Source organism: Sphingomonas dokdonensis, from assembly GCF_002197685.1.
Taxonomy (GTDB): domain Bacteria; phylum Pseudomonadota; class Alphaproteobacteria; order Sphingomonadales; family Sphingomonadaceae; genus Sphingomonas; species Sphingomonas dokdonensis.
On sequence record NZ_NBBI01000003.1, the window covers coordinates 390405 to 448075 of the forward strand.

General features: G+C 64.5%; 51 protein-coding genes and 1 tRNA gene (2 of these 52 cut by a window edge). 35 read left to right on the forward strand and 17 right to left on the reverse strand.

Features of this window, described 5'->3' with window-relative positions:
• A protein-coding gene (locus tag SPDO_RS10305; protein WP_088367374.1) for an esterase-like activity of phytase family protein crosses the window boundary here: on the forward strand, positions 1 to 895 show its 3' portion. The gene continues 83 nt to the left of window position 1, outside the view; only the last 895 of its 978 coding nucleotides appear in the window; its start codon lies off the left edge, out of view; the stop codon is at positions 893 to 895.
• Positions 896 to 981: 86 nt separating this feature from the next.
• Here SPDO_RS10305 and rpmB read toward each other — a convergent pair whose 3' ends face one another.
• A complete protein-coding gene (gene rpmB, locus SPDO_RS10310; protein ID WP_088367375.1) occupies positions 982 to 1287 on the reverse strand; it encodes a 50S ribosomal protein L28 in 306 nt (101 codons plus the stop codon).
• 141 nt (positions 1288 to 1428) lie between these two features.
• Here rpmB and SPDO_RS10315 point away from each other — a divergent pair, with 141 nt between their 5' ends.
• The gene (locus tag SPDO_RS10315) at positions 1429 to 1668 is read left to right on the forward strand and encodes a hypothetical protein (protein ID WP_088367376.1); all 240 of its coding nucleotides are present in this window, start codon (positions 1429 to 1431) and stop codon (positions 1666 to 1668) included.
• Positions 1669 to 1742: 74 nt separating this feature from the next.
• Entirely contained in the window at positions 1743 to 2171 is a 429-nt protein-coding gene (locus SPDO_RS10320; RefSeq protein ID WP_088367508.1) for a nucleoside deaminase, read from the forward strand.
• Between the two features lie 78 nt (positions 2172 to 2249).
• On the opposite strand, the gene SPDO_RS10325 is transcribed toward SPDO_RS10320, so the two are convergent.
• On the reverse strand, positions 2250 to 2936 hold the full coding sequence (locus SPDO_RS10325; protein ID WP_425441947.1) for a YiaD family glycine zipper/OmpA-like lipoprotein: 687 nt from the start codon (positions 2934 to 2936) through the stop codon (positions 2250 to 2252).
• 130 nt (positions 2937 to 3066) lie between these two features.
• Between SPDO_RS10325 and SPDO_RS10330 the strand changes: the two genes are divergently transcribed.
• Positions 3067 to 4362, forward strand: coding sequence for a hemolysin family protein (locus SPDO_RS10330; RefSeq protein WP_088367377.1), 1296 nt, complete (start codon positions 3067 to 3069; stop codon positions 4360 to 4362).
• 68 nt (positions 4363 to 4430) lie between these two features.
• Here SPDO_RS10330 and lgt read toward each other — a convergent pair whose 3' ends face one another.
• The gene (lgt, locus tag SPDO_RS10335) at positions 4431 to 5306 is read right to left on the reverse strand and encodes a prolipoprotein diacylglyceryl transferase (RefSeq protein ID WP_088367378.1); all 876 of its coding nucleotides are present in this window, start codon (positions 5304 to 5306) and stop codon (positions 4431 to 4433) included.
• Between the two features lie 80 nt (positions 5307 to 5386).
• Here lgt and SPDO_RS10340 point away from each other — a divergent pair, with 80 nt between their 5' ends.
• Entirely contained in the window at positions 5387 to 7093 is a 1707-nt protein-coding gene (locus SPDO_RS10340; protein ID WP_169716255.1) for a class I adenylate-forming enzyme family protein, read from the forward strand.
• A gap of 182 nt (positions 7094 to 7275) precedes the next feature.
• Here the strand turns inward: SPDO_RS10340 and SPDO_RS10345 are convergent, their stop codons facing one another.
• The gene (locus tag SPDO_RS10345) at positions 7276 to 8292 is read right to left on the reverse strand and encodes an LLM class flavin-dependent oxidoreductase (protein ID WP_088367380.1); all 1017 of its coding nucleotides are present in this window, start codon (positions 8290 to 8292) and stop codon (positions 7276 to 7278) included.
• Positions 8293 to 8443: 151 nt separating this feature from the next.
• Complete coding sequence (locus SPDO_RS10350) at positions 8444 to 9232, reverse strand: DUF1134 domain-containing protein (protein ID WP_088367381.1); 789 nt, start codon at positions 9230 to 9232, stop codon at positions 8444 to 8446.
• Positions 9233 to 9406: 174 nt separating this feature from the next.
• On the opposite strand from SPDO_RS10350, the gene SPDO_RS10355 reads away from it, so the two are divergent.
• Positions 9407 to 9498 (forward strand) — tRNA-Ser (locus tag SPDO_RS10355).
• 116 nt (positions 9499 to 9614) lie between these two features.
• Positions 9615 to 11216: a site-specific integrase gene (locus SPDO_RS16700; RefSeq protein ID WP_143559630.1), complete on the forward strand. Its 1602-nt coding sequence runs from the start codon at positions 9615 to 9617 to the stop codon at positions 11214 to 11216.
• A 70-nt stretch (positions 11217 to 11286) separates the two neighbouring features.
• Here the strand turns inward: SPDO_RS16700 and SPDO_RS10370 are convergent, their stop codons facing one another.
• A complete protein-coding gene (locus SPDO_RS10370; RefSeq protein WP_088367384.1) occupies positions 11287 to 11616 on the reverse strand; it encodes a helix-turn-helix domain-containing protein in 330 nt (109 codons plus the stop codon).
• Between the two features lie 340 nt (positions 11617 to 11956).
• Positions 11957 to 12184, reverse strand: a complete 228-nt coding sequence (locus SPDO_RS10375; protein WP_088367385.1) for a hypothetical protein — start codon at positions 12182 to 12184, stop codon at positions 11957 to 11959.
• A gap of 25 nt (positions 12185 to 12209) precedes the next feature.
• On the opposite strand from SPDO_RS10375, the gene SPDO_RS17170 reads away from it, so the two are divergent.
• From SPDO_RS17170 to SPDO_RS10410, 7 genes are all read left to right on the forward strand, one after another.
• Positions 12210 to 12995, forward strand: coding sequence for a sugar transferase (locus SPDO_RS17170; RefSeq protein WP_088367386.1), 786 nt, complete (start codon positions 12210 to 12212; stop codon positions 12993 to 12995).
• Between the two features lie 542 nt (positions 12996 to 13537).
• Complete coding sequence (locus SPDO_RS10385; protein WP_158212174.1) at positions 13538 to 14566, forward strand: endo-1,4-beta-xylanase; 1029 nt, start codon at positions 13538 to 13540, stop codon at positions 14564 to 14566.
• On the forward strand, positions 14563 to 16125 hold the full coding sequence (locus tag SPDO_RS10390; protein WP_088367388.1) for a hypothetical protein: 1563 nt from the start codon (positions 14563 to 14565) through the stop codon (positions 16123 to 16125). The genes SPDO_RS10385 and SPDO_RS10390 overlap by 4 nt, the downstream gene beginning before the upstream one ends.
• A 5-nt stretch (positions 16126 to 16130) precedes the next feature.
• Positions 16131 to 16892 (forward strand): WecB/TagA/CpsF family glycosyltransferase, encoded by a 762-nt coding sequence (locus tag SPDO_RS10395; RefSeq protein ID WP_211280045.1) that lies wholly within the window; start codon positions 16131 to 16133, stop codon positions 16890 to 16892.
• Positions 16889 to 17806: a polysaccharide pyruvyl transferase family protein gene (locus SPDO_RS10400; RefSeq protein WP_158212175.1), complete on the forward strand. Its 918-nt coding sequence runs from the start codon at positions 16889 to 16891 to the stop codon at positions 17804 to 17806. The genes SPDO_RS10395 and SPDO_RS10400 overlap by 4 nt, the downstream gene beginning before the upstream one ends.
• Before the next feature lie 40 nt (positions 17807 to 17846).
• Complete coding sequence (locus SPDO_RS10405) at positions 17847 to 19274, forward strand: oligosaccharide flippase family protein (protein WP_158212176.1); 1428 nt, start codon at positions 17847 to 17849, stop codon at positions 19272 to 19274.
• A 512-nt stretch (positions 19275 to 19786) separates the two neighbouring features.
• Complete coding sequence (locus tag SPDO_RS10410) at positions 19787 to 21088, forward strand: hypothetical protein (RefSeq protein ID WP_143559631.1); 1302 nt, start codon at positions 19787 to 19789, stop codon at positions 21086 to 21088.
• 537 nt (positions 21089 to 21625) lie between these two features.
• Here the strand turns inward: SPDO_RS10410 and SPDO_RS10420 are convergent.
• Positions 21626 to 21877 (reverse strand): hypothetical protein, encoded by a 252-nt coding sequence (locus tag SPDO_RS10420; RefSeq protein WP_088367393.1) that lies wholly within the window; start codon positions 21875 to 21877, stop codon positions 21626 to 21628.
• 277 nt (positions 21878 to 22154) lie between these two features.
• Between SPDO_RS10420 and SPDO_RS10425 the strand changes: the two genes are divergently transcribed.
• Entirely contained in the window at positions 22155 to 22739 is a 585-nt protein-coding gene (locus SPDO_RS10425) for a recombinase family protein (protein ID WP_245829372.1), read from the forward strand.
• A 501-nt stretch (positions 22740 to 23240) separates the two neighbouring features.
• Here SPDO_RS10425 and SPDO_RS16710 read toward each other — a convergent pair.
• Positions 23241 to 23534 carry a hypothetical protein gene (locus tag SPDO_RS16710; RefSeq protein WP_143559632.1) on the reverse strand — a complete coding sequence of 98 codons (294 nt, stop codon included), beginning with the start codon at positions 23532 to 23534 and terminating at the stop codon, positions 23241 to 23243.
• 79 nt (positions 23535 to 23613) lie between these two features.
• Positions 23614 to 24624 carry a reverse transcriptase domain-containing protein gene (locus tag SPDO_RS10430; RefSeq protein ID WP_158212177.1) on the reverse strand — a complete coding sequence of 337 codons (1011 nt, stop codon included), beginning with the start codon at positions 24622 to 24624 and terminating at the stop codon, positions 23614 to 23616.
• A 1063-nt stretch (positions 24625 to 25687) separates the two neighbouring features.
• On the opposite strand from SPDO_RS10430, the gene SPDO_RS16715 reads away from it, so the two are divergent.
• The 4 genes from SPDO_RS16715 to SPDO_RS17370 all read left to right on the forward strand — a co-directional run bounded on the left by SPDO_RS16715 (position 25688) and on the right by SPDO_RS17370 (position 27531).
• Entirely contained in the window at positions 25688 to 25930 is a 243-nt protein-coding gene (locus tag SPDO_RS16715; protein WP_143559634.1) for a hypothetical protein, read from the forward strand.
• A gap of 202 nt (positions 25931 to 26132) precedes the next feature.
• Positions 26133 to 26447: an Arm DNA-binding domain-containing protein gene (locus SPDO_RS17365; RefSeq protein ID WP_425441952.1), complete on the forward strand. Its 315-nt coding sequence runs from the start codon at positions 26133 to 26135 to the stop codon at positions 26445 to 26447.
• 357 nt (positions 26448 to 26804) lie between these two features.
• Positions 26805 to 26969: a hypothetical protein gene (locus tag SPDO_RS16830; protein ID WP_158212178.1), complete on the forward strand. Its 165-nt coding sequence runs from the start codon at positions 26805 to 26807 to the stop codon at positions 26967 to 26969.
• Between the two features lie 28 nt (positions 26970 to 26997).
• Positions 26998 to 27531, forward strand: a complete 534-nt coding sequence (locus SPDO_RS17370) for an ATP-binding protein (protein ID WP_088367398.1) — start codon at positions 26998 to 27000, stop codon at positions 27529 to 27531.
• Positions 27532 to 27603: 72 nt separating this feature from the next.
• Here the strand turns inward: SPDO_RS17370 and SPDO_RS10450 are convergent, their stop codons facing one another.
• From SPDO_RS10450 to SPDO_RS10460, 3 genes are all read right to left on the reverse strand, one after another.
• Positions 27604 to 29253, reverse strand: coding sequence for a Na+/H+ antiporter (locus SPDO_RS10450; protein WP_088367511.1), 1650 nt, complete (start codon positions 29251 to 29253; stop codon positions 27604 to 27606).
• Positions 29254 to 29406: 153 nt separating this feature from the next.
• The gene (locus tag SPDO_RS10455) at positions 29407 to 29592 is read right to left on the reverse strand and encodes a hypothetical protein (RefSeq protein ID WP_088367399.1); all 186 of its coding nucleotides are present in this window, start codon (positions 29590 to 29592) and stop codon (positions 29407 to 29409) included.
• Complete coding sequence (locus SPDO_RS10460) at positions 29589 to 30746, reverse strand: PepSY-associated TM helix domain-containing protein (RefSeq protein ID WP_245829374.1); 1158 nt, start codon at positions 30744 to 30746, stop codon at positions 29589 to 29591. The genes SPDO_RS10455 and SPDO_RS10460 overlap by 4 nt, the downstream gene beginning before the upstream one ends.
• A 250-nt stretch (positions 30747 to 30996) precedes the next feature.
• Here SPDO_RS10460 and SPDO_RS10465 point away from each other — a divergent pair, with 250 nt between their 5' ends.
• The 5 genes from SPDO_RS10465 (at position 30997) to SPDO_RS10485 (ending at position 36338) form a co-directional block, all read left to right on the forward strand.
• On the forward strand, positions 30997 to 31866 hold the full coding sequence (locus SPDO_RS10465) for an SDR family oxidoreductase (protein ID WP_211280046.1): 870 nt from the start codon (positions 30997 to 30999) through the stop codon (positions 31864 to 31866).
• A gap of 17 nt (positions 31867 to 31883) precedes the next feature.
• Positions 31884 to 32696, forward strand: a complete 813-nt coding sequence (locus tag SPDO_RS10470; protein ID WP_088367401.1) for a glucose 1-dehydrogenase — start codon at positions 31884 to 31886, stop codon at positions 32694 to 32696.
• Positions 32689 to 34500, forward strand: coding sequence for a glycoside hydrolase family 15 protein (locus SPDO_RS10475; RefSeq protein ID WP_088367402.1), 1812 nt, complete (start codon positions 32689 to 32691; stop codon positions 34498 to 34500). Before SPDO_RS10470 ends, SPDO_RS10475 begins: the two co-directional genes overlap by 8 nt.
• A gap of 207 nt (positions 34501 to 34707) precedes the next feature.
• Positions 34708 to 35028 (forward strand): 2Fe-2S iron-sulfur cluster-binding protein, encoded by a 321-nt coding sequence (locus tag SPDO_RS10480; protein ID WP_088367403.1) that lies wholly within the window; start codon positions 34708 to 34710, stop codon positions 35026 to 35028.
• A gap of 29 nt (positions 35029 to 35057) precedes the next feature.
• Positions 35058 to 36338 (forward strand): cytochrome P450, encoded by a 1281-nt coding sequence (locus SPDO_RS10485; protein ID WP_088367404.1) that lies wholly within the window; start codon positions 35058 to 35060, stop codon positions 36336 to 36338.
• Positions 36339 to 36374: 36 nt separating this feature from the next.
• Here SPDO_RS10485 and SPDO_RS10490 read toward each other — a convergent pair whose 3' ends face one another.
• Together SPDO_RS10490 and SPDO_RS10495 are read right to left on the reverse strand one after the other, a co-directional pair.
• A complete protein-coding gene (locus SPDO_RS10490; RefSeq protein ID WP_088367405.1) occupies positions 36375 to 37724 on the reverse strand; it encodes a mechanosensitive ion channel domain-containing protein in 1350 nt (449 codons plus the stop codon).
• A 104-nt stretch (positions 37725 to 37828) separates the two neighbouring features.
• Positions 37829 to 38344, reverse strand: coding sequence for a gluconokinase (locus tag SPDO_RS10495; RefSeq protein ID WP_088367406.1), 516 nt, complete (start codon positions 38342 to 38344; stop codon positions 37829 to 37831).
• Between the two features lie 331 nt (positions 38345 to 38675).
• On the opposite strand from SPDO_RS10495, the gene SPDO_RS10500 reads away from it, so the two are divergent.
• The 11 genes from SPDO_RS10500 (at position 38676) to SPDO_RS10550 (ending at position 56131) form a co-directional block, all read left to right on the forward strand.
• Entirely contained in the window at positions 38676 to 41651 is a 2976-nt protein-coding gene (locus tag SPDO_RS10500) for a TonB-dependent receptor domain-containing protein (protein ID WP_158212180.1), read from the forward strand.
• Between the two features lie 10 nt (positions 41652 to 41661).
• Positions 41662 to 43122, forward strand: coding sequence for an MmgE/PrpD family protein (locus tag SPDO_RS10505; protein ID WP_245829376.1), 1461 nt, complete (start codon positions 41662 to 41664; stop codon positions 43120 to 43122).
• A 7-nt stretch (positions 43123 to 43129) separates the two neighbouring features.
• The gene (locus tag SPDO_RS10510; RefSeq protein WP_158212181.1) at positions 43130 to 43876 is read left to right on the forward strand and encodes an IclR family transcriptional regulator; all 747 of its coding nucleotides are present in this window, start codon (positions 43130 to 43132) and stop codon (positions 43874 to 43876) included.
• A 16-nt stretch (positions 43877 to 43892) separates the two neighbouring features.
• On the forward strand, positions 43893 to 45503 hold the full coding sequence (locus tag SPDO_RS10515) for a carboxylesterase/lipase family protein (protein WP_088367410.1): 1611 nt from the start codon (positions 43893 to 43895) through the stop codon (positions 45501 to 45503).
• The gene (locus SPDO_RS10520) at positions 45503 to 46612 is read left to right on the forward strand and encodes a serine hydrolase domain-containing protein (protein WP_088367411.1); all 1110 of its coding nucleotides are present in this window, start codon (positions 45503 to 45505) and stop codon (positions 46610 to 46612) included. The genes SPDO_RS10515 and SPDO_RS10520 overlap by 1 nt, the downstream gene beginning before the upstream one ends.
• Positions 46613 to 46680: 68 nt before the next feature.
• A complete protein-coding gene (locus SPDO_RS10525) occupies positions 46681 to 48300 on the forward strand; it encodes a carboxylesterase/lipase family protein (protein ID WP_245829378.1) in 1620 nt (539 codons plus the stop codon).
• A gap of 117 nt (positions 48301 to 48417) precedes the next feature.
• Entirely contained in the window at positions 48418 to 51417 is a 3000-nt protein-coding gene (locus SPDO_RS10530) for a TonB-dependent receptor plug domain-containing protein (protein ID WP_088367412.1), read from the forward strand.
• A gap of 25 nt (positions 51418 to 51442) precedes the next feature.
• The gene (locus SPDO_RS10535; RefSeq protein ID WP_245829380.1) at positions 51443 to 53026 is read left to right on the forward strand and encodes a carboxylesterase/lipase family protein; all 1584 of its coding nucleotides are present in this window, start codon (positions 51443 to 51445) and stop codon (positions 53024 to 53026) included.
• Positions 53027 to 53145: 119 nt separating this feature from the next.
• Positions 53146 to 53892: an IclR family transcriptional regulator gene (locus SPDO_RS10540; protein ID WP_088367414.1), complete on the forward strand. Its 747-nt coding sequence runs from the start codon at positions 53146 to 53148 to the stop codon at positions 53890 to 53892.
• Positions 53893 to 54120: 228 nt separating this feature from the next.
• Entirely contained in the window at positions 54121 to 55287 is a 1167-nt protein-coding gene (locus SPDO_RS10545) for a nucleotide sugar dehydrogenase (protein WP_088367514.1), read from the forward strand.
• A 256-nt stretch (positions 55288 to 55543) separates the two neighbouring features.
• Positions 55544 to 56131: an alpha-ketoglutarate-dependent dioxygenase AlkB gene (locus tag SPDO_RS10550; RefSeq protein WP_088367415.1), complete on the forward strand. Its 588-nt coding sequence runs from the start codon at positions 55544 to 55546 to the stop codon at positions 56129 to 56131.
• 36 nt (positions 56132 to 56167) lie between these two features.
• Here SPDO_RS10550 and SPDO_RS10555 read toward each other — a convergent pair whose 3' ends face one another.
• Entirely contained in the window at positions 56168 to 57205 is a 1038-nt protein-coding gene (locus tag SPDO_RS10555) for a YeiH family protein (protein ID WP_245829381.1), read from the reverse strand.
• 62 nt (positions 57206 to 57267) lie between these two features.
• On the reverse strand, positions 57268 to 57671 hold the 3' portion of the coding sequence (locus tag SPDO_RS10560; protein WP_088367416.1) for an alpha-glucosidase. Its footprint extends 1591 nt past the window's final position; only the last 404 of its 1995 coding nucleotides appear in the window; its start codon lies beyond the right edge, outside the window — the gene reads right to left on this strand; the stop codon is at positions 57268 to 57270.

Sequence of the window (57671 nt, forward strand, 5' to 3'; positions counted from 1 at the left end):
GCGGCTGCCGTTGATCGACGATGCACCGGGCGTAACGCTGACACGCTACGCGCCGCCGGGCGGGTGGCCGGCGCGGATCGGTCAGCTCGTGCCGATAGCGGGCTATACGTTGCACAGCCATGATCCGGCGTTTGGCGGTTTCTCGGCGATCGGCTGGCGCGGCGGGCGGGCCTATCTGATGTCGGACGGTGGCAATCTCGTCAGTTTCGCCCTGTTGGGCGATGCCGCTGTCGACGCGCGGGGGCATGTGCTGCCTGACGGGCCTGGTGTCGGCTGGGATCGCGCCGATCGCGACAGCGAATCGCTGGCGCTCGATACGGCGAGCGATGCTGCATGGGTCGGCTACGAGAATCAGAACGAGATCTGGCGGTACAGCCATGACTTTCGCCGGGTCGACCGGCGCAGCGCGCCGCCGGTGATGCGCAAGTGGGTGCGCAATCAGGGCGCGGAGGCGCTGGTAAGGCTGAGGAACGGCCGCTTTGTTGCCTTTGCCGAGCGCAAGCCGAGCCGCCAAGAGCGCTTTGCGGTGCTGTTTTCGGGCGATCCGACCGATCCGAAGACAACGGCGGCGCCGTTCCGCTTCATCCCGCCCGATCGCTACGATCCCAGCGACGCAGCGGTGCTGCCGGACGGCGACCTTCTGATTCTGACGCGCCGCTTCCGCTATCCCTTCAGCTTCAGCGCGAAGCTGGTGCGGGTGGCGTCGGCGGCGCTGAAGCCGCGGGCGAAGGTAACGGGCGAGGTGATTGCGACGCTCGCATCGCCGGTCATGGCGGAGAATTGCGAGGGGATCGCCGTAACGCAGGAAGGCGGGGCGACGATGATTTGGATCGTCACCGATAACGACGGAATGGCGGTGCGGCCGTCGTATCTGATGAAGTTCCGGCTGGACTGAGCGTCGTGGGTCGGGCCGAACGCACAAACAACGAAAGGCCCGTCACCCGAGGGTGACAGGCCATCGTCACGCGAACCGTCGCCCGATCAGGCGGCGGTTGCGGTGTCCGTCGACGCGCGCTTCTTCACCACGTCGCGCTTCAGGCGACGGGCGCGGAGCGACAACTTGTCGTCGCTGGTCTTCACCAGCCAGTTGTCGAGACCACCGTTGTGCTCCACCGAGCGCAGTCCGTGGGTCGAGACGCGCAGGCGCACGCTGCGCTCCAGCACGTCGGACATGAGCGTCACGTTCTGCAGATTCGGCAGAAAGGTACGCTTGGTCTTGTTGTTGGCGTGAGAAACGTTGTTTCCCACCTGCCGGCCCTTGCCGGTCAGCTCGCAGATGCGCGACATGGTTCGTGATCCTGAGTTTCGGGTTGGCCCGGAAAGTGGGCGCGGATAGCGCCGCTGTGTCGAATCGTCAAGCGGTGCGCGATGCAACTTACCTTTGGCACGGTTCGTTACGCTGTCAGCAAATAGACCGGAGATTCGATCATGCGCGCCCTTCTCATGCTTCTTGGCATTGCCGCGCTGGTGATCGTCGCCGGCATGGCCACCGGCTTCATTAACATCGATCAGACGCAGACGGCGCAGCTGCCGCGGCTTGAGGGCGGGCAGGCGCCGGCGTTCAAGGCGGACGTGGGCAAGATCGACCTTGGTACCGAGCGCAAGGTGATCGAGGTGCCGCGCGTCGCGGTGGAGAAGCCGGGTGAAGCGCCGGCGCAGCCGCAATAAAGCGCGCGATCGCCGCCTTCTGATCTCTGGAATCCCATCGTAAGGGAACGGAGATGTTTCCGCTCCCGCTTCCCATGCGCGCTGCGCTGGACGCCGCGCGCGCCGCGGCGGATGCGGGCGAGGTGCCTGTCGGCGCGGTGGTGATGCTGGGCGAGCGGATCGTGGCGACCGCCGCCAATGCGCCGCGCCGCCTGTGCGATCCGACCGCGCATGCCGAGATGCTCGCGATTCGCGAGGCGGCCAAGGCGCTGGGGCGTGATCGGCTGGAGCAATGCGACCTGTGGGTGACGCTGGAGCCGTGCGCGATGTGCGCCGGGGCGATCGCGCATGCGCGCATCCAGCGGGTCTATTATGGAGCGGCGGATCCCAAGGGCGGGGCGGTGGAGCACGGCCCGCGCTTCTTTACCCAGCCGACCTGCCATCATCGGCCAGAGCTGTACGGAGATATCGGCAGCGCCGAATCGGCGGCGCTGCTGCGCGATTTCTTCGAGCAGCGCCGATAGCCGCCTGACGCCTGGATACGAAAAGGCCGGCGAGTCGCCGCGGCATCGCGCCGCAGTGACCCGCCGGCCCCGTTTCGATCAGTTGCGGTAGCCGACTTCGCTTTCGGAGATCGGCACGATCTTGATCTCGACGCGGCGGTTGGCGGCGCGGCCGTCCTCCGTCTCGTTGCTGGCGATCGGCTGAGTTTCGCCGAACCCGCGGGTGCCGATACGCGCGCGCGTTACGCCGCGGGTGGAAAGGTAATCCGCCACCGCCGCCGCGCGCCGCTCCGACAGCCCCTGATTGTACGAATCGCTGCCGGTCGAATCGGTGTGGCCGTACACGTCCACATAGGTACGATTATATTCGCTCAGCACCTGCGCGACCTGATCGAGCGTGCGCTGGAACTGCGGCTGCACATTGGCCGAGTCATAGGCGAAGTTGATGCCGCTCGGGATGTTGAGCAGCAGATCGTCGCCCTGGCGCGTCACTTGCACGTCGGTGCCGGCGGTGCGGGCGCGCATGTCGCGCTCCTGCTTGTCCATGTAGGCGCCGATGCCGGCGCCGGCGATGCCGCCGATCCCTGCGCCGACGATCTTTTCCGTGCGATCGCGCCGGCCGCCGACCAGATCGCCCAGCAGATAGCCGCCCAGCGCGCCGCCGATGCCGCCGATCGCCGCCTTGGAAATGCGCTGCTGACCCGTTTCCGGATCGGTGGTGCAGCCAGCCGTGGCCATCAAGGCGCAGCCGGCAAGCGCGGCGGTGAACCCGTGCATCCGCTTCATTGTCTCTATTTCCTCCAAACTATGGACGTGAAACCCGCTGATTTGGAGGATTGTTCCGCATCCGTGCTGAACCTTGCGTGACGCGGGTGGTTGTCGGCGGCGAGAAATCCCGCCAAGAGAGCCGTTCACCATGCCACCGCCGTTCCCCTGGATCGACGTCCTCATCATTCTCACGCTGGTCGCCCTGAACGGCGTCTTTGCGATGAGCGAGCTTGCGATCGTTTCCGCGCGCAAGGCGCGGCTGGACGCGATGGTGCGATCCGGGCGTCGCGGCGCGCGCGCGGCGCAGGATCTGGCGGCCGATCCGGGCAAGTTCCTTTCCACCGTGCAGATCGGCATCACGCTGATCGGCATCATCAACGGCGCCTATTCGGGGGCGAGCCTGGGCACGCCCACGGCAGCACGGCTGGCGATGCTGGGCGTGCCGGGGCACCTTGCCGACACGTTGGGTGTGGCCATCGTCATCGGCCTGACGACCTATGCGTCGCTGATCATCGGCGAACTGGTGCCCAAGCAGATCGCGCTGCGCAATCCGGAGCCAGTGGCGGTGTGGATCGCGCTGCCGATGACATGGCTGGCCATCCTGACCAAGCCGCTCGTCTGGCTGCTCGATGCGTCGAGCGCGCTGATCTTCCGCTTGCTGCGGCTCAACCGCGAATCGGAGGAGCATGTCACCGCCGAGGAGCTGCACCTTATCGTGGCGGAGGCGAGCAAATCGGGGGTGATCGAGGAGCATGAACGCTCGATCATCTCGGGCGTGGTGCGCTTGGCGGATCGGCCGGTGCGCGAGGTGATGACGCCGCGTACCGAGGTCGACTGGCTCGACGCTGGGCTGGATGACGCGGCAATTCGCGAAAAGCTGCTTGCGACGCCGCATAGCCGGTTGCCAGTGGCGGAGGGGTCGATCGACGCGGTGATCGGCGTGGTGCAGGCGCGCGACGTCGCGGCTGCACTGGCACGGGGCGAGTTGCTCGATCTGCGCCAGCTGATCCGCAAGGCGCCGTTCGTGGTCGACCAGATCGACGCGATGGATGCGCTCGATGCGTTGCGCCGTGCCGAAGTGCCGATGGCGCTGATCCACGACGAATATGGCCATTTCGAGGGGATCGTGACGCCGGCCAACCTGCTGGCGGCGATCGCGGGGGCGTTTGCGTCTGATGCGGAGCCTGGCGAATCGCCTCACATCGTCGAGCGCGACGACGGGTCGTTGCTGGTAGCGGGCACGACCGCGGCCGATTCGCTTGCCGAGCGGCTGGGTATCGAGCTGCCCGAGGATCGCGACTATGCAACAGTCGCCGGGCTGGCGCTGTCGGTGTTCCGTCACCTGCCCGGCGAGGGCGAAAGCTTCGTCGAGCAGGGCTGGCGGTTCGAGGTGGTCGACCTCGATGGGCGGCGGATCGACAAGCTCTTGGTCAGCGCGGCCTAAAAACCATCGCCAGCTTCAGCGTGGTGGCGCGCCGCACCGGCTCGTCACCGGTGCAGCGCCGCAGCCGATCAGGCGACGCTGGCGCCGCCCGCGATCGGCTCTACCCGCTCGCGCCGTCGCGGTGCGGTGGCGACCAGGTACAGGCCGCCCGCGATCATCGGCAGGCATAGCAGCTGCCCCATGTGGATGGTGGTGGCGAAGAACGTGCCGGCGAATTGCGAATCCGGCTCGCGAAAGAACTCCACGAAGAAGCGCGCGAGGCCGTAGCCGGTCAGGAAGATGCCGACGAGCTTGCCGGGCTGATAGCGCGCATCGGTACGCCAGAAGAAGAACCACAGGATGGCGAACAGCGCGATACCCTCAAGCCCCGCCTCGTACAGCTGGCTCGGGTGCCGCGCCGGCTCGGGAAAGCCGCTGGGTACGGTGCGCGAGAAGACGATCGCCCACGGCACGTCGGCAGGCTTTCCCCACAATTCGCCGTTCACGAAATTGGCGAGGCGGCCGAAGAAGAGCCCGAACGGCACCACGCAGGCGACATAATCGTGGATGCGCAGCCAGTTGAGCCCGCTTTTGCGCGCAAAGAAGATGATGGCGAGGCTGGTGCCGATCACGCCGCCGTGAAAGCTCATGCCGCCATCCCACAAGCGCAGGATGCGCAAGGGATGCAGGATCATGTCTGGCGCGTAGAACAGGACATAGCCGATCCGGCCGCCCAGGATGATGCCGAGCGTTGCGTAGAACACCAGATCGTCGGCATGGCGGCGCGCCATCGGGGCGCCCGGCTGGTCCAGCAGCTTCAGTAGGTACCACCAGCCGATGACGATGCCGGCGATATAGGCGAGGCTGTACCAGCGCAGCGTGAAGAAGCCGATCGAGAAGACGTCGGGGTGCAGCCCCAGGTCCTCGAAGCGAATATGGCTGGTGGCGGCCGCGGCGGCAATCATTTGAGGCAGTATCAAGGCTTTTCCCTCTGGCGTCGCGCCTGCATAAGGGCGCGCAAGACCAGGACCAAGTGGAGAGACGCATGAAGAGCGAACTTGACCTCAAAATGGACGCGACCATGGCCGCGTTGACGGGTGAGGGCGGGCCGCTTGCACTCGGGTCGACAGAGCGGTTCGGCCGGACGCTGCCGATGATCACCGGCGCACCGCCGACATTGCCGGCCTATTTCGCGCATTACTCGCAGCAGCATGCGGCCACCGAATTCCTGATCGCCGGCGACGAGCGGCTGACCTATGCCGATGTGTATGGCCGCGCGCAGAAGGTCGCGGCCGCGCTGGTCAGCGGGCATGGCGTCGCCAAGGGCGACCGGGTCGGCATTGCGGCGCGCAACTCCACGTCGTGGATCGTCCTGTACATGGGCATCCTGATGGCCGGCGGCGTCGCGACGCTGCTGAACGGCTGGTGGCAGTCCGAGGAATTGCAGGCGGGCATCGAGGATGTCGGCTGCACGCTGGTTTTCGCCGATCCGCCGCGGTGTCAGCGCATCGCTGACCTGGGGCTCGCCGCCACGGTGGTCGAGTTCGACGACCTGCAGCCGATCGACACCGCGCTGGCCCCGATCATCGCCAAGGGGGACACGGCCGCGGCGCTGCCGACCGTCGGGCCGGACGACCATGCGACCATTTTGTTCACCTCCGGCTCGACCGGCCAGTCGAAGGGCGCGTTGTCGACCCATCGGCAGGTGACGCAGGGCGTGTTCAACTATCTCGGCTCCGCGCTGATGATGCTGGCGATCGGGGCGCAGGACGGCACGCCGGCCAGCCCGCTGCAGCCCTCCACCCTGCTTAACCTGCCGCTGTTCCACGTGACGGCCGAGGTGCCCGTGTTCCTCCAGTCGTTCGCGATCGGGCGCAAGCTGGTGCTGATGCCCAAGTGGAACGCCGAAGAGGCGATGCGGCTGATGGACCAGGAGAAGATCACCTATTTCGTCGGCGTGCCGCTGATGAGCTTCGAGATCCTCAATCACCCCAATCGCCATAAATACGATCTGTCGAGCGTCGCGGACTTCGCGGCCGGCGGCGCGCCGCGCCCGGTGGATCACGTCAACCGGATCGAGAAGGAATTGGAGGGCAAGCCGCTGATCGGCTATGGCCTGACCGAGACGAACGGCGTCGGCACGGGCAATTGGCGCACCAATTACCTGGCCAAGCCGAACTCGGCCGGGCGCCCGTCGATGCCGCTGGTCGACCTTGCCATCCTCGACGATGCCGGTGCGCCGGTCGCGCAGGGTGAGCGCGGCGAAGTGGCGATCCGATCGGTCGCATGCTTCCAGGAATATTGGGGCAAGCCGGACGCGACCGCCGCCGCCTATACCGCCGACGGCTATTTCCGCACCGGCGACATCGGCTATCTCGACGAGGACGGCTATCTCTTCATCGTCGACCGCAAGAAGGACATCATCATCCGCGGCGGCGAGAATATCAGCTGCCAGGAGGTGGAGGACGCGCTGTACCTGCACCCCGATGTCGCCGAAGCGGCGGTGTTCGGGCTGGCGGACGAGAAATACGGCGAGGTGCCGGGCGCGGTGGTGCATCTGTCGAAGCCCGGCGCCGTGTCGGTCGATGAGCTGTGCGCCTTCCTCGGGGAGCATATCGCCGCCTTCAAGGTGCCGCAGCGGATCTGGCTGGCCGACGAAGCGCTGCCGCGGCTGGGGACGGAGAAGATCGACAAGGTGACGCTGCGCACCAAATATCGCGCGCTGGCGGCGCGTGAGGCTGCGGCGGCGTGAGTCAGTGACGGCACCCCGGCGTTGCGCCGGGGGCCGGACCGCCCGCGAACGCTGGCGCCTATCATGGCGTACAGCGCTCGCGGTGCCATGGACCCCGGGTCAAGCCCTGGACGGCGATGGTATGGTGGGCGCAGAAGCGTCCCGAACGCCACGCCAGCCTTGTGCCGGCATGGCGCTATGCCTCACCGCCAGCCGAGCGCCGGCGCGACGTGGGTGAGGATGCTTTCCAGGACGTGCGCGTTATAATCGACGCCAAGCTGGTTGGGCACCGTCAGCAGCAGCGTGTCGGCCTCTGCAATTGCTTCATCGGCGCGTAGCTGCTCGATCAGCCGGTCCGGCTCGTCGGCATAGGAGCGGCCGAACACCGCGCGCATATTGTCGATCACGCCGATCTGGTCGCTGTCCGACCCGCGCCCGAAATAGGCGCGGTCGGTGTCGTTCACGAGCGCGAAGATCGACCGCGAGACGGAGACGCGCGGCTCGCGCGCATGGCCCGCTTCCTTCCACGCGGCGCGATAGGCGCGGATCTGCTTGGCCTGCTGCACGTGGAACGGCTCGCCGCTCTCGTCCGCCTTCAGCGTCGAACTTTGCAGATTCATCCCCATCTTGGCGGCCCAGACCGCGGTGGCGTCCGCGCCGGATCCCCACCAGACGCGATCGCGCAGGCCGGGCGCATGCGGCTCGAGGCGCAGCAATCCCGGCGGGTTGGGGAACATCGGGCGCGGATTGGGCCGGGCGAAGCCTTCCCCCTTCAACAGCTCGAAGAAGACCTCGCCGTGGCGACGCCCCATGTCGGCATCGCTGGTGCCCTCGGCAGGCGCATAGCCGAAGTGGCGCCAGCCCTCGATCACCTGCTCGGGCGAGCCGCGGCTGATGCCAAGCTGCAACCGCCCGCCGCTGATGAGGTCCGCGGCGCCGGCATCCTCCACCATGTAGAACGGGTTTTCGTAGCGCATGTCGATGACGCCGGTGCCGATCTCGATCCGCTTGGTCCGCGCGCCGACCGCGGCGAGCAGCGGGAAAGGCGAGGCGAGCTGCTGCGCGAAATGGTGGACGCGGTAATAGGCGCCGTCCACGCCCAGCTCCTCCGCCGCGACGGCAAGGTCGATCGACTGGAGCAGCACGTCGCTGGCCGAGCGGGTGGCGGAATGCGGGGTCGCCGACCAATGGCCGAAGGACAGGAAACCGATCTTCTTCATACTGTCTGATCCTGGTCGCCGCGTCGGCACAAGGCGCCGCGGCATGTCGGATCAGGATATGGGGTGCCCGACAGGGTGGCCAAGCGAAGGATCGGAGACGAAGCGTTTCGCCCTTGGGCGAGGCGGCATGCCGGCCGCCCCGCTCAACGGCTCAGAACGGCAGCCAGCTCGATTTCTGGGTGAATTTCATATAGCCGATGTTGACGCCGGCGCGGTACCCGACGCCCAGCCGCACCGGGATGAGCACGATGTTGCCGCGCCGCAGATAAGTCGCGGCGAACCCGCCGACGAAATACAGCCGTCCCTCGGCAGCCGGAAAGCGACGGTAGAGATCGGCCGTGTCGTACAGATTGTACACCAGCACGAAGACCTTGTTGGCATCGCCGCCGACATCGAATCCGACCGACGGGCCGGTCCAATAGACCGGCATCTGGCCTTCTATCTTGTGCGTCATGATCCCCGAGCCGTAGCGCAGCCCGACCACGAAGGCGCCGGCCGCCTCGCGCCCGGCGATATAGGCGTTGGGTTCGCCCTGCTCCGACAGGATCTTCTCGATGATCGAGGCGAATCCTTCCGCGCCCTTGCCGAACACGCCCTCGCCAGCGCCGATCAGGTCGTCGCGCTTGAACGTGCCGGCGGCGTCGGTCGTCGCTTCCGCACGCACCTCGGCACCCGGCGAGCGCGCGGTGGGCGAGGACTGCTGCGGGGGCGGCGAGGCGGGCAGCGGCGCCTCGAGCGGTGGCGCGTCCTGATCGACGGGCGCGTCGCTGTTCGACGTCGGCTCGCGATAGGGCTGCGCACGCGCCGGTGGCGGGGGGACTCGCGGAGCCGAAAGGTCGCCGTCGATCGACTGGTTTGGATCGATCGTCCGCACCTGCGCCGGCGCGGCACCGGCAAGCGACGTTGCGACCATCGCCAGCACGATCATGAACTTACGCATCTGTCATTCCCCCGGGCAAGCCCCGATCCCGTAGCATAAACAAGCCGGTGCTGTCGCAACAATGAACGGTGCGACGGGCCGAGTCCGCGACACGGCCGAGTGAATCGCGCAGGCGCCTCCAGAACAGTTGATCAGCCCCGCTTGCCTCGCTATAGCCGCCCTTCCGCCAGGCCCGGAGACGTGGGTGAGTGGCTGAAACCAACGCTTTGCTAAAGCGTCGTACGGGTTAAACCGTACCGAGGGTTCGAATCCCTCCGTCTCCGCCAGTGGCCGGCTAAGTGCCTGAACGCGCACGAAACCTTGCAAATCCGCCGTTTTTTTCGGTAGGGGTGCTGCAATGTGTGCTGCAATGTGTGCTGCAAAAACGTCCTCTCGCCCCACCTTGCAACAGGTTGCACGGCACCTCTATCGGCGGGGGAACAGTTATGAGTTTCGGAAGGTTATCCCGCCCCGTGCACAGGCCGCATTCAACGGCAGAAAGACGTTCTCAAAGAGCTTCGGCGACGTAAGCCGCCGCGAGGCAGAGCATCTGGCCGCCGAGTGCAAGAGGTACTGCGACCGCCTGATCGCCGGATCATCGAATCACCCTGACCCCACAGCACGCATCGCCTCATTTCGCGTGGAGGGAAGAGTACCCGATCGCGAAGAGATCGACCGGGCCGTCCGCACTTGGCTGATGGATCAAGAAAGGCGCGCGACCGAAACCACGCTTGACAGTGGTACGGCCAAACAGCGGGTTAAGGAACTCGCCCTCGTCGCCGAAATCACTCCTGTCCACCTGCGCGAGGATCGACGTGACTCCCTTCTCGCAACACGCTGGATTGCAGAGGCGCTTGCGGCCGAGCGGCAGTGGGTGCTGCCGCCCGACGATCCCTTGATGGATCACCTCCATGATCGGGTCGGCCGCGCTCAACGCGAACTTGCTGTCCGGCTCAAGGCTGAACTTAACTATGAGGATCGGCCAGCGCCGACGCACCCGACCTTCGATCAGCGGGCGTTTGACGAGGACCAGAAGGCTGCACCGGCCCACGCGAAGGCTCCCGTGCCCGTGATGGACCTCTTTGCCGGCTATCTCGCGGAGCGTAAGCCCGCGCCCAAGACGGAGAAGAAGTGGCGAACGGCGCTTACCTCGCTGCTCACTCACCTCGGACACGACGATGCGGGTCGGATCACGGCGGATGACATCATCACATGGAAGGGCGCGCTCTTAGCGCCGGGCAACGCAAAGAAGGCGCCGAACCCGGCAACTGTGAAGAATGGTTATCTCGGCCCCGTTAAGACCGTGCTGGGGTGGGCGCACGAGAACAAGAAGATCGTGGCCAATCCGGCTGCGGGCGTGACAGTGCGCGTGCCTCGCCGCGTGATCAACCGCGCCGAGCGCGGGTACAGCGAGGAGGAAGCGAAGCTCGTGCTTAGGGCGGCTCTCGCAATCAACTTAGAGGAAGATGCTTCCCGGTTGGCGTTCGCGCGGCGATGGCTGCCGTGGCTGTGTGCATATACTGGCGCGCGCATCACCGAGATGGCGCAACTTCGGCATGGCGATGTGCATCGTACGCGGGATGGCATATTCTATGTCACGGTCCGGCCGGATGCCGGATCGGTGAAAAGCGGCAAGGCGCGCCACGTAGTACTGCACGCGCATCTGGTGGAGCAGGGCTTTCCGGAGGCAATCAGGCGCCTGACAGGGCCTCTGTTCTACGACCCGTCTCGCAAGCGGGAGGGGTCAACCGGGAACTCGCAGGCGCAGAAGGTTGGAGATCGCGTTGCCCGGTGGGTGCGCGGGCTTGGAGTTACGGACCCCGAGCTTCAGCCGAACCATGGTTGGCGGCATGCCTTCATCTCTAACGCGCGCGGAAAGATAGATGGGGATGTGCGTCGCGCCATCACGGGCCACTCCGGCAAGGATGAGCATGACGAGTATGGGAACGTGTCGCTACAGGCCATGCACGAGGCGTTAAAGCGATTTCCCCGCTACCGCGCTTGAGTTCTCCCCCTTAAGAGGGGGCATTTTTTGCCATTTTGCAACCGGTTGCAACGGCGGGCCGATGACGTGCTTAACGTGAAGGCGCACGGCGAAGCAGACGTGCAGCCACCTCCAGCCATTCGACCTGCTTGCGGCTGAACCCATCGGTCTCCGCGACCAGCCGCTCTCTGCCGTCGGTCGCCTCATCACCGAAGCCGGCGAACAGCTTCGCCACGCTCACTTTTAGTGCCCGACTTAGCGCCTCCAGCGTGTCGAAGGACGGTGATCGGGCAGCACGCTCGATGCGACGTATCCATTCTTCGGAGGTGCCCGCCGTCTCGGCAAGTTGGGCCTGCGACAACCCGCGCTCCACGCGCAGGCGCTTCACCTGCTGGCCAAAGTAGATGCCGAGTTGCCCCATGCCGTTGCTTTGGGCTGCGGCCCGACGGCCGCGAAGGAACGACCTATGCCGCTTGGCGGAACAACTCGTTAACAACTACCCAGCGCGCAGTAGGCGACACGGCAGACCGAGGGGGGAAGTCATGCCAGTAAACCACCGCGTAGGAACAACTTTCTTGGCTGTGGCGGCGATCCTGGCTGCCGGCGCACCCGTCGCTTTCGCGCAGGCTGCGGCACCCGCCCCGTATATGCTGGCCGCGCAGGAGCCGATTGCCGAAGCCAAGCGGGTATTCGGTTCCTGAAGATCACCCGGGGCGCCAAAGGAGGGGGGCATGTAGTTCACCATATCCGAGATTTTCTCGTCACAGGAATGGCTGCGGCCGGTTGAGGCAGTAAAGGCGCCGATCGAGGACAAGCGCGGACTTCGCCTGCGCTTCTACGTCGCGCTGCTGGTCGGCGATCTCCTGTGGCTGGCGATCGGATTTGCGGCCGAGCGCACCATCGCGGCCGCGCGCCGTCATCATCTTCACCTGCTCGGCCGCACTGCTGCTGGTCACCCGCAGCGTCATCGGCCCGTGGAGCGACCGCATCTTTCAGGGTTCGGCGCTCAGCCGGATGCTCATCATCGACAGGGTGAACATTCCCCTGCCCGACGGGTTGAAGATTGTGTTGAGCGAACCCGTCGATTCGGCCGAAACGACCATCCACCCGCTCGCGCTCGACCGGCTCGCACGACAGGTAAAGGGCATCGACGAGGTGTTCGTCGCCTGCCCACCCTCGCGCCGCGCCAATTGGTCCACCGTGCTGAAGGGCAGCAGCGTCACCTCGCAACTCCTGATCCCAGAACTGGATACGATCGGGGTCATCGGCAACAAGCATTTCGCCGGCATCGCTACCGTGCTGGTGTCGGCAGGCAGCCTGCAATTGCGCGAACGCATCCTGAAGCGGCCGTTCGATCTCATCATCGCGGTGCGGGAGACGGTCTTCCTGCTGCCGCTGTTCGTGGTGGTCGCCATTGCGGTGAAGATGGACAGCCCCGGCCCGGTTTTCTTCGTCCATAACCGCGTGGGAGAGGGCAATCACCTGTTCGCCATGTTCAAGTTCCGCAGCATGCGTCAGGCGCTCAACGATAATGACGGCAACGTTTCCACCGCGCGCGACGACGTGCGCGTAACGCGGATCGGCAAGTTCATCCGCGCCACCGACATCGGCGAACTGCCGCAGCTATTGAACATCCTGCGCGGCCACATGAGCTTCGTCGGTCCTCGCCCGCATGCCATCGGGTCGCTGGCCGGCGACAAGCTGTTTTGGGAAGTCGATCAGCGATACCACCACCGCCACGTCTGCAAGCCGGGCCTCACCGGCCTTGCCCAGGTCCGCGGTTTTCGCGGCGCGCGATGATCTGGCAACCGCCTCGACGCCGACCTGGAGTATGTCAACGGCTGGAGCCTGATGCGCGACGTGATGATCCTGTTCGCCACGTTGAAGGCGGTCGTCCACCGCAACGCGTATTGACGCTCTCTCTCTGTCATTCCAGCCTTGTGACGGGACATACCGTTTCGCAAATTCGTTCGCTCAGAGCGGGATCAATTCCTCCAGGATCAAACGGGATACACAAGCACGCGGTGATCTGATTCAACCTGCCGGCTGGTGAGGAGGCTAGAGCGATCTGCACCCGCTGGCTCGCAAATCAGAAAAAACGATTGAAAAAGGGATTAGGGTGGAGATTCGGCTGAACCTTGGCTGGCGTTGTGCATCGAGCGGCCGTAATTGGCTCGCGGCAACGCAAGCCAGGGTTATGGAAGTCGGCGCACGTCTGATGGCAGACCACTTGGCCGGTCAGAATATCGCATTGCGATATTCGCCTGATTTTTGATTGAGTGATCATGGACGGGTTAGGCAGACAATTGCATGGTACGGACAATCAGGTGCGACGGCGAGACATGCTTGTCGGCCTGCCGATTTTTGCGTCCTCGCTATTGGCCTTCGATCATGCCCAGAGTGTCGGCGCCACCACGCGCGAGCGATTTGCCGGTAAGCCGAAGCTCGGCACGGCGGTCCGCAAGGAGGACGTGGCCGATCAAGCGATCGCCCGGATCATCGCGGACAATTTCTCGATCGTCTCCCCGGAACGCGATCTGAAGATGTCAGTGACATGGCCGAACAGGTCCAAATACGATTTTAGCGGGTTCGACACGATCTACCGGTTTGCGCAGCGCACAGGCCTGCGCGTCAGGGGCCATACCCTGATATGGCATAATTCGGTGCCGGGCTGGTCGCGGGCGGCCGTGTCTGTCTCGCGGCCGCAGATGTATCGCCTCATCGAAGGCTATGCCGGCGCGCTCGGGCGGTATGCGTTCTGCAGTTGGGATGTCGTCAACGAGGCGCTGGCCGACGCTTCCGGCAAAGGTGACCTGCGCGACAGCTTCTGGCTCAGGTCACTTGGCGAGAATTACATCGCCGAGATATTCGCCATCGCCAGGAGCATCCATCCGAGCACGCCGCTCATCTACAACGATTATGGGCTGGAATTTGGCGGATTCAAGCAGCAGGCGGCGTTGCGTTTGCTGCGCCGGCTGGTCGACAAGGGTGTCCCTATCTCCGGGCTCGGACTGCAATCGCACTTGTTCGCCAGGGACAATCCGGCGTTTCCCAGCCTCTGGCGCTTTGTCGAGAATGTCACGGCCTTGGGCATCGGTATCTACATCACCGAACTTGATATATCGTCGAAATACGTCGCCGATCACCGCAACGACGAGGATATCGATCTGGCGACCGAACGAACCCTGAATGCCTATCTCTCATGTTTTGCCGGCGCACGGATCCGGGAGATCACCACCTGGGGCGTGACCGATCGCCATAGCTGGCTGAATCCTCAGGGGCATCTCCGCCAGCGGCCGCTGCCGTTCGACGCCAACGGCCGCCCGAAAAGAATGTGGACAGCCATTGAGAATCTTGCGGTGGACCGATGACGCGCCACTCGCACAACATTCCAAAGCGGCGCACGCTGGCGACCTTCGGTCAGGGCCAACGACGCGAAACCCTGTTCTGGGCGATCAGCTCGGGCGTGGCCGTCTTTCTCGCGATGCTGATGTTGTCGCTGTTCGGCGCCATTTCCTATGTCATCATCGTCCCCGCCCTGATCGGCCTGACGTTCGCCAAGCCGCAGTTCGCGTTGATCGTCATATTCTGTGCGATCTACTTTCAGTCGATCATGATCTCATTCCTGATGCAGCTTGGATCGGACGAAGGTGCGATCCAGGCGTCGCAGGCCTTTTCTTTCATCGCCCTGACGATCATGGCGCTGTGCGCGCTCGCCGTACTAGTGACGCGGAAGAAGAATAAAATCCCGGTTCTTGGCAGACGATCCAACCTGATCCTGCCATCCTTTCTCTGTCTCGGCGTGGTCGCGCTTTACGCCGCCCTCGGCCTGACCAGCGCATCGGTGGCAAGCGTCGCCTCTTATGTTCGTCTATATTGCCTGCTGCCGTTTGGGATATTCATCGCGCTGGCCTTCGCCCGACGCTTTAACACCGCCTTCCTGTGCGATGTCTGCATCTATTTCACTCTTGTCGCGCTTGCGCTGGGCGCGCTGGAGATCGCCTTTCCACGCGAATTCTATACTTATTCCAATATGGTGCCTTACGTCGTCACGAAATATTCGGATGACGTGCAGTTGCGTGATGTCGATGATCTGATGCGCATCGCGACGCGTTCGTTTCTCAATCTTTCGTCTCAGTTCGCGCTCGATTTGAAGTTCGTACGCCCCTACGGCCCAACGATCCACTCGATCACCTTCGCCTATGTCGTCACTTTCGGCGCGGCGATCGCGATCGTCAGGCGACAGTGGCTCGCCCTGGCGCTGTGTTTCCCGATGCTGATCTTCATCGGATCGAAGGGCGTGCTGGTGCTCGTGCTGTGCTTGCTGATGATAGACTTCGTTTCACGCGGCGTGTCCCGCCGTATGGTGCCGTGGGTCTTCGCGATCCTGATGATCGCCTATGTCGTGATTACCCTCGCTTATGGTGCGGCGACCGCCGACTATCATTACCTGGGGCTGCGCGGCGGCATTGTCGGCTTCTTCGAGCGACCGTGGGGTCATGGAGTCGGGGTCGGCGGTAATCTCTCGGATCTCGGCCGTTCTGATGCGCGCGACTTCCAGGAATTCGCGCGATCGGGTGCCTCGGATTTCGCGCTGGAAAGTGGCTTTGCCGTCGCGCTATATCAAATGGGCGTACTCGGCCTGATCTTCTTCTTTCTCTGGTATCGGGTCGGCCGAATGCTCCTGCAACGGTCGCACGACAGAAGCCTGAACCTGGCCGACCGGCGGACATGCCTTATCGTCGGCCATGGATTGCTCATCCTCATCGTCACATCGATCTTTCAGGAGGAAACGTTGTCGCCAGCCTCGCTTGGCATGTGGTCGATTCTGGCCGTCTCGATCTTGATCACGACGCGACAAGAGACCTCGATAGCGTCTGCGGGGCGGATCGATGCCGAACCCGTTCCCGCTAGTCTATCGAAACGCTAAGCCCGATGAACAAGATCGTGCTCGGCGGATTGCCGATCGTCCACACCACGCGCGGTGCGTTTGCGCGCCAGATGATCGCCGACTGCCTGAACCGGGTTGGGGGACCCGCTAAAGTGTCCTTCTCGTGCAACGGCTATGTCGTGGCAAAGGCGAATATAGATCAGGCCTATGCTCGGCTACTTGCGGAGGCCGATTATATCGATGCGGACGGGATGCCGCTCGTGTTCGCGTCGAAGGTCAAATATGCGACGCCGTTGCCCGAACGGATCGCGACTACGGATTTCTTCCATGATGCGGCCGAGCAGGCCGCCAGCCATGGCGTTTCCTTCTTCCTGCTCGGCGGCACGCCCGACGTGAACGAGGCGGTAGCGACGGCGATCCGCGCACGCCACCCTGCGCTGTGCCTTGCAGGCCGCCACCACGGCTATTTCAAGCCGGCAGACGAAGCCGGTATCTTTGCGCAGATCACCGCCTCGGGCGCCGACGTAGTCTGGGTCGGCATGGGCACGCCGCGGCAGGAAGCGCTCGCGCTGCGCATTCGCGACTCGCTGATCGGGCCGGGCTGGATCAAGACGTGCGGCGGACTGTTCGACCATATCATCGAGGCGCATCCACGCGCGCCGGACTGGATGCAGTCGCGTGGCTTGGAATGGCTTTATCGCATGTATCGCGAGCCGCGGCGCCTCGGCTGGCGATACATTTGGTCGTCGCCGCTTGCCGCCTATTTCCTGCACGCGCGCTCCGCGCCAGACAAAGGCATCGTATGACAACGACATTCACCATGGACAATGCTGCGCTCAAGATGCGGCTGCGCGATCTCAAGGTGCCGATCGGACCTCGCCCGGTTGTCTATATCGACCTGCCGGTGCACCTGAACGTCGGCGATCTGCTTATTAATGCCGGCGCGGAGCAACTGTTCCACGATCTCGGCATGACCGTTGACCTTCGGCTGACCCTGTTCGATGCTGATCGGCTGGCGTCGGCGATCAGGCCGGAGCATGTGATCGTGCTGCACGGCGGCGGCAATTTCGGCGACATCTGGCCCCGCCACCAGATGCTGCGTGAGCGGTTCATCGCGCGTTTTCCGAACAACCGGATCATCGTCTTCCCGCAATCGGTGCATTATAACGACGCCAAAGCAGCCGAGGCGGCCGGCGCGGTCCTGCGACAGCATCGCGATCTGCATGTATTCGTGCGCGATCACGAATCGCGCGACTATCTGCGCGATACGATGGCGATCGATGCGGAGCTGATGCCGGATACCGCCCATCAATTGTTCGGTACGCTGCCACAGGGAGCTGCGGCCCGCGACGGTCGCCTGCTGTTCCTGCGCCGCGACAAGGAAGCCAGCGATGTGACCGGGGGCGGGCACATCGACTGGGACGATCTGGTGACCACCGCGGACAAGGCTATCTGCGGCCTTGCTCGCGCCGCCTTCCGCGGCTCGATCAATCCGACGACGCAGGCGCTCATCTGCAAGGGCTGGTATGCGCGACGTGACGATCTGATCGCCCGTTCCAGCCGCTATTTCGATCGCTACGCGCTCGTCGAGACATCGCGCCTGCACGGGGCGATCCTGGCGCAGCTGCTCGGAGTGCCGGTGGTGCCGCGCGACAATTATTACGGCAAGATCCATCGCTACATGAACGCCTGGCAGCCGGAGGCGCTGGCGGCCAAATGACAATGCCGCGCGACACCGCATCGAGCCTACGCGAGGCAGCGTGACGCGCAAGGCTGTCTTATGGGTCCTATTCGAGCGAGGTGCCCAGCAGATCCTTCTGTTCAGCACGCTGTTCATCATCGCGCGAATCATCGGGCCCGAACAGTTCGGTCTGTTCAGCCTGACGCAGATGATCCCGACGCTCTGCACGATGGTGCTGCTCGGACTGTCCGACGGCATCATCGCGCGGGCGGCGGACGATGACGAATCGATCTCGACCGTGTTCTGGAGCATTCTTGCGACCGGCGCTGTGTTCTCTCTCGCGACGCTCGCCTCCGGCCCACTAATCTCGTCGATCCTCGGCGACGATCGGCTGACCGATGTGGTCAGCGCGATGAGCCTTGTGCCGGTCTTGTCGGCGCTCAGCACGGTGCCAACCGTAATCGTGCAGAAGAAGCTCGACTTTAAATATTTTGCGCTGCGCTCAATCTTGTCCTCGCTCGTCGGCGGCGCTGTCGGCATCGGGGTTGCAGTTTCCGGCGGCGGCGCCGTCAGTATCGCGCTGCAATTGATCGCTCAGCAGGTGGTTGCGAATATCGTGATCTGGCCGAGTTCCGGCTGGACCCCGAAGTTTCTGTTTTCCCGCGCAAAGGCTTGGCACATGATGTCGCCTGGCTCTAAACTGACCATGTCCTATGTTATCGAGACTTTGGATCAGCAACTTCCGCGCTATTTCATCAGCCTTGCTTTCGGTGCCGCCACGGCGGGGCAGTTTGCGATGGCGACCCGGATCTGGGCGTTGATGCGGGAAGTCTTCATCCTGCCGGTATCGATGGTGCTGTTTCCCAGCCTGGCGCGGATCAGCCGAGAGCGGATCGACGGGTTCGGCAATTTAATCAACGGCGTCTTGCCTTCGCTATACGTAACGGTCGTGCCGGCCATCGCTTTCCTGGCGTATGATGCCGGATTTCTGTTCGTCAAAATTTTCGGGCCGGCCTGGGCCGGGGCCGGCGGTATCGCACAGGCCTATCTGATCGGCTGCGTAGCCATACCGACACTGGTGGTGGTGCGGACTTCATGCCGCGTGCGGGATCTGATGCTGCCCTATGTCGCGCTGCAGGCGGTCGCCCTCGTCGGATCCTGCGCACAGTTCTTCATCTGGAACCGGTTTGGGGTCGTCGATTATGTCTTGGCTTACTCCGTGTGGAATATCGCCTGCGCCTTGGCCATCGTGGCGTTCTTCAAGTCGAGAACGGAAATCGACGCCGGTAGGAACGGCACGGTTTTCGTGCGGATCTTGCTCGTGTCGGCCTCCGCGATCGTGGTAGCCCATCTGGCCAATGTCACCTTTGGATTTGACGGGCGGGATTGGCTCCCCTTCATCGCGATCAATCTCGTTGGGCTTTGCGTCTTGGCGGGCGGCATCGTCCTGCTCGGGATGGTGCAATATCTTCCGGGCCGCTCCTTCCTGGTCCCTTCGCGACCGTAAGGCTGTGGCGCGGGCACAAAGTTCACACCGTCTGACATCCTCCCTGTTTTTTTCATCCATGTTGAGTGAGCGTTTTCCCGCCCTTTGTAGCCTGCAGGCGAGGAGCTGGACATGAAGAAGACGAGGCACACGGGAGGCCTGATTGTCGTTCGGGAACGAAAGGGCGGCCGCCCTTGATGTTCTCCCGCGCCAACGGGCCTCCGGCGGAGGGCTGTGGCGCCAGCAAATCTTGCGGACCAGGTTCGCTTTGCCGAGCGAGCGGAATTCTACCCGAAGTCCATTGGTCGCATCGAAGTCATTGAGGCCATTCAGAGGCTCGCAGCAAACGCGGCCAACATTCCCGTTTAGAAACGGCGATCGGGCCAGAGGCGGCAGGTAAGCGACTCCGGGATCGAAGATAGGATGTCGGCAGTCTTAAATGGGGTCATTGAGCGGCCCCATGACCATTGACCCCACGGGGCTGTCACCCTGAACAGGCTATCGTGCTTATTATCTGCAAGGAGCATGACCCCATGACCGCCAGTGATGGCTGCGGACGCGACGAACTATACGACATCGTCTGGTCGGAGCCGATGATGCATGCCGCAAAGCGCTTCGGCGTATCCGGCAGCTATCGCGCTCGCGTCTGTACCATGTTGAATGTGCCGAGACCGCCACAAGGCTATTGGGCAAAGCTGGCGGTCGACAAGGCTCCACTACCTCCGTCCTTGCCAGAAGCACAGCCCGGTGATCAGCTTACTTGGTCTCGCCAGATGCAATGGCCAACGGTTCAAGCTTCAGCGTCCCGGCCCCGTACGCCAGCTCTACCAACAGCAAAGCGACGCATGCGGATCCCGGCAGGGACCATCCATGGCATGATCAGCGGAGCCCGGCACCATTTCGAAAATGGACAACCAGTCGACAAGCATTCCCATCTCAAACCGCACAAGCGCCTGCTCGTCCACAAGAATGCCTCGGCATCGGGCCTTGAGAAGGCGCTCGGTTTTGCGAATGACCTCTTCAATGCTTTCGAAGCCAAAGGGCACCGGGTGGCTATGGCTCCGCCAGATGAGGAGTTCTGGGGCCTTTCGGCTGATGACCGCGAAGCTGTCGGCCAACTCAAGGAGCGCTGGAGCGCAAAACGCCTGTGGTCCCCTCAGCGTCCGACCGTTGTCTACATTGGATCGGTTGCCATTGGCCTTGCGATCGTAGAGATGTCCGAGAACATCGCCGTGCGATACATCGGCGGCGAGTATATTCCCGAACGCGACTATGTGCCGCCCGAGGCAGGGGAAATCCGCGACAGTTTCATCAGCATAAAAGACATACCATCAGGCCGCCTTCGGCTTATCGCCTACTCGCCCTACCACAGCGTCTTCTGGACCAACCAGTGGCCGGAAATCGGCTCAACCAGCTTGGCATCCAAGATACCCGGCCTCATTCGTGCTGTCGAAGACATGGCCACCGAACTAGTGACCCGCATCGAGGAGGCTCGCCTCCGCGCCGAGATCGCGCACAAGAAACTTCTGGCCGATATGGAAGCTCGCGGTCGGGCTGAGGACAAGAAGCGGATCGAACAGTCCGAGACCGATAGCGCCGCGCAGCTCGAAAAGGTCATCGAGCACTGGAACAGGGCGATGAGCATTCGACGCTTCTTCGATGCTGTAGAAGCCCAGCTTGCTGGCCTCCCGGAAAGCGATGCGCAGGCCGCAAGGCAACGGCTAGAAAACGGTCGGGCGTTATTGCACGGGCAGGATCCCATCGAGGCGCTCCTAACTTGGAGAACCCCGTGCGAGATCTATACGCCTTGCTTTGATAGGATGGAGGACGGGTGACGGCTCCGCGCTATGCGCGTTGCTATAAGGGCGTTACCACGAGCTCTTGAACCAACGGTCGACGAGACGGCAGGTGCATTCTCATTGAGATGCTGTTTTGGCGACGTCGCAATCGGGTGGAAAGCGGACTGGCGACTTTCGGTCACAAAAGCCGATCACCAGCCAATGCTGGACTTTGAAGCCTCAAGTCCCTGTCGATACCAGCGGAGAACGCGGGTCGCGCCAGTGTATATCGCGCAGCCCGCTATGCAGAAGCCGACGCCCATCACTTCGATAAAGGTAAGATCGCCTGTCCTTCGGTCGGGTGAGACTACAAAGTTGCTCATTGCGATGAGGGGTGCCGCCACCGCGAAAAATGCACCGAACATGCGGGAATACCAAAGCAGGAAGAAATAGTGACGTTGCTTCCCGCTTAGCTCGCGCCAACGCCTCAAGCAGACGGCCCCAACCTATTGACTCCTGCTGCTTATTGGATGGGCGAAACGTCCGCGATCAGGAAGCGCAGCTTCCAGTAGGTGCGTCATGTTTTGGGCGTTCTCAGACCTTCTCTTGTTCCAAGGCGCACAGCAGGTCGGCAAGCTGCCGCCTACGTGATGGTGCATACGCTTGGCCTTTGGCACGAACGTCGTCGTCGTCGGCCCAGTAGCTAAGGCCATGCCACGCGTTCCGTTCAGCGCCGCGCAGACGGGCTGGCGTGGCGATTGCCGCATCAAGCTCGTCGTTCGTCACATCGCCGCCGTCGATGACGCGCCGGAGCGTCGCGGGGAGGAAGGTTCGTGCGTCTGTCACAGGGCAGACTGCTACAGGCACGCTGCGCTCGCAATGTTCGCTCTTTAAACGTTTTCGGCCCGGCCGCTTCTGGGGGCGCTACTGGCGTTCATCAGCATCGGGCCGCCGATCGGTGCGGTAAATGTGCCGGTGCTGCAGAGCCGCCTGCTGCACATCAAAAGTTGTAACTTGTGAGTCGCCCTCGAACCCACAATCTCTATGGCTCAGAAGATATTGACCTCTGTTTTGAGACATGTCTAAAAATGACACGATAACTTTTGATCCAAATGGAGAGGTTGTGAGCCGGATCGCCTACTATCGAGTGTCCAGCGAGGGGCAGAGCGTCGAGGCGCAAAGGCAAGCCCTAGGTGACGATATAGAGAAGGAGTTTGTGGACGAAGCGGTGAGCGGCGCGACCTTTGCCGCCGAACGTCCCGGCTTCTCCAAGCTCCTCTCTTATGTGCGCGAAGGCGACACGCTCTGCGTCTATGCGCTCGACCGGCTCGGTCGCGACGCATTAGACGTGCAGTCGGTTGTGCGGCGGCTGCTTGACATGGGCGTCGTGGTGGAGGTGCGCGGGCTCGGCACTATCGGACGTGGCGTCGGCGAGATCATCGTTGCCGTCCTCGCGCAGATCGCCGACATGGAACGCCAGCGGATCAAGGAGCGCTGCGAAGCGGGCCGGGTGGCCGCGCGTGCGTCGATTGCCGCTACCGGGCGCACTCATCGGGGCAAGGTAAGCCTCGGGCGTCCTGCGGCTGCGGATGCGCGCGAGGTGGCTGAGTGGCGGCGGGCAAATAGTGCGTCTCTCCGCCAGACGATGGAACGGTTTGGCATCTCCAAGGCCACCGTTGCTCGCTATTGCTCCTCGCACGCGCCCTAACCTACCCGCTGCAACCGGTTGCAATCCGAGTAACCATCCCTTGCAACGACGTTGCAGCGTAAAGAGGACGTGCGTTCGATCAATTGCTCGCTTTTTGTTCGGGGCATGGTTCAAGCACCTCCCGACCTCACCGATGTTGTAGCCAAAGGCGGTTCGATCCGCGCCTTATGCAAGAGGTGCGGGAGGGTAGCCCTTTTCGCCCCAATGGAGGTGGAACTCTACTGGAGGCGCAAGGGATGGGATTGTAGCTGGCCCGCCTTCGCTCACCATCTCGTGTGCCGGCGACCGGATGGTTGCGGTACGCGGGGGCCACTCGTGTCGTGGTTGGTCACGTCGCCGTCTACTGACGATCCGCCCCCGCCACGTCTCCGGTTTACGCGCTCGGCTTTGCCGAGCGCACCAACTCCGATCGACCTCGCGGAGTGGCGGAGGAGTAAAGCGACAGGCTAGGATCGTTGCAACGGGTTGCAGGGCCTACGAAAACGCTGGCGCATAGCCGACCTACCCAGCGTATGCGGCTTGTTGGCGCGCTTCCTCCCGGCTTTCCAAATGCCTTTGTAGAGTGCCTTGAGCCAGCTTGCCAATAAGCTCTAGGAGCGATCGTGTCTCTGTCACCGTTGCAGAAGCAAAAAACTCTCGAAGCTCGCGCTTCTCTCTCGTTTGCCGACCGTTAGTTTTTGCGGTGAGCGTCGTTCTTACATAGGCTCGACCGGTCTTGCGGTCCACGGTGAGGACGTGGCCGACAAAGTCATGCGGATTTTTCTGGCTGGCGTGAAAGGGAATGGAGGCGATCATAGGAAATCTCCTTGTTGATTGCGTTTCGTCGCCGCTCACGTCCGATGGTGAGCATAGGAGTACGGGTTGAGCGGTAGGGTCAATGTGGTTTGTGGCTGCTCGCCTCTCTCGCAGCCCAGATGAGCGCCCGCACCTCCGCCGATATGTCGGCCATGCCGCTCCACCAGCCCCACGCCGCCTCCTTTCCCCGGACGCGCTGCTCCATCAACTCTAGGTCGTGCTCGTCGGCGGTCAGGATGTCGGCACAGACGTTATCCGCCCACCCGCGAGCGACGGCTTCCGGGATGAATGCGCGAGGCAGACCTGCCTCAACGCAATACCACGTGCCGAGAAACTTGAACTCCGAGGTCACGGACTTGCGCTCGGAGGAAAGATGGAATGGGCCGGCCTCGTGTCGCCCGAAGGCGGCCCGAATAAGCTCCTCCACGACGCCTGCCTCGCCTCGGGGTATCAAGATCCCGAGGTTGTCCGACCAGGTGAACAGGCGGCCCCTGTCGAAGACGGCGTCGCTTCGCAGGATTTCCGCCATCACCATCTCGGCGATAAGCGAGGACAGCGCCGAGCCTTGGGGGATGCCCGCCCCCGACCGGCCATTCTCTTTTCTGGCATCGCCCCTCAGGCGATCGCCCCTCATCTCCTCTGAAGGAACAATGAGCATCTCACCCGTATGAACGAAACGCCGCACGATCCCTCGATCGAGGCCGAGGTGTTTCTCCAGCCAAGCGTGCGAGATCGAGCCGAAGAAGTCTCGGACATCGAACTGGAGGAAGACGTGATCGCCTTTCTCCTCTCCTAGCGCTCGGAGGAGGGCTTCGCGAACCGACGCCGGTCCACGACGACACCCGTTCTGCGCGAGCATGAACTGGCTGTCGTGGAGGCTCACGAATGGGGTCAGGGCGGACTTTAGGACACGCACGCGCGCATCGTCCTCCCAAAAGAAGGTAGTGAGGATGCGCTCGCCGCCATGCGGTTTCGGCCTCTTGAACGTCTGGGCCAAAGCGGGAGCGGAAAACCTGTTTATGCGCGGAAGCGCCGCAAGCACGTCGGCCAGCCGAGCCTGACGAACGGCTTCTCGCTCGCTCACCGACATCACAGTGGACGATCGGTGCCGACGTCGCGCCGCAATCATTAGGGCGTCGAACCGCACAGCGAGCTTGCTGACCATTTGCCAACGTGCGCGTCGCGCGGCCCGGTACCGGCCACGATGCAGCAGCCGAGCAATAGCCCTCTGCTCCCGCGCCACCGTGTCTCTTGCCAAGCGGCGCAAGGCACGTTCATCCGCCCAAGTGATGGCACAAGGGTCTAGGTGCCCGGCTGCTAGATGTCTCATGGGGTTCAACGGCGGGCTCGGCTCTGGCGTCTTCACGAGGCGATCCTTGCGCGACGTTGGAACCAACACTCGGGATTGCACCTGAGTTGTCGCTCGATGCTCCACCGGAGGTGTCCGCGCGCTCACGATCGTGCGCTCCGGGGGGGGCTTAAAGGGGTGAACGGAAGCCAGTGATCCCAACGGAAGCTCTGGCCCATCCGACGCGACGAGGTGATCGCGTCGCGTGCTTCGGCGGCACTCGGAGCTTTGCCTTGAGCTTGAAGAAGCGCCAAGGCGGATAGTTATTTATCGTCAGTAAAATTCATTCTTACAGATAGCTCACGTTTCACGGGAGCCAAGCCTAATAGCCACAAGTTTTACGCCGTAAATAAAAAAGTTTTGCAACCCGGTGCAATTCGGCTTTTGCAGGCATTGATCGATCTTGCCTCACTTTATCAAATATCTAGACTTTGCGCTGCCTACATACGTGGGTCGGACACTATAAAACCAGCAAATGGTTGTTGATAGTGCTTGTTTTTTGAAGATAGGTAGCGCCCTGGATACGGCTGGAGGTGGTATGGAGGTTGGGGATCGGATTGCGTTCTGGGAGTACGGGGACGAAATTGGGCGCTGCGATCCCATATTCCGGCCTGGCGACTTTGGCGTCGTGGTTGCACGCGATGGGGATGCTATCGTGTGTTTGCTTACGGATGATAGCGGAAAGGTCCTGTGGTGGCGGGGAGACACCCTCTTCGCCGAGGAGTTCATTCCACTCGCCTACGCCCCCCCGCATCCCTGTGGAGCGCCTTCCCGTGCCGTATGGCACCATGACGGGAGAGCCGCGATGATCGCCGATCCGCTTTCAACGGTATGGCGCGCGAGAGCGGCGGTGACACGGTCATTCCGGGAGCAGAAGCGCTTTATCCAAGCGGCTTTCTCCCTCATTGTCGCCATGCACAATGGCAAGCCCGACCCGGTCGAAGCCGCGCGCTTACGAAAGCTACTGGACGAGCGCTTAGCGAGCCAACGCCCGACGCGCGGCGTGCTGCAAAAACTGCTGCAAAAGGCGCGAGGAGTATCAGATTAGGTGTTTGATATAGCGGTACAATTTTGTCGAGGGGTAGTCTCCCTCCGTCTCCGCCAACGGTCTGTTTCTGATCATCCGCTGTCATCCGAAAACGCCTAAAGCAATTAGCTTTGTGCCCGGGCTACCGTTCGCTCCTGTCCGTCGACTGGTGTCACCATCCGCCGCAAAGTGGCGGGACGTTGTAGGCGGCGACGGCATGGCAATGCGCAATGCGGTTCAAGTGCGCGCGTTGCGCGAGCCAAGGCGTCACCCGGTAGGCGAGGGGCTGATCCTGTGCATCAAGCCTGGCGGTTCGCGAAGTTGGCTTTATCGAGTGCAGTCTGGTGGGACGCGGCGCGAATACGGGCTAGGGTCTGATCGGGATGTGACGTTGGCAGAGGCGCAGGAGGCGGCGGCCCCTATCCGCAATCAGGCGCGTGCGGGACTAGTTCCGTTGGCAGAACGGCGACGCGCGCGCGAACGGATGCCGACGTTTAGCGAGGCGACGATCGCAGTGCACGCAGAGCGCGTTAGTTAATATGTGGTCCAGCCTCCATTTAACAAGTTGCCAATGCGCGCTAGCGGTGATGCGATTGGAACAGCGGTAGGCTGGAAAGACTACTTCACCGTCGCCATATATTCTCGATCACGCCGCCTATATTGAGCATGGCGTGGCTGAGAGCCTGGTGCTCCCGCTTGGAGGAGTGCGAACATGGTCTTTCGGTCGTCATCCGAGTATTTCGCCGGGCGCGCAGTTGAATGCAGGGCTGCAGTGAAAGGCGCTCCTGACGTTGGAACCGCTTTAGCGAACGCTGACTTGGCGGAGCGGTACGACAGGTACGCTGCAGAGGCACGCCGCCTTGAAGCCGAGGCGATCGGTCCGAAGGATCGTTGAATGGCCTTTGCGCAGCGCTGGACGCAGACCTCGATCAACGATCTTCGCAACGCCTTGGCTCTAGGGCAGTCGACAACGGATGTCGCGACTACGCTGCGCCGTCCTCTTGAGGATGTTCAAGCGATGATAGCGCGGCTGCGCTTGAAGGTGCTGGCCTCCCGCTGAACTCACGGATCACATCACGACAAAGCTTATGCTTTTCGCCAGCCGCGCATGTGGCCGGCTTCGGCGGGGGGCAACGCGGCTGAACCACGGGACGGTCACCGCGCTGGGTGACGCGTCCGATCGCATCCTGGCTGTGGTCGCCACCCACGACCACGTCTGGCGGCAAGATGTAGGCGAGACCTTCGACCTTGCGGAACTGCTGCCGAAGCTATGCCAACAACTCGACGCACAAGCCCCGAGCCATCGAATTCATTGCGATTTCGAGTCCGCGGTCGTGACGACGGCGCCATCGATCGCCCTGTTGGTAACCGAAGCCGTCACGAATTCGATCAGATATGCATATCCGCATGAGAGCGGCGGTCCGATCCAAAACAAGGTTGCCAGCAAAGGCGATCAAGCGACGCTGACGATCAGTGATAACGGGGGATCGGTTTGCCCGCTGACTTCGCGGCGGAGAAGTCGCCGGCGAGCAGCTTGGGCATGCGCCTCATCAAGACATTGTCGGCGTCAGTCGGAAGCGAAGCGGATCTCATCACCGATAACGACACCCCGGTGGTCGTGAGAAACATCTGCCTTCAATCGCTTTGAAGGCGCGACGCGGTCCCGTTCGATAATGGCGAACGCGCGATCGACCTCACACGTTCAGCCGCGTCAATCGTGCATCGGCGAGATCCAACTCGCGTCCGAGCTGGTCGGCCAGCGTCAGGCTGATCTCGCGTTGCTGCGCCAGATCGGAGACCGCCTGCCTTTCGGCGCGCACGGCCGCAAGCCGCAACCTGCGCTCGAGCCAGCTTTCCTGCTCCTGTTTCCATCGATGCTCGTCATCCCCCCGCAGGCTGTCGATGCGCTCGCGATATTGGTCCATGATGCGGGCCGCGATCTCGGTTGATCGGTCGGCATTGCCCATCTCTTCGGCGATCTCGTGCTGCACGCGCTCGATCTCGGCGATAGCGGCCTTTGCCGCCACGATGCGCGCTCGGTCGCGTTGTCCGGTCGCGCCGTCGTCGGATGGCAACTCGAGATCGCGCAGCAAAATGGGGAGGCCGACCGCCGCGATCACCAAGGTCGTCAGGATCACCCCGGACGCGAGCAGGATCACGAGATCACGCGCCGGGAACGGTGCACCGTCCGGCATCGAGAGCGGCAGCGTCAGTGCGCCCGCAAGCGTGATGCCGCCGCGCGCGCCTGCCACCGACATCGCACCAATGATGCGGCGGGGCGGGCTCCCGGTGTTCGCGGTGCCGAGCCGCTTGGCGCGCAACACGGTGAGGTGGAGCGACACCCAGACCCAGACGAACCGCAGCACCGCCAGAGCCGCGACGATCGCCGCGACATAGATGATCAACCACCAGGCACTCGGACGCCCGATCGACAGCGCGGTTTGCTGCGCCATGCTGAAGAAGCCCGGCAATTGCTCGCCCAGCAACACGAAGATGACACCGTTCAGCGTGAATTCGAGCATGTCCCACACCGCCCGCCGCCGGATGCGGGTCGCCGCGCCCACGGTGGCGCCGCTGCTCACGAAGGTCATGGAGATGCCCGAGGCGGCGGCCGCCAGGACGCCCGACGCATGCACATGCTCGGCGGCGAGATAGGCGCCGAACGGGATCAGCAGGCTGACCAGGATGTTGGAGCCGCTATCGTCGCCGAAGCGCCGCGCGAACAAGGCCTTGCCCGTGATGACGAGCCACGTGATCGCGCCCCCGATCGCCACCCCGGCAAGCGCCATCCAGGCAAAGGTCGTCGCCGCGCTGCCGAGCGAAAACGTGCCGCTCAGCGCAGCGGCAATGGCGAACCTGAGGCAGACGAGGCCCGAGGCATCGTTGAGCAACGATTCCCCTTCCAGGATGTGCATCATGCGCTTGGGCACCGGCACCTTCTGCGCCACCGCGCTGACCGCGATCGGATCAGTGGGCGAGACGACCGCAGCAAGGGCAAAGGCCACCGCCACCGGCATGGCTGGGATCAACCAATGAATGAACAAGCCCAGGCCGAGCACCGTCAGGAAGACCAGCCCCAGCGCCAGGCCGAGGATGGCGCCGCCGTCGCGAAACAACTCGTCCTTCGGCATGCGCCAGCCGTCGAGAAAGAGCAGCGGCGGGACGAGCAGCAGGAAGAACAGCTCGGGATCGAGCTCGACGCGCACGCCTGCGAAGACGCCGATCAGTGCGCCCAGGCCGATCTGCACCAACGGACGTGGCAGCGTCGCCGGCAAAATGCGCGCCAGAATACCGCTGACGACTACTGCGAGCAGCAGGAACAAACACAGGGTTACAACGCCCAAATCATACTCCTGATCGATCGGCTGCCGGCGACTGCCGATACAAGGATCCAAGCTACACCATAAGCTGCGTGCATCAGCCAACCGCAGTCAGCGACACGCGGGCGAGCAGTTTCACGGCCGGGGACATCGTCGAGGATCAGTGCGGCAGAAAGATCAGGTGCGGCGGGCACGCATCGCCCAGCAGACGGCGAGAACGGGCGCCGCAAGCCCGAGCCAGGAGATGACGTCGCGCCAGCCATCCCCGGTCAGCGCGACCACCAAAGCGACGCTGCTGAGCACCGCCACAACCAGCGGCACGGCGAAGATCGCCCACAGCCCCTGCCGCTTGCGCCGGGTCATTCGGCCGGCATCACGGCGCCGCCGGTCTCGACTTCGCGGACATGCGCGGCCGGCGAGGCGCGGCGCTTGCCGAGCCAGAGATAGATTCCGCTCACCAGGATCACGATCGTGAACAGGTCGAGAATCGCCCAGAGGATTTTGAGCGGCAGGCCACCGTAATCGCCGAAATGCAGCGGCCGGGAGAGCGAGAGCGACGCATTATACCACGGCATCGCCCGCGCGGCGGTAAAGGCGCCGGTCTCGGCATCGATCAGCGCGGGGGTCAGCAGCCGCTCGGTGAGCGGCGTGTCGCCCTGAAAAAACACCGCATAATGATGGCTCGAGCTGAACTTCCCGCCAGGAAAGCCGATGAACTGCGGATTGTTGCCGGGCAGGGCCTTGCGGGCCTCTGCCATCGCCTTGTCGAGCGAACCGTAGCGCGACGGCGGCAGCGCACCCTTGCCCGCGTATTCGCGGGTCATCGCGGCGAGCTCCCGGCTGCGCCACAGCGTGTTGATCGGTTCCTCCAGCGTGTTGATCACGCCGGTGACGCCGACCACGGCCATCCACGCCAGCGCGACGACGCCAAGCAGGTTATGATAGTCGATCCACTTGAGCCGTGTGCTGCGTGACGTTCTGAGCGTGCCGAACGCAAGCTTGCGCATGAAGGGCGCGTAGAGGATCACACCCGACACCAGCGCGGCGGCGAACAGCACACCCATCGCGCCGAGGAACAGCATGCCCGGCAGTCCCAGGAACATGTCCGTATGGAGCTGGAGCAGGAAATGCATCACGCCTTCGCCGTCGGCTTCCTGGCCTAGCGCCCTGCCGGTCGACCGATCAAAGAACTGGATCGTCATCTGCGATGCGGGCGCATCGGGACGCGGCCCGGTGGTGATCGTCATCGACGGCTGATCGTTGTCGAACGCCATGAACAGCGGCACGTCGCCGGGCCGCGCGGCGAGCGCCTTTCCCATCATCACGTCGAGGGGCAGCAGCCCCGGCGTGGTGCCGGACGATCCGACACCCGGCATGCCGAACTGAGCCGCGCCGCCGCTCAGTCGGTCGATCTCGTCATGGAAGATCAGTGGCAGCCCGGTGACGCAAAGCATCAGCAGGAAGGCCGTGCAGATCAGACTGGTCCATTTGTGGACAAGATACCAGATGCGGATCATGGAAGTGGACAGAGCAACAGCGTTCTTGTGCGAGTGATTATCATTACCGGGTATGATTGGCGCTATTCCGTGTCAATCGAGATTGCGCCAGCAAAGACCATCATCATCAGTTGAGGCTCTTCGCCACGCCGATGATGGTGGTGGAGCAGAACGATGCCCTGTCCGGGCCGCAACGGTTCGGCTGGGCCGGAACAATGCGAGGCGTTGAAAGCGCGAGAGTACCGCCTGCCCCGCCTTTGAAGGTTAAGGGGTGAGGCGCAAAATTTCCGACGCCGCCGGCGGCATCGGTGGCGAAGTGTGCAAGACTCTGTCGGCGGCAAACACCCCGTTCCGGGCAATGTGCCGCAAGCAGGAGCAGGTCGACCGTCTCCAAACTAACGGCATGGACGCGGTGCTCGGCGACTTTGACCGCCCCGAAACGTTATTCGCGGCGATGACCGGCATCGCCACCATGTTCCTGATCACGCCGTCGACCCCCGATCGGTTCGCGCGGGAAGTCGCTGCGATCGATGCGGCCAAGCCCGCGGGGGGCGGGCGAATCGTCAAGAGATCGGCCTCGGACGGTAACGTGCGCTCGCAAGTTCTCTGGGCGCAAACGCACGCACTGATCGATCAACACCTGCGCGCAACCGGCATCGCCTGGACGATCCTGACGCCTACAGCGTTCATGCAGAACTTTCTGTGGTTCAAGGATCCGATCGCGAGGGGGGGCCTGCCCCAGGTCGCCGGCAAAGGCTCGGTTTCTTGGGTCGATACGCGCGACGTCGCGCGCATTGCGGCTACGGTGCTGACAGAAGATGGGCATGAAGGGCCGACCTGCTTTCTGACCGGTCCGGAAACTCTCGACATGGCGGAGGCGACAAGGCGCCTGATCGCCGTGATCGGGCACAAGGTCCGCTACCTCAACCTGCCGACACCCGCATTCCGCGCCATCCTGCGCCTGACCGGCAATTCACGCTGGATCGCGAAGGGATTGATCAGCCAGTTTGCCGACGTCGTGGCCGGCCATCACGACATCGACCCGACCTTCGAGATCGAGCGGCTTACCGACAAGCCGCCACACGGCTTCGTCGACTTCGTCCGCGATCACCTCCGGCAGTTCGCCAAAGCTGCCGCCTGAACGAATTGGAGTCCCACATGACATCAACCAACCGCCCGCTTGCCGGTCATGCCGCGATCGTCACCGGCGCAAGCTCGGGCATCGGCCTTTCCGTGGCGGAGGCGCTCAGCGCTGCCGGCGCGGCGGTCGCGGTAAACTATCATTCGCACGCGGCGCCCGCGGAGGAACTCGTCGCGCGCATCACCGAGCAGGGCGGGCGTGGTATCGCGGTGCAGGCCGACGTGTCGCAGGAAGCCGAGGTAGTTCACCTGTTCGACGCGGCCACAAAGGCGTTCGGCCGCATCGACATCATGGTGTCGAACTCCGGCGTGCAAAAGGACGCTGCGGTTGCCGACATGTCGCTAGCGGATTGGAACGCCGTTATCGACATCAACCTGACCGGACAGTTCCTTTGCGCGCGCGAAGCGGTGAAGCGCTTTCGGGCGCAGCCGAAGCAGGGTCGGCCTGCCCGCAGCGCGGGCGCGATCATCGCGATGAGCTCGGTGCACGAAATCATCCCGTGGGCCGGACACATCAATTATGCCGCGGCGAAGGGCGGCATCCGCATGTTGACCCGCTCGCTCGCGCAGGAGGTCGCGGCGGAGGGCATTCGTGTCAATGCGATCGCACCGGGCGCGATCCGAACGCCGATCAACCAGGATGCTTGGGACAGCGAGGAAGCGCTCACCAAGTTGCTGAAGCTCATTCCCTATGGCCGGATCGGCGAGCCGGAGGACGTCGCCCGCGCGGCGGTGTGGCTGGCGTCCGATGACGCGGATTACGTCACCGGAACGACGCTTTTCGTCGATGGCGGTATGTCGCTCTATCCTGAGTTCCGCGACAATGGTTGAGCCGCTTCGTGCGATCGGCGATCATGGCATCGTCGGTGATCTCGAGACGGTGGCACTGGTCGCGCGGGACGGCGCGATCGATTACCTTTGCTGGCCGAGCCTCGACAGCCCGACGATCTTTGCGGACCTGCTGCACCCCGGGCGAGGCGGCGCGTTCGAGATCACGCCGCACCTGGATCATCCACGCCACCTTCAGCTGTACGTTCCCGACACCAATGTGCTGGTGACGCGGTGGATGGGCGATGACGGCAGCGCCGAAGTCATAGATCTGATGCCGCAACCCGACGCGCGCCGTGCGTCGGGCCATGAGGCACGCAGCCTGATCCGCCGCCTCACGGTAACGAGCGGCACGGTAAGCTTCACCATGCGCTGCGCCCCCCGCTTCGATTACGCTCGCGAGGTGCCAGCCGCCGCAGCGATCGAGGGCGGGGTGCGGTTCTCCGGCCAGCAGCTGTCGCTGTCGCTTTACGCGTCGACCGCGCTTGAGCCGGACGAGGGCGCGGCAAGGGCGCGGTTCACGCTGTCAAAGGGGGAGATCGCCTGGTTCGTCCTGGGCGACGATACCTTGCCCTGTCCCGACGACGCGGCAATCCAGGCGCAGATCGACGCCACCGCGCACGTGTGGCGCGCCTGGCTGCGGCGATCCACGTATAAGGGTCGGTGGCGCGAACAGGTGCTCCGCTCGGCCCTGTCGCTGAAGCTGCTGACATCGGCCCGGTACGGGTCGATCGCGGCGGCGGGGACGTTCTCATTGCCGGAAGCGAAGGGGTCGGAGCGCAACTGGGACTATCGCGCGACGTGGATTCGCGATGCCTCCTTCACGGTGTACGCTTTTCTGCGGCTCGGCTTCACCGAGGAGGCGGAGCATTACAACCGGTGGGTCGGTGAGCGCGTCATGGCGTCTGATCGCGATGACCCGCTGCGCATCATGTATGCGCTCGACGGATCGGAAATGGCAGAGGAGAGCGAACTGCCGCATATGACCGGCTATGCCGACAGCCGGCCCGTGCGGATCGGCAATGCCGCGCACAGCCAGACGCAACTCGATATCTTCGGCGAGTTGCTCGACAGCGTCTATCTGTCGAACAAATACGGCGCAGCGATCCCGCATGAAGGATGGCTGCATGTCTGCGGCATCGTCGATTACGTGATCGCCCATTGGCAGGAGCCCGACGCCGGCATCTGGGAAATGCGATCGGAACCGCGTCACTTCCTTCACTCGCGCGTGATGTGCTGGGTGGCGCTGGACCGCGCCATTCGGCTCGCCAAGAAGCGGTCGCTGCCCGCGCCGCTCGTCGCCTGGTCGGAAGCGCGCGACGCCATCGTGGCGGACGTTTGGGCGAACTTTCGCCATCCCGAGCATGGGTATTTCGTGCAGGAGCGCGGCGGGCGCGACCTGGACGCGGCGTTGCTGATGATGCCGCTCGTCCGCTTCGTGTCGTCGACCGACCCGGCATGGCTCCGGACGCTCGACGCGATCGGCGAGCAATTGTGCGATGACGGGCTGGTCTACCGCTACCGTGTCGACGACGCGCTCGCAGGGGATGAAGGCGCCTTCACCACGTGCACCTTCTGGTTTGCGGAATGCCTGGCGCGTGCCGGCCGCTTGGATGAGGCGCGGATGCAGCTTGCCAAGGGGGCGGCTTACGCCAACCATCTCGGCCTGTTCGCCGAGGAAGTGGACGTACGCGGCTTGTCGTTGGGCAACTTTCCCCAGGCGCTTACTCATCTTGCCTTCATCAGCGCCGCGCACTTTCTCGATCGGCGGTTGGACCCCGCGTACCGGCCAAGCTGGCAACCTTAAGCAAAGGCCGGTCGAGGCACGGGCGACTGTCACTCACCTTGCAGCGTCAGGACGCGCGGTTTGATCAGCGGGCGGCCGTCCGATCGCAGGCTGCCCCGACATGACCTGACGAGCCGACACTCCCCTATTGTCATGGCTGTCAGTAAGGATTACGCCTGCATCAACAGACCATCCACGACGAGGATGGAGCGACACCGAGAGGAACCGATGGCAACGATCGTCTACGTCGAACACGACGGCACGCGTCATGAACAGCAGGTCACCGACGGCTGGAGCGTGATGGAGGGCGCGGTGAAAAACGGCGTTCCCGGGATCGATGCCGATTGCGGCGGCGCGGCCGCCTGCGCGACGTGCCACGTTTATGTCGATCCGGACTGGCTGGCGGCGACCGGCGAGCGCACCGACCAGGAAGCCGAGATGCTGAACTTCGCTGAAAACGTGGAAAGCAACAGCAGGCTGTCGTGCCAGATCGAGGTCACGCCGGCGCTCGACGGGCTGGTCGTCACCATGCCCGAAAGCCAGCACTAAGCCCCCATCATCCCGGAAGGACCCGTCGCATGAGCACCGCCGCCACCGCTGCCTTCGCCGCCGCCAATCCCGCCCGCGACGCCGCGTATGCGACCCCGCTCGACAAGCTCGATCCGTCGCGCCCCGAACTGTTCGCCGCCGACGAGATGTGGTGGAATTTCCAGCGGCTGCGCGCCGAGGCGCCGGTGCACTACACGGCGGAAAGCGCTTATGGCCCGTTCTGGTCGGTAACCAAATATAACGACATCATGGCGGTCGACATCGATCACCAGACCTTCTCGTCCGAACCGGGGATCATGATGGTCCCGCCGCTCGCGCCCGGCGAAACGCCGCAACTCGAAGGGCTGGCGATGTTCATCGCGATGGACCCACCCAAGCATGATGTGCAGCGCAAGGCGGTCAGCCCCGCGGTGTCGCCCACCAATCTCCAGATCCTGGGTCCGCTGATCCGCGAGCGCGCCGCCGCGATCCTTGATGGCCTGCCGATCGGCGAGGAGTTCGACTGGGTCGACAAGGTGTCGATGGAGCTTACCGCGATGACGCTCGCGACGCTGTTCGGCATGCCGCAGGAGGATCGCCGCAAGCTGACCTATTGGTCCGACGTGGTCACTGCGGAGCCGGGGCATGGCGTTGTGGAGACGCGCGAGCAGAAGATGGGCATCTTTCGCGACTATCATGCCTATTTCACGCAACTGTGGAACGAGCGCGTCAATGCCGAGCCGACGGGCGACCTCATCTCGATGCTCGCGCATGATCCCGCGACGCGCGACATGTCGCCGATGGAATATTTCGGCAACGTCATGCTGCTGACGGTGGGCGGCAACGATACCACCCGCAACACCATGACCGGCTCTGTGTACGCCTTGTCGAAGAACCCGGATCAATATGCCAAGCTGATGGCCGATCCGTCGCTGCTGCCGTCTATGGTGTCGGAAACGATCCGCTGGCAGACGCCGCTGTCGCACATGAAGCGCCGTGCCACCCGCGATGTCGAGTTTCGCGGGCAGCAGATCAAGAAAGATGACACGGTCGTCATGTGGTACGTCTCGGGCAATCGCGACGATGAAGTGATCGAGCGCCCGAACGATTACATCATCGATCGCGCGCGCCCGCGGCAGCACATCTCGTTCGGCTTCGGCGTCCATCGCTGCGTCGGCAATCGCCTCGCCGAGCTGCAGCTGCAGATCGTATGGGAAGAGATCATGAAGCGTTTTCCCGAGATCAACGTGGTCGCGGAGCCCAAGCGGGTCCGCTCCAACTTCGTGAAGGGCTATGAGTCGATGCGCGTCGTCATCCCACGTCGCTATTGATCGTTAGCTGGTCGCTTGAGGCCCGTTCCGGCCTCGTCACTCGACGGGGCGCTTGTCATCAAGGAGATCGCCGCCCTTGGTTTCGGCGCGTTCCTCGTCGACCAGCTTGGCGATATGCGCGTCAGGCGCGGCATCGTGCTCGATCCGCTGCCGCGATACGGGCGTTCTCGGCGGCTTGGCGGTGGGCGCGTCCGACGCGCTTTGGGTCGGCACGGCGGCACCCTGATCGAAACGCAGGCGGTAAATCGGCTCAGGCAGGGCAAAGCCGTTTGATTCCAGCGCGCGCTTGGCGGCATCCAGCGCCAGGCTGCGCCCTTTCAGATAATCGGTGCGCGACTGGTTCACCCAGCCGAAGAAGCGCAGGACGATGTTCGAATCGCCGACGTCACGGATGATCGCGCTGGCGGCTGGGGCGTCCAGCACGAAGTCGAGATCACGGATTGCCTGCAGCCCCACCGCCATGCCGTCCACCGGATCGTCATCCGCGTCGATGCCGAGCTCGAAGTCGAACCGCCGCTCGGGATTGCGCGTGTAGTTCAGGATCACCGCCTTGAAGACCGTGGCGTTTGGGATCCGCAGGTGATTGCCGTCGAGGGTCATCAGGATCGTCGCCCGGCTGGTCAGCCGTACGACGCGCCCTTCCTGCCCCTCGATCACGACATGGTCGTTGGCGCGAAAGGGCTGGCGCAGGCTGAGCATCAGGCTTGAGACGTAATTGTCGACCGTGTCGCGGACGGCGAAACCGATGGCGATGCCGATCACGCCGGCGCCGCCCAGCACCGCGCCGAGCAGGGCGGTGGCGCCCAGCACCTCCAGCCCGGCGACGATCCCCAGCACGACGAATATAAAGCGAACGAGGGTGGCGAGCAGCTCGGCCAGGAACATGTTGGGCGTGATCCGCCGCCACAGGCCGCCGAACGAGGCGAGCAGATAACCCAGCGCACCAACCAGGAGCCCAATCGCGAGCGCAACGCCGACCAGCGGCAATCCCCGCACGATCCCGCGCACATCGTCACCGAACTTGCCGAGCGCCGGGGTCAGGTTGCTATCGACCTTCAGGTCGCGCTCCAGCTCGTTCTGAACCGTAACAACCCCTGCGACGCGGCCCGCAATCGCCTCGGCACGATCGACATCAACGGCGCCCGGCACCGTGCCGGTCAGCGTCACCACGCCGGCGGAGACGCGAACGCCCACGTTGCGCAGGCCAGACACCTCCAGGAAGATGCTGCGGATGCGGGTGCGGATATCGGCATCGGACTGGCTGTCGCTGCGCGCCGCAATGGCGGTCTGCGGTGCTGGCGTGGCGGCGGCGGCGGGCGCCGGTTCCTGTGCGACCGCGCTCGGCGCGCCGGTCGGCGCAAGTACGAACGCCGCCAGGACGAACATCACGACGTTCTTGAAAGAGCGAGGGGAGCGACGCTGCATATCTGTCTCAACCCCCAACGAAGGCAGATCGTGCGACGGCTCGCGAGATTTTTTTGCGCAACCGGTCAGTCGGTGCGGCCTCGACCGAGCCAGTCCATGGCGGCGGCGCAAAGCGCGGTGATCGGCTCGCCTGCGGGCAACGTGATCGCTTGTTCGTCGGCGCCCGGCGGCTCCAGCGTCGCGATTTGGCTGGCGAGCAGACGCGGCGGCATGAAATGGTCCCGGCGATCGCGCAGCCGCCCCTTCAAAAGGACCGGATCGCCATCGAGCAGGATGAAACGGATTTTCCCCGCTGTCCGCTCGGCAAGTCGTTCGCGGTAGCGCCGGCGCAAGGCGGAACAGGCGGCGACCGCAGCATCGTCGCGCTCGACTGTTTCCGCAAGCGCATCACCCAGTCGGTCGAGCCACGGCCAGCGATCATCGTCATCGAGCGGCTGTCCGGCCTGCATCTTTTCCACGGCAGCCGCCGAATGAAACGCGTCCCCTTCCAGGAACCGGCAGTCTAGCGCCCTGGCCAGTGCCGTTCCGAGCGTCGACTTGCCGCTTCCGCTGACACCCATGATGACGATCGCGCCCAGCATCCGGCACTCCTTGCACGATTGAGGCGCCACGCGAAAAGGCGGGCCGTGCACTTGTCTGCCTTCGAGACGGCCAGTCATGATCGACGGCGTGTTGCCTATCTGCACCGCGGCCACACCGGTAACATGCTTCTGAAACCCTGAACGGGTCTTCAGCCGCGCGCATTACATAACCAGCACGCTTCCGCCAACCGACGCCATTCCTTCGACCATCGCGCGCTCGCACCCTCGATAGCGGTCATTCGACGATGGTTGGTTGTTGACAGCACAAGACCTTCTATCGCACATTATGGACCAACGTTCCGCCATATGGAACGAACAAAGGGGGGGTATCATGAAGGTCGCAGCGTTGTTGTGCGCGTCTTCGCTCGCAATTTGTGTCGCCACAGGCGCACAGGCACAGGCACAGGCACAGGCAGAAGCGCAGCTGGCCACGCCAACTGCCACGCCCCAAACGCTTGAAGCCGAGACTTCGCCGGTGGGGGACGACCAACAGATCGTCGTGACCGGATCGCGTATTTCGCGGCAAGACTATGTGGCGGAGAGCCCGATACTCTCGGTTGGTCCCGAGGCGCTCGCGGCACGCGGTCCGGCAACGCTCGATGCCACCTTCAACCAATTGCCGCAGTTCGCGGCAAGCAACGCCAACAGTGGGTCGAGCCCGGCACGGCAAGGTCGCGCCAATGCCAATCTGCGCGGACTTGGCATTCAGCGGACGCTGGTCTTGCTCGACGGACGGCGCACGCAGCCGTCCGACCCGCTCGGCGCGATCGATCTCAACACCATAGCGCCGGCGCTGATCGAGAATGTCGAGATCATCACCGGCGGCGCCTCCGCCGTGTACGGCTCCGATGCGATCGCGGGCGTCGTGAACGTCAAGCTGCGGCGCAAGTTCGAGGGGCTGGAGCTCGACGCGCAATACGGCATCACCGATCGCAACGATTCGAAAGGGCTGTCGCTCTCCGCCACCGTTGGCGGCAATTTCGCCGGTGGGCGCGGCAATGTGGTTGCCTCCATCGGCTATTTCGATCGTGGCGGCACCTTCCGCGGCAGCCGGCCTTTCTTCGAGAATTCGGGCATCGCCAGCGCGCTGATCGGCGGGGCGGTGACGTCGAGCGGCACGAACCTGCCGACGCAGGCTGCGCTGAACGCGGTATTCGGCCGATATGGCGCCGGCACCCCGGCGCGCAACGCTGCGCTGGGCGTGAACCCCGATGGCACCTTGTTCACCACCGCGGCGCCGGTGCTGAACCTGCGCGATTCGCCCTATCTGGTGAACGAAAACCGCGTCGGCTTCCCGCTCGGCGAGACGATCCCGCTGCAGACGCCGATCACGCGCTACAACGCATTCGCGCGCGCCAGCTACGAAATCGTCGACGATGTGGAGGGCTACCTTCAGTTCAATCACGTCGACTATTCGTCCAACTACAGCCGGCCCGGTTTCTCGGCCGGTTCGGTGGCGCCGCTCGCCACCATTCCGCTGAGCAACCCGTTCGTGCCGGCCGATCTGCGCGCGATCGCCGCCTCGCGCCCGAATCCCAATGCGCCGCTGAACTTCACCTTCAGCACCAGCCGCGTTGGCCGAACCAATTACAACTTCGACAATCAGGTGAACGAGTTCCTGGTCGGCGCACGCGGGAAGATCCCGTCGCTGGGGTGGAACTGGGATGTGTACGGCTCCTACGGCTCGACCGTCACGAGCGAGCGCTCGTCGGGCTTCATCAACATTGCAGCGTGGCGCACTTTGGTGAACGCGCCCGACGGCGGCGCGTCGATCTGCCCGGGCGGGTTCAACCCGTTCGCACAGGTCGCGCTCGATGCAACGCCGGGGCAGGGCGCGTGCTACGATTACCTCAACCGCAACCTGTCCGAACGCACCGTCCTGAAACAAGCGGTGGTCGAAGGATCGCTGGAGGGCGGCCTGTTCGCGCTGCCCGCTGGCGAGGTCCGCTTCGCGGCAGGCGCCAGCTACCGTCGGCCGAGCTATTCCTACAGCCCCGACGAGCAGCGCGTGCGCGGCGAGGTCTATCCGACGCAGCCGACCGGCGCGACCGGCGGCAATTACAACGTCAAGGAAGCCTTTCTCGAACTGTTCGTGCCGGTCGCGCGCGACCTGCCGTTCGTCGAGGAGCTGAACCTCGATTTCGCCTATCGCTATTCGGACTACAGCACGATCGGCGGGGTCAGCACCTACAAGGGCAGCATGGACTGGGCGATCGGGGCGGGCTTCCGCTACCGCGGCAGCTATCAGCGCGCGATCCGGGCGCCGAGCCTTGGCGAATTGTTCGCTCCGCCCGAACGCGCGTCGGCCAGCGTCGGCTCGATCGCACTGGGCGGCGGCGATCCGTGCGACGCCACCAGCCTGTTCCGCACCGGGCCGGGCAGCGGCAATGCGGCGCAGGTGCGCGCGCTGTGCATCGCTACCGGCGTGCCATCGGCTGTGGTCGACATCTTCCGCTTTGCCGGCAGTTCGGTGCCAGGCGAGGCATCGGGCAACCTCAATCTGCGTGAGGAAACCGCCGACACCTATACAATGGGGCTGGTGTGGCAGAGCGCCTCACTGTCGCCGCTGCTGCGCCGGCTGTCGGGCTCGGTGGATTATTACAAAATCAAGGTGCGCGACGCGATCGGCACCATCACGGCGCAGGTTGGCCTGTCGCGCTGCTTCAACGGCGACGGCAGCTCCAATCCGGGCTATGATGCGAACAACTACTTTTGCACGCTCACCACGCGCAACGCGAGCGGTGGGATTGAGCTGCAGCGTGCGCCGACGCTGAACCTCGCGGCCTATGAGGTCTCCGGCATCGACTTCCAGCTCGACTATGGCTTCAAGCTCGACGACGTCGGGCTGGTCGATGGCGGCGACCTCAGCTTCAACACCGTCGTGTCGTATCTCGACACCTACAAGATCCAGAACCTCGCCGGCGCGCCGTTCCTCGATTATGCCGGCACGATCGGCAATGCGCAGGTCGATCCGGGTGCGACGGCGTTTCCCAAGTGGAAGCTGAACGCCTCGCTGACCTATGCGATCGGCCCGGCGCAGATCACCGCCACGTATCGCTGGTACGACAAATTGTCGCATTACGCCGACGTCGGCGTGGCCAACCCGAGCCGGCCGGGATCTGCGGCCACCGATTATGTCGACCTGGTCGGACGCGTCGCGCTCACGGACGATATCCAGCTGCGCCTGGGCATTCAGAACCTGTTCGACACCGAGCCGCCCGAATGGGTGGGGCAGGGTGCGACCGACCTTGGTCTCTACGACCTGTTGCAGCGCCGCTACTTCGTCGGCCTGCGGGCGCGGTTCTGAGCGCATGACGATGCAGCAGATCTCACGCCGCGATGCCTTGGCCGGTGCCCTCGCCGGCAGTGCCGCGCTCGCGCTACCGGCGCGCGCGGCCCAGACCGAGACCAACGGCACCGTGCCGGTCGCCGTCACGCCGGCGCTCACCGACTATATCGCCAACGCGCCGCCCGCGCCGCCCGCGATCCGCGAGCGCGCGCGGCTGCATATTCTCGATACGCTGGCCTCGATCATCGCCTGCCGCGATCTCGAGGCGGCGACGCTCGCGCGCGCCTATGCCGCGGCGCAGGGCGGCGGCGCGGTGCCGATCCTCGGCTCCTCCGCGCGCGCCGGCATGGTCGATGCGATCTTCGCCAGCGCGATGACGGCGCATGGTGCGGAGATCAACGATTTCATCCCGTCGGCCTATGTGCAGCCGGGCCCGTCGATCGTCAGCGCGGCGCTGTTGCTGGCGCAGGCACGCGGCACCAGCGGCCGCCAGGTGGTGGATGCGGTAACGGTCGGCTACGAACTGGCCGGGCGCATTCCCAAGGCGATCGGCACCGGCAATCTGATGCGCGCGGGCCTCGCCAACCATGGCGTCGGCCCGGTGTTCGGCACGGGCGCCGCGGCGGCGCGCATCCTGGCGCTGGATCCGGGCAAGGTCGCCCATGTGCTGAGCTATTGTGCGGAGCAGGCGTCGGGATCGTGGCAGTGGATGCTCGACGTGCGCCACGTCGAAAAGGCATTCGTGTTCGCCGGCATGGGCGCGCGCAACGGCGTGCAGGCGGCATTGATGGTGGAGGCCGGCTTCACCGGCGTGCCCGACGCGTTCGACGTGGAGGGCGGCTGGCTGCGCTCGGCTGCGTTCACCAGCGAGGGGGCGAACCGCGCCTATCTGATCGAGCAGCTCGGTACGCGCTTCGAGCTCACCGAATCCGCGTTCAAACGCTATCCCTCGGGCGGGCCAACCCAGCCCGCGGTCGAGGCGCTGCTCGCGCTCAGGCAGCAGGTGAAGCCCGGCGACGTTGAGCACATTCGTATTGCCATGCCGGGCCGCTGGCAGGCGTTCCGCGACGCGCGCATGCCCGCGCTCAACCTGCCGTACCTCGCGTCGATCATCATGCTCGACGGCAAGCTCGATTTCGTCGCGGCGCAATCGCTCGAACGCATGAACGACGACCCCGCCGTGGCAGCGTTCCGCCAAAAGGTTGAGGTGGTGCACGATCCCGCGCAGGAGGCAGCCAAGGGCCAGCCGCGCACTGAGTCCGCACGCGTCACGATCACCCGCCGCGGCAAGCCGGCGCTGGAGAAATACGTGCCGTTCGTGCGCGGCTTTCCGTCGCATCCGATGTCGCGCGCCGATGTGGAGGCCAAAGCGCATGAGCTGGTCGATCCGGTTTTCGGCCGCGGCGTCGCGGACGAGCTGATCGAACGCACCATCGCGCTTGACGATGCGGCGAACGTCGACGCGCTTGTTGCGCTTGTGTGTCGCTGAGACGCGCGTGCGACCTGTTCATAGCGCGCTGGAGATCGTGGCGCTGATCGGGCAACGGCAACCGATCGGCGTCAGCGCCATTGCGCGCGACACCGGCCTGCCGAAGACGACCGCGCATCGCGTTCTCCAGACGCTGCACGCGGCGGGGTGGATCGAGCCTGACGCCAACGACGGAGCAAACTGGTCGCTCAGCATCCGCGCGGCACTGGCGGTGGGCTCGGCGCAGCGCTCGACGCGGCAGCTGCACGGTGCGGCGTTCCCGATCATGGAGGAATTGCGCAACACCACGGGGGAATCGGTGTATCTCGCGGTCCGCGATGCCGACACGCTGGCGCTGATTGAGCGGCTCGACGGGCGCAACCCGCTCGCGCACGCCTGGCCCTTGTGGCAGCGCGGGCCGCTCCACGCGACGTCGCTGGGCAAGTCGATGCTGGCGCATCTCGACCCGGCCGAGCTGGAAAGCTGCCTCAACGCCACGCTGCCCCGCATGACGCGCCAGACCAAGACTGATCGGGCCGCGATCGAAGCGGAACTCGCGGTCACGCGCGCGCGCGGCTTTGCCACCAGCTTTCGTGAAAACTGGCCCAACGAGAATGGCGTCGGCGCCGCGATCCGCAATTCGCGCGGCGAGCCAACTGCCGCAATCTCGATTTCCGCGCCGGTCGATCGGGTCGACGAGGCGCAATGCATCGCATGGGGTCCGCTGCTGGTGGCGGCGGCCCGACGCATCAGCCTGGGGCTGACGCGGGGATAGATGGGGGAGCACGCAGATGGCCGACGGTAACCTGACCCGCCGCACGATCCTTGGCGCGATCGGCGTCGGAACGGCAATTCCCGGACTTGCCGCCGCGCGCCAGGCGAGCGCCGCGACGGTGGAGACGACCGGCGGCAAGGTGCGCGGCGCCGAGGGCGATGGGATCACCGTGTTCAAGGGTATCCGCTACGGCGAGAGCACCGCCGGCGCCGGCCGCTTTCGACCGCCGACGCCGGCACGCTGGTCGGGCGTGTTCGATGCAACGCAATTCGGTGATCAATCGCCGCAGATGCGAACGCCGCTCGCCGACCCAGGGCCGATGAGCGAGGATTGCCTGCGCATCAACATCTGGACGCCGCGGCTCGACACGCGCCGCCGCCCGGTGATGCTGTGGTTTCACGGCGGCGGGTTCGAAGCGGGATCGGCGTCGCAGCCGCTGTACGACGGCACCAATCTCGCGAGGCGCGGCGATGTCGTGGTGGCGACGATCAACCACCGGCTGAATGTCTTTGGCCATTGCCACCTCGCCGATCGGCTGGGTGCGGAATACGCCACCTCGGGCAACGTAGGCTTTCTCGATCTGGTCGCGGCCATGCGCTGGGTGCGCGACAATATCGCGCGTTTCGGCGGCGATCCTGGCAATGTCACGATCTTCGGTCAGTCGGGTGGCGGGCGCAAGGTGTCGCTCTGCTACGCGTCACCGGCGAGTGACGGGCTGTTCGCCCGCGGCATCGTGCAAAGCGGCTCGCACCTGCTGGTGCAGACGCCGGCGCAAGCGGGCCAGCTGGTCGATCTCCTGCTGAAGGAGCTTGAAATCGCGCCCGATAGCGCGCGTCGGCTGCTCGACGTGCCGGTCGATGCCTTGGTCGCGGCGCAATCGGCGGCGATCCGGACGGCGGGGTACCGGTTCGAGCCGGTGCTCGATGGACGCGTGTTCACCCAGCAGCCGTTCGTGCCGAATGCGCCACTGCGCAGCCGCGCGTTGCCGATGATGCTGGGCACGACGCGCACCGAATTATCCAATCAGCTGGGCAGCGCCGACCCGCGACTGTTTGATCTGCCGGCGCGTGCCTTCCCCGCGGCGGTCGCGCGCTTCGTCGGGGCGGAGCAGGCCGCCGAGGCGATCGCGGTGTTTCGTCGCTCACGGCCCGAGGCAACGCCCGCGGAGCTGTTCTTCACCATTGCCTCGGCGCGCGGCTATAATCTCGATGCGACGATCATGGCGGAGGCGCGCGCCCGTGCGGGCGGCGCCGGCAAGACGTGGCGCTATGCGCTGGCGTGGCGGTCGCCGGCGGAGGATGGGCGCAGGATCAGCCAGCACACGCTGGATCTGCCCTTCATGTTCGACAATGTCGCGGCCGGTGCGCGGCTTGTCGGCCCGCCGACCGACGCCACCGCGGCGATGGCGGACCAGATGGCCGGAAGCTGGATCGCCTTTGCGCGCGCTGGTGATCCCAACAACAAAAACGTGCCGACGTGGCGCCCCTATGACCTCGATCGCCGCGCGACGATGATCTTCGACGTGCCGCCGCGGGTGGTGGATGATCCCTGGCGCGAGGAGCGCGTGTTCATGGCGCAGTTCCCGACGCAGCAAGGCACCGCTGGCCGCTATCGGAGTGCGTCGTGATGCGCGCGCCGGATCGTCGCGCCGTGCTGACCGGCATGGCCTGCGCCGCGCTGCCGCTCTCCGTCCGCGCCGCGCAGGCCGCGACGCCGCGGATCGGCGCGACCTGGCCGCGCGGCATACCGCAACGCGGCGGGTTCGATGCTGCGCAACTTGCGGCGGCGGCCGATCAAATCGGCGCGATCGGCGATCGGCAGGGGCTCGTCATCATCCATGACGGCCGCCTGATCTTTGAGCGCTATTGGGACGGCGCGCACTTCACGGCCGATCCGCATTGGCGCAACGTCTCCTTCTCCTCGGGCAAGTCGTGGGGCGCGACCATGGTGGGGCGCGCAGTGACGCAGGGGCATCTGCGCGTCGACGATCTCGCCAGCGCCTATGTCCCGGCCGCCCGCACCGGATTGCTGCCGGGCACGACGATCCGTCACCTGTTGACCATGACGTCGGGCGGATCTTTGGTCACCAAGCCCAGCTCGAAGGCGCCCCGGCGGCTGGGCGACACCACGCCGCCCGGCCCGTCGGACGAATATCGCCGATCGATCGGCCATAGCGAAGAACGTGGCGCACCGGAAGGGTACGGCGTGTCGCTGACGCCGGGTGAGCGCTTCTTCTACGATGGCGCGGCGGCGGATCACCTTGCGGAAATCGTCACTGCGGCCACTGGCCGCACCAGCCACGATTACATGATGCAAGAAGTGGTCGCGAAGCTCGGCTGCACCGATTTCGCCTATCAGCCCGAGGGCGTCGATCGGAACGGCGATGTGCGGATCGGCGGATCGATCCTCCTGTCGTGCCGCGATCTGGCGCGGCTCGGGCAATTGTATTTCGACAAGGGTCGGTGGAACGGGCGGTCGCTGGTTGATTCGGCCTTTATCGCCGCCGCCACCACCCCGTCGCCGCGCAATCCCGATTACGGCTTTCTGTGGTGGCTCAACACCAGCGGCAAGATAACAAAGGCGCCACGCTCGATGTTCTTCGCCGCGGGCGCCTTTGGGCAATTCTGCTTTGTCGTGCCCGAGCGGCGGCTCGTGGTCGCGACGATGGGCTTCGGCGCGGGGCAACTGAGCGGTGACGCGATCTGGGAACCGCTCGCACCGGTGCTGCTGACCTGAACGACGTGTCGCGGCGCCACGGGGCGCATCGGCACGGAAAAACAGACATGAAATGGGGAGATGAAGGCATGATCGGATCAGCTTCGCGTCGCGGGTTCGTGCTCGGCGGCGGTATGGCGGCGGCAGCGACGCTGCTGCCGGGGCGTGTGTCGGCGTCGGCGATGTTTCCGGTGGTGGAGACGGCCGACGGCAAGCTGCGCGGCTATAGCGGCGGCGACGTCGCCGTCTTCAAGGGCATCCGCTACGGCGCGCCGACCTCTGGCCGCAACCGCTTCATGCCGCCGCAGCCCGTCGCGAAATGGGCGGGTGTGCGCGATGCGATCGCCTATTCCGACGTGAGCCCGCAGGTGCCGGCCGATCGCCGCAGTCCCTATGCCGATCTCATCATGTTCGAAACGCAGCCGGCCGGCATCGGCGAGGATTGCCTGTCGCTCAACCTGTGGACGCCGCAGCTGTCGGCAACCGCGAAGCTGCCGGTGATCGTGGTGCTGCACGGTGGCGGCTTCTACGGCGGGTCGGGCAATTCCAGCGGCATGGACGGCGAGCAGATGGCACGCTTCGGCAAGGCCGTGGTGATCGCGGTCAATCATCGGCTGGGCGCTTTTGGCTACCTGCATCTGGCGGAGGCGGGCGGCGCGGATTTCGCCAGCTCGGGCGCGGCGGGCATGATGGACCTCGTCGCCGCGCTGCGCTGGATCAAGGCCAATGTGGCGCAGTTCGGCGGCGATCCGTCGCGCGTGCTGGTCTATGGCCAGTCGGGCGGCGGCGCGAAGACCAGCGTGCTGCTGGCGATGCCGGGTGCCAAGGGGCTGTTCCACCGCGCCGGCGTGATGAGCGGATCGGCGCTCAAGGTGCTGACCCCCGATGTGGCGGCGGCGCGCAGCGCTGCGCTGATGAAGGCGCTTGGCCTCGGGCCGCGCGACGTGCGCAAGCTGCAGGATGTGCCGTTCATCACGCTGCTGGAGGCGCAGGCGGAGCTTGAAGCGAGCGCGCGGGCGCGCGGCGAGGCGCCGGGCTCCTTTGCGCCGGTGCTCGACGGCACGGCCATTCCGCGGCACCCGTTCTTCCCGGACGCGCCCGCGGTCTCCGCCGACGTGCCGATGATCGTGTCCACGGCGCTCGACGAGCGCGCCTATCGCATGACCGATTTTGCGATGACCGAGGCGGGCCTGGTCGATTTCGCACGCCAACGCGCCGGCGATCGCGCGGCGGAGGTGGTCAAAATGTATCGCGCGGAAGACGCAAAGGCGCCGCCGTTCCTGGTGGCGGCGCGGATCGACAGCGATTTGTGGTTCCGCAAGAGTGCCTTTGCGATGGCGGAGCTCAAGGCCAAGCAAGCGGGCGCCCCGATCTGGACGTATCTGTGGACCTGGCCCAGCCCGGCTTATGGCGGCCGCTTCGGCGCGGTCCACGGGATTGATGTCGGCCCAAGCCTCTACAACGTGCGTGGCGGGCTGAACGGACCGAGCGCAGGAAGTGTGCGCATGGCGTCGCGCATCGCCTCATCCTGGGCGGCCTTCGCCGCGACGGGCAATCCGGCCAATGACAAGATCCCGAGCTGGACGCCGTATGCGCCACCACAGCGCGCGACCATGATCTTCGGCGAGGAAACGCGCGTGGAAAGCGATCCGCGCGCCGAGTTCCGCGCGCTTTGGCAAGAGATCAAGCCAGCGGCAACTCGCGGCTAGATTTCCACCATACGGAACGACATAATAAATGACAAAACTTCTGTTGCGTCTTGCGGTGGACGGTCCCAGAGCGCGCGCAAGTCGCAACAGCGGCAAATAGCAAGAGGGGTGGGGATTATGCGGGCTTGGTTGTTGAGCACGGTGGCGATCTGCGGGTGGCAGGGCTGCGCTTGGGCGCAGGATCTCACACCGCTCCCGTCGGCGGAGTCCGCCGCGCCTGAAACGCAGCGCGACCAGGATATCATCATCACCGGTTCGCGCATCGCACGGCGCGATTTTACCGCGGAAAGCCCGATCACCACGGTGAACAAGGACTTTCTGGAAAACACCGGGCCGGCGACGGTCGATCAGTCGCTGAACCAGCTGCCGCAATTCCAGGCGACGCAAAATGCGCAAACGTCGAGCGTCGGCGGGTCGGGTGCGGGATCGTCCGGCGGACGGGCCAACGCCAATCTGCGCGGCCTGGGTGCGCCGCGCACCCTGGTGCTGTTTGACGGGCGCCGCTTGCAGCCATCCGACGTGCAGGGCGCAATCGATCTCAACACGATCTCGCCGGCTCTGATCTCCTCGGTCGAAGTCATCACCGGCGGCGCCTCCGCCGTGTACGGGTCGGATGCGATCGCGGGCGTCGTCAACTTCCGCTTCAACAACGGTTTTCGCGGGTTCGAGCTGACCGGGGACGCGGGCATCACCGACAAGGGCGATGGCGCGAACTATAGCGGTTCGCTGACTTGGGGCGGCGCGCTGCTGGATGATCGCGCGCGATTGTTCGTCTCCGGCTCATACCTGCAGCGCGGCACCGCGTCGCGCCAGGCACGGCGCTTCTTCGACAACCGGCTGGGCACGTCATCACCGACGAGCGGCGCGATCGTACAATCGGGCACCAATCCCTTCGGTGCCGGGAGCGCCGCCTCCGTTGCGGCATACCGCAACCTGTTCACCAACGTGTACGGCACGCCGCTACCACCAAGCGCGAGCAGCATCATCCTCAACACCGACGGCACGCTGATCGGCCGCAACAACGCATCGAATTTGCGGCCGACGCCGCTCGACGGCTATGTCGTGGACGAAACCGGCATCGTCTCGCAGGTCGCACTGCTCGACGGCACGGTGCAACTGCCGCTGGAACGCTACACCGCCTTCGCGCGCGGCGAGTTCGAGGTGTCGCCGGCGCTTACCTTCTACGCGCAGGGCAATTACGCGACCTACACCACCGACCAGACGAGTGAATCGGGCGTGCTGCAATCGGTGGTCGGCACCATCGCGATCCGCGCCGACAATCCGTTCGTGACGCCCGATCTGCGTACCCTGTTGAATTCACGCCCGCGCCCGAATGACCCATTCGGCTATTATTTCACCAGCACGCGCATCGGGCAGGTGCGGGTGAAGCAGGATTACGATGTCTATCAGCTGCTCGGCGGTGCGAAGGGCGATCTTGGCGGGTCGCTGCGCTACGACATCTATGTGTCGCACGGCGAGACGCGCAACGACGAAAGCGCGTTCAACCAGGTGAGCCGCAGCCGCTTCAACGCAGTGGTGAACGGCGTCGGCCCCGATGGCCGCGCAGACGGTGGCCGCAGCCAGTGCGAAGGCGGCTATGATCCGTTCGGCTTCACGCCGACCTCGCCGTCGTGTGCCGCCTATCTCACCTTCAGCACCACCAATCGGTATCGCTTCAGCCAGACGGTGGTGCAGGGCAATCTGAGCGGCGAGCTGTTCGAGCTGCCCGGCGGACCCATCGGATTCAACGTCGGCGCCGAATATCGCCGCAACGATTATCGCGCCGATATCGACCCGCGTAACAGCCCGACGCCGACGGCAGTGCCGGGCGTCACGACCTCGCCCGAAGCGCTCGGCTCGTCGGGCGCGCTGTCGTCGGGCGGCGATATCGCGGTGCGCGAATTCTACGGCGAACTGCTGCTGCCGCTCCTGCGCGACCGGCCGTTCTTCCGCTCGCTCGAGCTCGACCTCGCCTATCGCTATTCGGACTATGACCGAATCGGCGGCGTCCACACCTACAAGGCGAGCGGCAACTGGACGCCGTTCGACGGGGTGGCGATCCGCGGCGGCTATTCGCGCGCGATCCGCGCGCCCAGCCTTGGCGATCTGTATTCGCCGCGATCTGGCGCGACCGGCGTGATCGGCCTTGCGCCAGACGGCGCGGGCGATCCGTGCGACGTGCGCGGCGCTGCCCGCACCGGAAAGGCAAACGGGGTCGATCCGGCCAAGGTGGTCGCGCTGTGCGTCGCCAATGGCGTGCCGCAGAACCTGGTCGGCACTTATCGCTATTCGGGCCGCGCCAATGCCGCCTTCCGCGTCGGCAATCCCGACCTGAACGAGGAAACCGCCGACAGCTACACCGTCGGTGCGGTGTTCCAGCCCGACTTCGCCAAGGCGCTGCTGAAGCGTTTCTCTTTCTCGGTCGATTACTACAACATCGCCGTCGAGGACGCGATCGGCTACGTCACCAGCCCGCTGGCGCTGAACCAATGCTTCAATCTGGGTGGGCTGAACCCGACCTATGATCCGAACAATTATTACTGCCAGCTAATCAAGCGCGATAGCGCGGGCGTGCTCGCCTATATCGACGAGCCGCTGTTCAACCTGGGGCGCTATCAGACCGCCGGACTCGACTTTCAGGTCGATGCGGCGATCGGGCTCGGCGAGGTGGGCACCTTCTCGATCAACAGCGCCGTCACCTATGTGATGGATTACAAGATCCAGAGCCTGTCGACCGAGCCGACGTTCGATTACGCCGGCACCATCGGCAACACGCAGATCGACGGTTTCTCCAGCACGCACCCGCGCTGGAAGCATGTCACCACCGCCACCGTGTCGGGCAGCGCCGGGTCGCTCGCGTTGCGCTGGCGCTACATCGGCGAACAGTCCAACTCAGGCAACGTCGGTACGGCAGGAACAGCGCCGGGCGTGCCGTCGGTCAGCTATTTCGACCTGATCGGCCGATTGATCGTGGACAAGCAGTTCGAGCTGCGCGCCGGCATCACCAACATCGCCGACAAGCAGCCGCCTGAATTCGGCGGCCCGGCCACCACGGCCACCTCGACCTATGACATCATTGGGCGCAGCCTGTTCGTCGGTGCGACGGCGCGGTTCTGAGCGGAGCGGAAGAATGGAGAAGAGCATGAAGATCGCGACGTTGCTGGGCAGTGCCGCCGCCGGCCTGTTGATCGCCTCCTCGGCCGCCGCGCAGGATCCGGTGGTGCGCACCAGCGCCGGGCCGGTGCGCGGCACCGACGAGGATGGCGTGCACGTCTTCAAGGGCGTGCGCTACGGTGCCGATACCGCACCGGTGCGGTTCCAGCCGGCGCGTGCGCCCGAGCCATGGCGCGAAACCGTTGATGCGAAGGCCTATGGCAACACCTGTCCGCAGATCACCTCGGGCGAGGTGTCGCTGTTCGCCTCCTGGGTGAACGACACGCCGCAAAGCGAGGATTGCCTGTTCCTCAACGTCTGGACGCGCGGGCTGAACGACGGGAAGAAGCGGCCGGTCATGGTGTGGTTTCATGGTGGCGGCTATGTCACCGGATCGGGATCGAGCCACGGTTATGATGGCGTGCGGCTGGCGAAGCGCGGCGACGTGGTGCTCGTCACTGTCAATCACCGGCTGAACGCCTTCGGCTATCTCAATGTCGCCGGGCTGACCGACGATCCGCGCTATGCCAAGTCGGGCAATGTCGGCAGCCTCGACATGGTGCAGTCGCTGCAATGGGTGCGCGACAATATCGTCAAGTTCGGCGGCGATCCGGGCAACGTCACCATCTTCGGTGAATCCGGCGGCGGCGCCAAGGTGTCGACGATGATGGCCTTTCCGCCCGCCAAGGGGCTGTTCCACAAGGTGATCGCCCAGAGCGGGTCGATGTCGCTGAAGGGCTTCAGTCCGGCGATCGGCACTGCCATTGCGGCGGACATCATGCGCGTGGCCGGTTTGCAGCGCGGCGAGGTAGACAAGCTCGCTGCGATGCCGTTCGAGCAGCTCGTGAAGGTGGAGGCCAAGTCCAAGAGCCGCGGCGCGTTCTTCCGCCCGGTGACCGACAGCACGGTGATGCCGCGCGACCCGTTCGATCCCGACGCGCCGCCTATGTCAAAGGACGTGCCGTTGCTGGTCGGCACCAACCAGACCGAAACTCGGCTGAACATCGGCGTGGGCGACCCAAGCACGTTCACCATGACGTGGGAGGACCTGCCCGAGCGGCTCGGGAAGACGCTGCCCGGCACCGACGTCGCCGCACTGATCGCTCAGCAGCGCAAGCTGCACCCCGGCGACAACGCCGGCGACATCTTCTTTCGCGTCAACACCTGGCGCAATTACCGCAAGACCGCGATCACCCAGGCCGAGCGCAAGGCGGCGCAGGGCGGCGCGCCGGTCTATATGTACCAGCTGCAATGGAAGACGCCGGTCGACGGCGGCAAATGGCAGACCCCGCACGCACTCGACATCGCCTTCGTGTTCGACAATGTCGCCAAGTCGCGGTCGATGGTCGGTGAGGGCGGCGACCAGCAGCATATGGCCGACCTGATGAGCGACGCGTGGATCGCGTTCGCGCGCACCGGAAGCCCCCAAACGAAGGCGCTCCCGACCTGGCCGACCTATGATGCGGCGCGCCGCGCGACCATGATCTTCGACAGCAAGCCGCGGGTGGAGAATGATCCCGAAGCAAAGGACCGCGCGCTGTTCGCGGACCTGCCGGCCGGACGGGAGGGGTAAGACCCTTGGCGCGCGGCGATCATGGCATTGCAACGCTGAAGCAGGTGCGGCCGGTCCGACATTAGACATCCCCGGAAGCAGGGGGCATCACGTCAGATCGGTCACGGCGGACGATAAAGATGGACTCGACGGTTTCAAAGGGCCTGAACGTGCTGGAGCTGCTGGTGCGCGCCGCGGCGCCCATGCGGCTGTCAGCGGTCGCGCAGGAGCTTGGCCTTCAGAAAAGCAACGCGCATCGCACGTTGGCGACGCTGATCGCCGGCGGGTTCGTCGTTCAAGACGAGGAGACGGGGCGGTACCGACCGAGCCTGAAGCTGTTCGAGCTCGGCTCCAAGGTCGTCGCCGATCATCCCGCGCGGCGCGCGGCCGCGCCTTACATGCAGGATCTGCACAAGACACTGGGCGAGACCGTGAACCTGTACGTGCTCGACAAGAATGCGATCCTGGTAATCGAAAAGCTTCTGTCGCCGCGACCGTTGCGGTTCTCCAGCCGACCCGGCTCGCGCCTGCCCATTGCAACGACGGCCGCCGGCCATGCCATGCTGGCGCATGAGACCGATCCTGCAACATTGCTGCGCGAGTCGCTCGAAAGCGCACCCTTGCCGCCGCGTTTCGAGATCGACCAGCAGGCGGTGCTCGCCTCGCTGGAGGAGGTGCGCCATCGCGGCTATGTCGAGGCAGTCGACAGCTGGACGCCCGGCATCTTCAGCTTCGCCGCACCGATCCTGCGCGAGGACGGGCGAGCCGGCGCTGCCATCGGCGTTTCCGGGCCGATCGAGCGACAAACCGAAGCGAACCGTGCAGCGATCATCGAGGCGCTGCTGACGACATCCGCGCGCATCGCCGAAAACGCACCGCTGCTTTGAGATCCTGCAATGACGGTTCGTACGTTGGCGGCCGCTGCCGAGACCGCGAGAGACCAGCCATGGCCCGGCGAATCGTCCGCCGTCCAAGACGGATAGCCCGAAACATTTGACGGGCGGACGCATCATGCGGAATAGCGTCGCCCGGGGGACGTGGGCTGGTCGCATCGCTGGGCGCTGCCTGTCATCTCACACCTGGTTTCGACGCTACGCAGGGTGGAACAGAACGAGATGAAGATTGCGGTATTCGGGCTCGGCTATGTCGGCCTCTCCAACGCCGTGCTGCTAGCACAGCACAACGAGGTCGCGGCGGTCGATATCACCCCCGAACGCGTCGCCATGCTCAATGCGAAGCAGTCGCCGATCGTCGATGCGGAGCTTCAGCACTTCCTCACCGATGCGCCGCTCAACCTGACCGCGACGCTCGATCCGAACGAAGCGCTGGCCGGTGCCGATTACGTCATCGTCGCCACCCCGACCAATTACGATGTCGATACCAACAAGTTCGACACCTCGTCGGTCGAGGCGGTGATCGCGACCGCGATCGCGGTGAACCGCACCGCCACGATCGTCGTCAAATCGACCATCCCGGTCGGCTTCGTCGACGATGTGCGCGCGCGGCTCGGCACCGATCAGGTGATCTTCAGCCCCGAGTTCCTGCGCGAAGGCCGCGCGCTGCACGACAATCTGCATCCCTCGCGCATTATCGTCGGCGAGCGATCGGAGCGCGCGCGGATCTTTGCCGATCTGCTGCTCGGCGGCGCGATCAAGAAGGATGTCGAGATCCTGTTCACCGATGCGCGCGAGGCGGAGGCGATCAAGCTGTTCGCCAACACCTATCTCGCGATGCGCGTCGCCTTCTTCAACGAACTCGACAGCTACGCCATCGCTGGCGGCATGGACACGCGCCAGATCATCGATGGCGTTGGCCTCGATCCGCGCATCGGCAAGCATTACAACAACCCCAGCTTCGGCTACGGCGGCTATTGCCTGCCCAAGGACACCAAGCAGCTCCTCGCCAATTACTCGGACGTGCCGCAGAACCTGATCCGCGCGATCGTCGATGCGAACCGCACCCGCAAGGATTTCCTCGCCGATCAGATCCTGGCACTCCAGCCAAAGACGGTTGGCGTGTTCCGGCTGGTGATGAAGGCAGGCTCCGACAATTTCCGCCAATCGTCGGTGCAGGGCATCATGAAGCGGATCAAGGCCAAGGGAATCGAAGTGGTGATCTTCGAGCCCGCAATGGATGACGAAGATTTCTTCGGCTCGCGCGTGATGCACGATCTGGATGCGTTCAAGCAGCACGCCGACGTCATCATCGCCAACCGCCGGACCGAAGAGCTTGAGGATGTACGCGAAAAGGTATTCACGCGCGATCTGTTCGGGTCGGACTGAACGATCGGTCTCGGAGATGGGCCGGCAGTCGCGCAGGCCGGAGCCTGTTTGAACGGCAGGCTGCTGGTCCGTTGAAGACCAAATTCGCAAATTACGTATCGATGCATCCAAATGGCTGAGGCTCTCGTACCTATGGAGCGGCTCTAGCCGGCCGCGCGCGATGGCTCGGCGAGTTCCCTAGTGCTCGCCGGGCCGGCGGACAGCCTGCGGCAGGGTGGCATCACGCACCGGGCGCGCCGATATAGGTGCCACCGCAATGCTTGATCTGTTTGGCACCCCCGTTCTTCCCGGCGCTACCAGCGCCGAGAGCTTCCTGTCTCCGCCCGAGGAGCAGGCGCTCATTCGCGCGATCGACAGGCTCAATCTTGCGCCGTTCCGTTTTCAGGGGTGGGTGGGCAAGCGGCTGACGCACAGCTTCGGGCTGCACTATGATTTCGATCACGCCAGCCTCGCTCCGACAACGCCGATGCCCACCTGGCTCTTGCCGATCAGGGATCGCGTCGCGGCCTTTGCCGGACTCGTACCCGATGCGCTGATTCAGGCGCTCCTCACCCGCTATGATCCGGGTGCGGGGATTGGCTGGCACCGCGACCGACCGCACTTCGACCACGTCGTCGGACTGTCGCTCGGCGCGCCGGCCGACATGCGGTTCCGCCGCCGCATGGGCGAGCGGTTCGAGCGTGCGACGATGCCGCTTCCGCCGCGCGGCATCTACCATCTCCAGGGCGTCGCACGCTACGAATGGGAGCATAGCATCGCCGAGATGGCGGCGATCCGCTGGTCGATCACCTTTCGCAGCCTGTCGCCGCGTGGCCGCAGCGCTCTGAGCTACGGCGCCCGCTGATACCATCCGGGCACGATTACCGCGCGGCCGGCAACCTCACAGCAGGATCAGCGCCCCCGCGAGCGACAGCGCCAGCGCGACCAGCGAGGCGGTAACGATCACCAGGATCGGCTTGATGCCGGTTTCCAGCAGCGAACTCATCGGTGCGCGGATACCGGTCGCTGCGACGGCGCAGGCGAGGCAGCCGGTGGCGATATCCTGCGCGCCGCGGCTCGCGACGGCCGGGATCACGCCCAGCGAATTGACGCCCGCAAAGGCAAAGAAGCCGACGACGAACCAGGGCAGCGTGATGCCGGTCTTCTTCCCGTCTTCTGGGCGGAAGAAGGCAGCGACCAGCGCCAGCACGGGGGCAAGCAGCGCCACGCGCGTCAGCTTCACGATGGCCGCGATCTGCCCCGCGCCGTCCGAATAGCTGTACCCCGCGCCCAATGCCTGCGCGACGTCATGGATCGACGCGCCGAGCATGAAGCCTGCCTGCCGGTCGGAAAGGCCAAGCTGGTGCGCCAGCGTCGGATACAGGAACATTGCCGTCGCGCTCGCCGCCGAGATGCCGACGAGCACCAGCGCCAGCTGCGCCTGATTGGCGCGCTTTTCGCCCAGCGTCGTCGCCAGCGCCATCGCCGCCGATGCGCCGCAGATCGCCACTGCGCCGCCCGCCAGCGTGCCGAACGCGCTGCCGAGACCAAGCACCCGTGCGACGATCACGCCGCTCCCCAGCGTCACCAGCAGGATCGCCATGACCGCCAGCAGCGTCATCGGGCCCAGCCCGGCGATCTGCCCTAACGTGATGCGCGCACCGACCAGCACGATGCCCCAGCGCAGCAGCGTCTTGGAGGCGAAGCCCAGCCCCGGCCCCATACGCGGGTCCGCGCCGAGGAAGTTCAGCGCCAGCCCGATCAGCAGCGCCATCAGCGTTAGCGGTGCATTGTAATGATCGGCAACGAACGCCGCCGCCATCGTCGCTAGCACCGCCACCATCAGGCCGGGCACGAGGTCGCGCCAGCTCGACTTGGGCGAGGGCTCGAGATCGTTGTAGAGGTCCGCCGCGAGCGGCAGCGACGCGTACCCGCTCACAGCCGCACCCCTGCTTGCTTTGGCATGACGCTCACCGCGACGAAGCAATAACCGTGCATGGTTCACGCCGCGCCGATTGATGCGAACAGAGCCGCAAAGGCGCTGTCGCTGCGATAAAATACCGGCGGCTGGCCGATCGGTGCGGCAACTTCGGCGGTTGCGCCGCCCACAAATGCCTCGCCCGACCAAAGATGTCGCCATTCGGCACCGGCGGGCAGATAGGCGTGCCACCGCTCGGCACCCGCCTCGATCACCGGCGCGACGATCAGATCGCGGCCGTAAGCGAATTGCGTCTCCACGCCCCAGCAGCCAGCGTCATCCTCGTAATCGAGAAACAGCGCGCGTTGCAGCGGCAGGCCGGTCGCCGCTGCTTCTTCGCACAGATGCGCGACATAGGGCGCGAGCGCGGCGTGAACCTTGGTCATCGCCACGAAGTGCGCCAGCACCGCGTCATCGCCGTCAAGCT

Bases quoted from the DNA above. Each gene is read 5' to 3' on its own strand.
- rpmB (WP_088367375.1), bottom strand. From the start codon at position 1,287: ATGTCGCGCATCTGCGAGCTGACCGGCAAGGGCCGGCAGGTGGGAAAC.
- SPDO_RS10315 (WP_088367376.1), top strand. From the start codon at position 1,429: ATGCGCGCCCTTCTCATGCTTCTTGGCATTGCCGCGCTGGTGATCGTC.
- SPDO_RS10320 (WP_088367508.1), top strand. From the start codon at position 1,743: ATGCGCGCTGCGCTGGACGCCGCGCGCGCCGCGGCGGATGCGGGCGAG.
- SPDO_RS10325 (WP_425441947.1), bottom strand. From the start codon at position 2,936: ATGAAGCGGATGCACGGGTTCACCGCCGCGCTTGCCGGCTGCGCCTTG.
- SPDO_RS10330 (WP_088367377.1), top strand. From the start codon at position 3,067: ATGCCACCGCCGTTCCCCTGGATCGACGTCCTCATCATTCTCACGCTG.
- lgt (WP_088367378.1), bottom strand. From the start codon at position 5,306: ATGATTGCCGCCGCGGCCGCCACCAGCCATATTCGCTTCGAGGACCTG.
- SPDO_RS10340 (WP_169716255.1), top strand. From the start codon at position 5,387: ATGAAGAGCGAACTTGACCTCAAAATGGACGCGACCATGGCCGCGTTG.
- SPDO_RS10345 (WP_088367380.1), bottom strand. From the start codon at position 8,292: ATGAAGAAGATCGGTTTCCTGTCCTTCGGCCATTGGTCGGCGACCCCG.
- SPDO_RS10350 (WP_088367381.1), bottom strand. From the start codon at position 9,232: ATGCGTAAGTTCATGATCGTGCTGGCGATGGTCGCAACGTCGCTTGCC.
- SPDO_RS10370 (WP_088367384.1), bottom strand. From the start codon at position 11,616: ATGGGGCAACTCGGCATCTACTTTGGCCAGCAGGTGAAGCGCCTGCGC.
- SPDO_RS10375 (WP_088367385.1), bottom strand. From the start codon at position 12,184: ATGCGGTCGCTCCACGGGCCGATGACGCTGCGGGTGACCAGCAGCAGT.
- SPDO_RS17170 (WP_088367386.1), top strand. From the start codon at position 12,210: ATGCTCATCATCGACAGGGTGAACATTCCCCTGCCCGACGGGTTGAAG.
- SPDO_RS10385 (WP_158212174.1), top strand. From the start codon at position 13,538: ATGCTTGTCGGCCTGCCGATTTTTGCGTCCTCGCTATTGGCCTTCGAT.
- SPDO_RS10390 (WP_088367388.1), top strand. From the start codon at position 14,563: ATGACGCGCCACTCGCACAACATTCCAAAGCGGCGCACGCTGGCGACC.
- SPDO_RS10395 (WP_211280045.1), top strand. From the start codon at position 16,131: ATGAACAAGATCGTGCTCGGCGGATTGCCGATCGTCCACACCACGCGC.
- SPDO_RS10400 (WP_158212175.1), top strand. From the start codon at position 16,889: ATGACAACGACATTCACCATGGACAATGCTGCGCTCAAGATGCGGCTG.
- SPDO_RS10410 (WP_143559631.1), top strand. From the start codon at position 19,787: ATGACCGCCAGTGATGGCTGCGGACGCGACGAACTATACGACATCGTC.
- SPDO_RS16710 (WP_143559632.1), bottom strand. From the start codon at position 23,534: ATGATCGCCTCCATTCCCTTTCACGCCAGCCAGAAAAATCCGCATGAC.
- SPDO_RS10430 (WP_158212177.1), bottom strand. From the start codon at position 24,624: ATGTCGGTGAGCGAGCGAGAAGCCGTTCGTCAGGCTCGGCTGGCCGAC.
- SPDO_RS16715 (WP_143559634.1), top strand. From the start codon at position 25,688: ATGATCGCCGATCCGCTTTCAACGGTATGGCGCGCGAGAGCGGCGGTG.
- SPDO_RS17365 (WP_425441952.1), top strand. From the start codon at position 26,133: ATGCGCAATGCGGTTCAAGTGCGCGCGTTGCGCGAGCCAAGGCGTCAC.
- SPDO_RS16830 (WP_158212178.1), top strand. From the start codon at position 26,805: ATGGCCTTTGCGCAGCGCTGGACGCAGACCTCGATCAACGATCTTCGC.
- SPDO_RS17370 (WP_088367398.1), top strand. From the start codon at position 26,998: ATGCTTTTCGCCAGCCGCGCATGTGGCCGGCTTCGGCGGGGGGCAACG.
- SPDO_RS10455 (WP_088367399.1), bottom strand. From the start codon at position 29,592: ATGACCCGGCGCAAGCGGCAGGGGCTGTGGGCGATCTTCGCCGTGCCG.
- SPDO_RS10460 (WP_245829374.1), bottom strand. From the start codon at position 30,746: ATGATCCGCATCTGGTATCTTGTCCACAAATGGACCAGTCTGATCTGC.
- SPDO_RS10470 (WP_088367401.1), top strand. From the start codon at position 31,884: ATGACATCAACCAACCGCCCGCTTGCCGGTCATGCCGCGATCGTCACC.
- SPDO_RS10475 (WP_088367402.1), top strand. From the start codon at position 32,689: ATGGTTGAGCCGCTTCGTGCGATCGGCGATCATGGCATCGTCGGTGAT.
- SPDO_RS10480 (WP_088367403.1), top strand. From the start codon at position 34,708: ATGGCAACGATCGTCTACGTCGAACACGACGGCACGCGTCATGAACAG.
- SPDO_RS10485 (WP_088367404.1), top strand. From the start codon at position 35,058: ATGAGCACCGCCGCCACCGCTGCCTTCGCCGCCGCCAATCCCGCCCGC.
- SPDO_RS10490 (WP_088367405.1), bottom strand. From the start codon at position 37,724: ATGTTCGTCCTGGCGGCGTTCGTACTTGCGCCGACCGGCGCGCCGAGC.
- SPDO_RS10495 (WP_088367406.1), bottom strand. From the start codon at position 38,344: ATGCTGGGCGCGATCGTCATCATGGGTGTCAGCGGAAGCGGCAAGTCG.
- SPDO_RS10500 (WP_158212180.1), top strand. From the start codon at position 38,676: ATGAAGGTCGCAGCGTTGTTGTGCGCGTCTTCGCTCGCAATTTGTGTC.
- SPDO_RS10505 (WP_245829376.1), top strand. From the start codon at position 41,662: ATGCAGCAGATCTCACGCCGCGATGCCTTGGCCGGTGCCCTCGCCGGC.
- SPDO_RS10515 (WP_088367410.1), top strand. From the start codon at position 43,893: ATGGCCGACGGTAACCTGACCCGCCGCACGATCCTTGGCGCGATCGGC.
- SPDO_RS10520 (WP_088367411.1), top strand. From the start codon at position 45,503: ATGCGCGCGCCGGATCGTCGCGCCGTGCTGACCGGCATGGCCTGCGCC.
- SPDO_RS10525 (WP_245829378.1), top strand. From the start codon at position 46,681: ATGATCGGATCAGCTTCGCGTCGCGGGTTCGTGCTCGGCGGCGGTATG.
- SPDO_RS10530 (WP_088367412.1), top strand. From the start codon at position 48,418: ATGCGGGCTTGGTTGTTGAGCACGGTGGCGATCTGCGGGTGGCAGGGC.
- SPDO_RS10535 (WP_245829380.1), top strand. From the start codon at position 51,443: ATGAAGATCGCGACGTTGCTGGGCAGTGCCGCCGCCGGCCTGTTGATC.
- SPDO_RS10540 (WP_088367414.1), top strand. From the start codon at position 53,146: ATGGACTCGACGGTTTCAAAGGGCCTGAACGTGCTGGAGCTGCTGGTG.
- SPDO_RS10545 (WP_088367514.1), top strand. From the start codon at position 54,121: ATGAAGATTGCGGTATTCGGGCTCGGCTATGTCGGCCTCTCCAACGCC.
- SPDO_RS10550 (WP_088367415.1), top strand. From the start codon at position 55,544: ATGCTTGATCTGTTTGGCACCCCCGTTCTTCCCGGCGCTACCAGCGCC.